At 72.9% G+C, this 57671-nt stretch carries 41 protein-coding genes (1 of these 41 running past the window's edge); 12 read left to right on the top strand and 29 right to left on the bottom strand.

The window, feature by feature from the left end; all coding sequences use genetic code 11:
- The 3 genes in view from ACGFWJ_RS34580 to ACGFWJ_RS34570 are tightly spaced (at most 58 nt apart) and all read left to right on the top strand, a layout consistent with a single transcriptional unit that may run on beyond the window.
- A protein-coding gene (locus ACGFWJ_RS34580) for a hypothetical protein (protein WP_387648357.1) crosses the window boundary here: on the top strand, positions 1-1463 show its 3' portion. Its footprint begins 58 nt before the window's first position; the window shows 1463 of its 1521 coding nt (coding positions 59-1521); the start codon falls outside the window, past its left edge; it ends in the stop codon at positions 1461-1463.
- A gap of 52 nt (positions 1464-1515) precedes the next feature.
- Positions 1516-2400, top strand: coding sequence for a hypothetical protein (locus ACGFWJ_RS34575; protein ID WP_392956607.1), 885 nt, complete (start codon positions 1516-1518; stop codon positions 2398-2400).
- 58 nt (positions 2401-2458) lie between these two features.
- Positions 2459-7006 carry a hypothetical protein gene (locus tag ACGFWJ_RS34570; protein ID WP_392956605.1) on the top strand — a complete coding sequence of 1516 codons (4548 nt, stop codon included), beginning with the start codon at positions 2459-2461 and terminating at the stop codon, positions 7004-7006.
- A gap of 112 nt (positions 7007-7118) precedes the next feature.
- Here the strand turns inward: ACGFWJ_RS34570 and ACGFWJ_RS34565 are convergent, their stop codons facing one another.
- The 3 genes from ACGFWJ_RS34565 to ACGFWJ_RS34555 form a co-directional block, all read right to left on the bottom strand.
- A complete protein-coding gene (locus tag ACGFWJ_RS34565) occupies positions 7119-9950 on the bottom strand; it encodes an SGNH hydrolase domain-containing protein (protein WP_392956603.1) in 2832 nt (943 codons plus the stop codon).
- A 14-nt stretch (positions 9951-9964) separates the two neighbouring features.
- The gene (locus ACGFWJ_RS34560) at positions 9965-11629 is read right to left on the bottom strand and encodes a glycosyltransferase family 2 protein (protein ID WP_387868477.1); all 1665 of its coding nucleotides are present in this window, start codon (positions 11627-11629) and stop codon (positions 9965-9967) included.
- A gap of 300 nt (positions 11630-11929) precedes the next feature.
- The gene (locus ACGFWJ_RS34555) at positions 11930-12310 is read right to left on the bottom strand and encodes an ArsR/SmtB family transcription factor (RefSeq protein ID WP_392956601.1); all 381 of its coding nucleotides are present in this window, start codon (positions 12308-12310) and stop codon (positions 11930-11932) included.
- Between the two features lie 109 nt (positions 12311-12419).
- Between ACGFWJ_RS34555 and ACGFWJ_RS34550 the strand changes: the two genes are divergently transcribed.
- Together ACGFWJ_RS34550 and ACGFWJ_RS34545 are read left to right on the top strand one after the other, a co-directional pair.
- A complete protein-coding gene (locus tag ACGFWJ_RS34550; RefSeq protein ID WP_392956599.1) occupies positions 12420-13514 on the top strand; it encodes an NADH:flavin oxidoreductase/NADH oxidase in 1095 nt (364 codons plus the stop codon).
- Positions 13515-13752: 238 nt separating this feature from the next.
- The gene (locus tag ACGFWJ_RS34545; RefSeq protein WP_387648340.1) at positions 13753-14004 is read left to right on the top strand and encodes a hypothetical protein; all 252 of its coding nucleotides are present in this window, start codon (positions 13753-13755) and stop codon (positions 14002-14004) included.
- 108 nt (positions 14005-14112) lie between these two features.
- On the opposite strand, the gene ACGFWJ_RS34540 is transcribed toward ACGFWJ_RS34545, so the two are convergent.
- Positions 14113-14811: a FadR/GntR family transcriptional regulator gene (locus ACGFWJ_RS34540; RefSeq protein ID WP_387648337.1), complete on the bottom strand. Its 699-nt coding sequence runs from the start codon at positions 14809-14811 to the stop codon at positions 14113-14115.
- Between the two features lie 169 nt (positions 14812-14980).
- Between ACGFWJ_RS34540 and ACGFWJ_RS34535 the strand changes: the two genes are divergently transcribed.
- Both ACGFWJ_RS34535 and ACGFWJ_RS34530 read left to right on the top strand, forming a co-directional pair.
- Positions 14981-15505: a gluconokinase gene (locus tag ACGFWJ_RS34535; RefSeq protein WP_392956596.1), complete on the top strand. Its 525-nt coding sequence runs from the start codon at positions 14981-14983 to the stop codon at positions 15503-15505.
- 79 nt (positions 15506-15584) lie between these two features.
- A complete protein-coding gene (locus ACGFWJ_RS34530) occupies positions 15585-16985 on the top strand; it encodes a gluconate:H+ symporter (RefSeq protein WP_392956594.1) in 1401 nt (466 codons plus the stop codon).
- A 71-nt stretch (positions 16986-17056) separates the two neighbouring features.
- On the opposite strand, the gene ACGFWJ_RS34525 is transcribed toward ACGFWJ_RS34530, so the two are convergent.
- The 9 genes from ACGFWJ_RS34525 to ACGFWJ_RS34485 all read right to left on the bottom strand — a co-directional run bounded on the left by ACGFWJ_RS34525 (position 17057) and on the right by ACGFWJ_RS34485 (position 27022).
- Positions 17057-18640 carry a glycerol-3-phosphate dehydrogenase/oxidase gene (locus ACGFWJ_RS34525; RefSeq protein WP_387648329.1) on the bottom strand — a complete coding sequence of 528 codons (1584 nt, stop codon included), beginning with the start codon at positions 18638-18640 and terminating at the stop codon, positions 17057-17059.
- 75 nt (positions 18641-18715) lie between these two features.
- On the bottom strand, positions 18716-20239 hold the full coding sequence (gene glpK, locus ACGFWJ_RS34520) for a glycerol kinase GlpK (RefSeq protein WP_392956592.1): 1524 nt from the start codon (positions 20237-20239) through the stop codon (positions 18716-18718).
- Between the two features lie 328 nt (positions 20240-20567).
- Positions 20568-21332, bottom strand: coding sequence for an IclR family transcriptional regulator (locus ACGFWJ_RS34515; RefSeq protein ID WP_387648324.1), 765 nt, complete (start codon positions 21330-21332; stop codon positions 20568-20570).
- Positions 21333-21975: 643 nt separating this feature from the next.
- Entirely contained in the window at positions 21976-23151 is a 1176-nt protein-coding gene (locus ACGFWJ_RS34510) for a serpin family protein (RefSeq protein ID WP_392956589.1), read from the bottom strand.
- Between the two features lie 110 nt (positions 23152-23261).
- Positions 23262-23915 carry a hypothetical protein gene (locus ACGFWJ_RS34505; RefSeq protein WP_392956587.1) on the bottom strand — a complete coding sequence of 218 codons (654 nt, stop codon included), beginning with the start codon at positions 23913-23915 and terminating at the stop codon, positions 23262-23264.
- Positions 23916-24022: 107 nt separating this feature from the next.
- Positions 24023-24649, bottom strand: a complete 627-nt coding sequence (locus ACGFWJ_RS34500) for an RNA polymerase sigma factor (RefSeq protein WP_392956585.1) — start codon at positions 24647-24649, stop codon at positions 24023-24025.
- Between the two features lie 183 nt (positions 24650-24832).
- Positions 24833-25468 carry a DUF7003 family protein gene (locus ACGFWJ_RS34495; RefSeq protein WP_392956612.1) on the bottom strand — a complete coding sequence of 212 codons (636 nt, stop codon included), beginning with the start codon at positions 25466-25468 and terminating at the stop codon, positions 24833-24835.
- A gap of 68 nt (positions 25469-25536) precedes the next feature.
- On the bottom strand, positions 25537-26469 hold the full coding sequence (mmuM, locus tag ACGFWJ_RS34490) for a homocysteine S-methyltransferase (RefSeq protein WP_392956583.1): 933 nt from the start codon (positions 26467-26469) through the stop codon (positions 25537-25539).
- Between the two features lie 58 nt (positions 26470-26527).
- The gene (locus ACGFWJ_RS34485) at positions 26528-27022 is read right to left on the bottom strand and encodes a carboxymuconolactone decarboxylase family protein (protein ID WP_392956581.1); all 495 of its coding nucleotides are present in this window, start codon (positions 27020-27022) and stop codon (positions 26528-26530) included.
- A 303-nt stretch (positions 27023-27325) separates the two neighbouring features.
- Here ACGFWJ_RS34485 and ACGFWJ_RS34480 point away from each other — a divergent pair, with 303 nt between their 5' ends.
- Complete coding sequence (locus ACGFWJ_RS34480; RefSeq protein WP_392956579.1) at positions 27326-27865, top strand: EF-hand domain-containing protein; 540 nt, start codon at positions 27326-27328, stop codon at positions 27863-27865.
- Between the two features lie 134 nt (positions 27866-27999).
- On the opposite strand, the gene ACGFWJ_RS34475 is transcribed toward ACGFWJ_RS34480, so the two are convergent.
- From ACGFWJ_RS34475 to ACGFWJ_RS34450, 6 genes are all read right to left on the bottom strand, one after another.
- Positions 28000-28452, bottom strand: a complete 453-nt coding sequence (locus ACGFWJ_RS34475) for a DUF6917 domain-containing protein (protein WP_392956577.1) — start codon at positions 28450-28452, stop codon at positions 28000-28002.
- Complete coding sequence (locus tag ACGFWJ_RS34470) at positions 28449-29396, bottom strand: Gfo/Idh/MocA family protein (protein WP_392956575.1); 948 nt, start codon at positions 29394-29396, stop codon at positions 28449-28451. The genes ACGFWJ_RS34475 and ACGFWJ_RS34470 overlap by 4 nt, the downstream gene beginning before the upstream one ends.
- Entirely contained in the window at positions 29393-30529 is a 1137-nt protein-coding gene (locus ACGFWJ_RS34465) for an Ldh family oxidoreductase (protein ID WP_392956573.1), read from the bottom strand. The genes ACGFWJ_RS34470 and ACGFWJ_RS34465 overlap by 4 nt, the downstream gene beginning before the upstream one ends.
- Before the next feature lie 98 nt (positions 30530-30627).
- A complete protein-coding gene (locus ACGFWJ_RS34460; protein ID WP_392956571.1) occupies positions 30628-31917 on the bottom strand; it encodes a M20/M25/M40 family metallo-hydrolase in 1290 nt (429 codons plus the stop codon).
- Positions 31918-32014: 97 nt separating this feature from the next.
- Positions 32015-32983 (bottom strand): sugar phosphate isomerase/epimerase family protein, encoded by a 969-nt coding sequence (locus ACGFWJ_RS34455; RefSeq protein WP_392956569.1) that lies wholly within the window; start codon positions 32981-32983, stop codon positions 32015-32017.
- Positions 32980-34080 (bottom strand): hypothetical protein, encoded by a 1101-nt coding sequence (locus ACGFWJ_RS34450; protein ID WP_392956567.1) that lies wholly within the window; start codon positions 34078-34080, stop codon positions 32980-32982. Before ACGFWJ_RS34450 ends, ACGFWJ_RS34455 begins: the two co-directional genes overlap by 4 nt.
- Before the next feature lie 414 nt (positions 34081-34494).
- Between ACGFWJ_RS34450 and ACGFWJ_RS34445 the strand changes: the two genes are divergently transcribed.
- Both ACGFWJ_RS34445 and ACGFWJ_RS34440 read left to right on the top strand, forming a co-directional pair.
- The gene (locus ACGFWJ_RS34445; RefSeq protein ID WP_392956565.1) at positions 34495-35667 is read left to right on the top strand and encodes a DegT/DnrJ/EryC1/StrS family aminotransferase; all 1173 of its coding nucleotides are present in this window, start codon (positions 34495-34497) and stop codon (positions 35665-35667) included.
- Positions 35664-36815, top strand: coding sequence for a DegT/DnrJ/EryC1/StrS family aminotransferase (locus ACGFWJ_RS34440; RefSeq protein WP_392956563.1), 1152 nt, complete (start codon positions 35664-35666; stop codon positions 36813-36815). The genes ACGFWJ_RS34445 and ACGFWJ_RS34440 overlap by 4 nt, the downstream gene beginning before the upstream one ends.
- Before the next feature lie 60 nt (positions 36816-36875).
- Here ACGFWJ_RS34440 and ACGFWJ_RS34435 read toward each other — a convergent pair whose 3' ends face one another.
- The 7 genes from ACGFWJ_RS34435 to ACGFWJ_RS34405 all read right to left on the bottom strand — a co-directional run bounded on the left by ACGFWJ_RS34435 (position 36876) and on the right by ACGFWJ_RS34405 (position 49808).
- Positions 36876-38555 carry a class I adenylate-forming enzyme family protein gene (locus ACGFWJ_RS34435; protein WP_392956561.1) on the bottom strand — a complete coding sequence of 560 codons (1680 nt, stop codon included), beginning with the start codon at positions 38553-38555 and terminating at the stop codon, positions 36876-36878.
- Between the two features lie 3361 nt (positions 38556-41916).
- A complete protein-coding gene (locus tag ACGFWJ_RS34430; protein WP_392956559.1) occupies positions 41917-43572 on the bottom strand; it encodes a CoA transferase in 1656 nt (551 codons plus the stop codon).
- Positions 43573-43704: 132 nt separating this feature from the next.
- Positions 43705-44415 carry a class I SAM-dependent methyltransferase gene (locus ACGFWJ_RS34425; protein WP_392956557.1) on the bottom strand — a complete coding sequence of 237 codons (711 nt, stop codon included), beginning with the start codon at positions 44413-44415 and terminating at the stop codon, positions 43705-43707.
- Between the two features lie 107 nt (positions 44416-44522).
- Positions 44523-46148, bottom strand: coding sequence for a protoporphyrinogen/coproporphyrinogen oxidase (locus tag ACGFWJ_RS34420; RefSeq protein WP_392956555.1), 1626 nt, complete (start codon positions 46146-46148; stop codon positions 44523-44525).
- 390 nt (positions 46149-46538) lie between these two features.
- Positions 46539-48284, bottom strand: coding sequence for an AMP-binding protein (locus ACGFWJ_RS34415; protein ID WP_392956553.1), 1746 nt, complete (start codon positions 48282-48284; stop codon positions 46539-46541).
- Positions 48281-49279 (bottom strand): UbiA family prenyltransferase, encoded by a 999-nt coding sequence (locus ACGFWJ_RS34410; RefSeq protein ID WP_392956551.1) that lies wholly within the window; start codon positions 49277-49279, stop codon positions 48281-48283. Before ACGFWJ_RS34410 ends, ACGFWJ_RS34415 begins: the two co-directional genes overlap by 4 nt.
- A gap of 247 nt (positions 49280-49526) precedes the next feature.
- Positions 49527-49808 carry a hypothetical protein gene (locus tag ACGFWJ_RS34405; RefSeq protein WP_392956549.1) on the bottom strand — a complete coding sequence of 94 codons (282 nt, stop codon included), beginning with the start codon at positions 49806-49808 and terminating at the stop codon, positions 49527-49529.
- 282 nt (positions 49809-50090) lie between these two features.
- Here ACGFWJ_RS34405 and ACGFWJ_RS34400 point away from each other — a divergent pair, with 282 nt between their 5' ends.
- On the top strand, positions 50091-50642 hold the full coding sequence (locus ACGFWJ_RS34400) for an NUDIX domain-containing protein (protein WP_392956547.1): 552 nt from the start codon (positions 50091-50093) through the stop codon (positions 50640-50642).
- A 215-nt stretch (positions 50643-50857) separates the two neighbouring features.
- Here the strand turns inward: ACGFWJ_RS34400 and ACGFWJ_RS34395 are convergent, their stop codons facing one another.
- Complete coding sequence (locus tag ACGFWJ_RS34395) at positions 50858-52561, bottom strand: phytoene desaturase family protein (RefSeq protein WP_392956545.1); 1704 nt, start codon at positions 52559-52561, stop codon at positions 50858-50860.
- A 285-nt stretch (positions 52562-52846) separates the two neighbouring features.
- Here ACGFWJ_RS34395 and ACGFWJ_RS34390 point away from each other — a divergent pair, with 285 nt between their 5' ends.
- A complete protein-coding gene (locus tag ACGFWJ_RS34390) occupies positions 52847-54892 on the top strand; it encodes an acetoacetate--CoA ligase (protein WP_392956543.1) in 2046 nt (681 codons plus the stop codon).
- A 97-nt stretch (positions 54893-54989) separates the two neighbouring features.
- Here ACGFWJ_RS34390 and ptsP read toward each other — a convergent pair whose 3' ends face one another.
- Both ptsP and ACGFWJ_RS34380 read right to left on the bottom strand, forming a co-directional pair.
- Complete coding sequence (gene ptsP / locus ACGFWJ_RS34385; protein WP_392956541.1) at positions 54990-56660, bottom strand: phosphoenolpyruvate--protein phosphotransferase; 1671 nt, start codon at positions 56658-56660, stop codon at positions 54990-54992.
- 29 nt (positions 56661-56689) lie between these two features.
- Complete coding sequence (locus tag ACGFWJ_RS34380) at positions 56690-57139, bottom strand: PTS glucose transporter subunit IIA (RefSeq protein WP_387648256.1); 450 nt, start codon at positions 57137-57139, stop codon at positions 56690-56692.
- Positions 57140-57671: the final 532 nt, after the last annotated feature.

The raw sequence follows: 57671 nt of genomic DNA, 5'->3' as shown, positions 1-57671 counted from the left end.
GACTCGCCCGCCGGCTCAAGGCGCTCGCCTGCACCGCGCCGCTGCACGACCTCGACAGCCGCAAGGTCAACCTGGCCGGCGAGTACGCCTCGTACACGATGGCCGAGATCGGCCTCGCCGCCATCGACCTGGTCACCCTCAACATGGACTTCGACACCGGCGCCGACCGCGACATAGTCCTCAGCCGGCTCCACCCCCGGATCGCCGCCCAGAACCCCGGCCGCGCCGCCACCGAGCACGAACGCGTCGCCCGCTGGGTCCTGGAGTCGCTGATCAACGTCGGCAGCGTCGACCGCGGCTTCCGCGCCGTCTACGGCACCTTCGGCCCCGACGGCGAATACACCCGCCGCGACTACGACTTCAAACTGATCGAGGAAGTCCCCGGCCAGGACGGCGGCGTCTACCTGCGCACCACGGACGAGGCCGTCAACGTCCTGGTCGGCGCGCTGGACACCGACGTGACGAGCGCTCAGATCGCCGCCGAGGTCAAACTCGAGGTGCTGATCCGCCGCGGCCGCCTCGCCGACGCCCAACTCGCCGCCGAACAGGCCCGCTACCGCACCGTCCAGTACGCCGAAACGCTGCGCCGCGCCCTCGAGGCCACCCGCCGCAACGTCCGCGCCGTCGACTGGATGGAGACCGTCCCCGACCTGATCGACGAGGCGCTCGACCACATCGCCGACCGGTACCGGCACGAGAACGCGATCCTCACCAACATCCGCAAGGCCCGCGACGAGAGCACCGACGCCGAGCACAAGCGGCGCGCCGCCGAACTCGTCGACATCGTCAAGGACTGCATCCGCCGGCACACCCAGCTCCAGACCCGCCTGCTGGAAGCCGGCCCGCTGTTCCGCGCCGAACAGGACCGGCAGGCGTTCTCCGCACCCACCGCGCGCACCGGCATCGACCTCTACGGTCAACTCCTCGCCCCGGTTCTCACCCTCCCGCTCGCGGACGCCACCCGGCCCACCGACGCGTTCTTCGCCCGCGGCACCGGCCTGCGCACCCCCGTCTCGGTCCGGGTCAGCGACCTCGTCGACCTGCTGCTCACCCCGCCGGTCGAGCGCGAACACCTCGGCGCCGAACTGCCCGAACCCGACCTGGTCGCCACCCCCGACGACAGCCGGTTCTCCGAGGCCCAACTGGAAGCCGCGCTCGACCTGCTCGACCTGCCCGCCGACGCGCCCCGCCGCCTGTCCGGCCTGCTCGCCGACGCCCGCGCCCGCGGCACCGACGACGGCGAGGACGGCGAAGAACTCGCCTACCTGGTCGCCCTGCTGGCCGTGCACGCCGCCAGCCCGCCGGTCGGCACCGCGTACCGGCAGGGCGAGGAACGCCTGCTGTTCGCCGTGGACGACGGCACCCGCCTGGACGACCCGGGCTTCGGCGGCGCGGACCTGATCGTCGGCAGCGCCCTGCTGGACGCCGCCGGGATGGCCGCCGACCGCCGGGACGCGAAGTGACGAGCCGTTCTTCCAGCACCACTTGCACCGCCCGCACCGAAGGAGCACCCGCATGACCACCAGCACCGAGGCGTGGGCGCCGCAGGACGCCGAGCCGGCCGCTGCCGCCGCCCACCCGGCGATCAGCCCGGCGGACGTCGCCGAGGCCGCCCGCCTGGTGTCCTTCGGCCTGCAGGCCAAGCTGCTGCCGTCCCGGGACGCGGAGTACGCCGAACTGGTGCGCCGCTACCGCGACGACCCGCAGTTCGGGCGCCTCGCCGACGCCGTCGCCACCGGCATGGGCCTGGTGGTGCTGGAGGTCTCGCCGCGGGCCGGGATGGCCGTCGCCGCCGCCGAGGAGTCGGTGTTCGCCGTCCGGATGGGCGACTACTCGCGCCGCGCCGCCTCCGAGTCCACCGACCGCTTCCTGCACGGCCTCGCACACCTCGCGGTCGCCGCGCTCGCCTTCCCCCGCCCCGAGGACCTCGCCGACGACGGCTACCTCGGCCGGGTCAGCGTCAACGGCGTGGACGCGTTCGTCCGGCAGGCCTGCCGCCGCCTCGAGGAACGCGCCGCGGCCGAGGGCAGCAACACCGACCCGGCGAGCTCCGCCCCCGCCCTGGAGGCGGCCTGGCGGGTGTGGGCCCGCCGCTCCGCGACCGGCGCCACCAAGGACGCCCGCCGGCTGTCCGGCTCCACCACCGGCATCGTCTCCAAGGCGGTGTCCTTCCTGGTCGACTCCGGCTTCCTGCAGAAGACCTCCGACGACGCCGGCGGCACCTACCGCACCACCGCCCGCTACCAGTTGCAGGTCCGCGACCTGGCCGGCAGCGCCGCCATGGCCGAACTGCTCGACCTGGGCGTCGTCCCGGTCAGCGACGGCACGGCCACCCTGCTGCCGCCCGACGACAGCGACGAACTCGTCGCCGACGCGGGCCTGCCCTTCCACGCACTCTGACACTCCGTCAACTGTCCAGCGCCACCCTGCAACTGCCGCTCCAGGAGAACCACCGCACATGTACGAGCTGAACCGGGTCCGCCTGTACTCGATCGGACCGGCGGGCGCCCGCTACGCCGACACGGTGCTCGACCTGCGCGGAGTCGGCGATCCGGTCCCCGAACCGCAGCCGCAGCAGATCGGCCTGTTCGGGGAGGAGCCGGAAGGCCCGCAGCGCCGCCCCGCGCCCGCCGGCGTGCTGTTCCTGGAGAACGGCGGCGGCAAGTCCGTCCTGCTCAAGCTGATCTTCTCGGTGATGCTGCCCGGCCACCGCAACACCCTGGGCGGCGCCTCCTCCGGCGTGCTGCGCAAGTTCCTGCTGGCCGACGACTGCGGCCACGTCGCCCTCGAGTGGCAGCACACCGTCACCGGCGAACTCGTCGTGGTCGGCAAGGTCAGCGAGTGGCGCGGCCGCCAGGTCTCCTCCGACCCGCGGAAGTTCGCCGAACTCTGGTACTCCTTCCGGCCCGGCCCCGGCCTCACCCTGGACGCGCTTCCGGTCGCCGAACGGCCCAGCCTGGCCGGCGACCAGAAGGCCCGCGGCCGCCGCCGCACCATGAAGGGCTTCCGCGACACCCTCACCGAGGCCGCCAAGGCCCACCCGCACCTCGACGTCACCTTCGAGGAGATCCACGACCGCTGGATCGAGCACCTCGGCGCACTCGGCCTCGACCCCGAACTCTTCCGCTACCAGCGCGAGATGAACGCCGACGAGGGCGAGGCCGCCGGCCTGTTCGCGGTCCGCAACGACGCCGACTTCACCGACCTGCTGCTGCGCGCCGTCACCGACACCCGCGACACCGACGGCCTCGCCGACCTGGTGCACGGCTTCGCCGCCAAGCTCGGCCGCCGCGCCGAACTCACCGCCGAACGCGACTTCACCGCCGGCTCCGTCGACCTGCTCCAGCGCATCGTCGACGCCACCGCCGGCCGGGAGACCGTCCGCGAGGGCCACCGCGCCGCCGAACGCCGCACCCGCAAACTCGCGACCTCGCTGTCCGCCCGCTCCGCCGTCGAACGCGACCGGATGCACGACCTCTCCGTCGAGGTCGCCGCCGCCGCGAGCGCCGTCACCGCCGCCGAGACCGACCGCACCCGGCACGCCCTGATCGTCTCCGAACTCGGTTACCGGCACGCCACCCTCGGTCTGGAGGCCGCGACCGCCGAAGCCGGCCGCCTGCGCCGCGAACTCACCGACGCCCGCGCCCAGTTCACCGCCTGGCAGGCCGCCGAGGCGGTGCTGCGGCACCGCGCCGCCGCCGACCGCGCCAGCCGGGTCGCCGCCGCCATCCGGGAAGCCGAACTCGACGCCGCGCCCGCCCTCGCCGCCCGCGACCGCGCGGCCGGCGCCCTCGCCCGCGCCCTCGAATCCGCCGCGCTGAACGCCGAGACCCGCGCCGACCAGGAGGAGCTGCGCGCAGGCGAGTTGCAGCAGGACGGTTCCGCCGCCCAGGCCGAAGCCACCGCCGCCGCCACCGCCGCGCAGAAGGCCCGCTCCGAGGCCGAACACCTGCGCCAGCGCCTCACCGAGGTCGAGCAGGAGACCGCCGCCGCCGTCGAAGCCGGCTGGATCGACGACTCCGGCGCCGAACCCGACCCCGCCCGCGCCGCCCTGCACGCCGCCGACGCCGAACGCGCCGCCACCGAAGAGCTCGAACTCGCCCGCACCGCCGCCGAATTCGCCGCCGTCCGGGCCCGCGAATCCGCCGCCGCCGAGGCCCGCGCCGAACTCGCCGCCGCCCGCGCCACCGACGCCCGCACCGCCGCCGAACGCACCCTCGCCGCCGAACAGCGCACCGCCGCCCAGCTCGCCGCCGAACCCCGGCTCGCCGAACTGCTCTCCCTGACGCCCTACCAGGACGGCGCCGAGGAGGCCGAAGGCTTCCTGACGCCCCGTCAACTCGACGCGTCCGCCGAGGACTTGCGCGAACTGCTCGACCAGTCCGTGGCGAACGCCGAACGCACCCTGTTCGACCTGCGCACCGCCGCCGCCGACGACTCCCGGATCCTCGCCGCCCTCGGCGACGGCGGCCTGCTGCCGCCCGGCCCCGACGTCCTCGCCACCGTCGAATACCTCGGCGAACAGGGCATCCCCGCGCTGCCCGGCTGGCGCTACCTCGCCCAGTCCGTCGACCCCGCCGACCACGACGCCATCCTCGCCGCCCGCCCCGAACTCGTCGACGGCGTCGTCGTCACCGACCCCAGCTCGCTCGACCGGGCCCGCGAAGCGCTCGCCGCCGCCGCCCTGCTGCCCCGCTCCACCGTCGCCGTCGGCATTGCCGCCGCCCTCACCGCCCCGATCGAAGCCGAGCCCGCGTTCTTCCTGGTGCCGCCGAACCCGGCCATGCACAACGAGACCGCCGCCGACGACGAACGCCGCGAACTGCGCGCCCGCGCCACCGCCCGCGAGGAACACATCCGCGAACTCGCCGCCCGCCTCGGCGGCGACCGCGCCCTCGCCGCCCGCCTCGCCTCCTGGCACGCCAGCTGCCCGCCGGGCACCCTCGCCGAACTCGCCGAAGCCGCCGCAGCGGCAGCCGAACACGCCGAAGCCACCGCCGCCGAACTCGCCACCCTGCGCGCCGACCGCACCGAAGCCGACGCCGACCACCAGGCCGCCGCCGCCCGCCACGAGGAATGCCGGGAAACCGCCCAGCGCACCCGCCGCCGCGCCGACGCCCTGGCCGGCCTCGCCTTCCGCCTCCGCGAACGCGCCAACTGGACCCGCCGCCAGCGCGAACTCGCCGACGACGCCACCGAATGCGAACGCCGCCAGGCCCTGTGCACCGAACGCGCCCGCACCTGCGACGAGGACCGCCGCGCCGCCCAGCGCGCCGCCGACGACGCCCGCCGCACCGCACGCACCCTGCGCGGCGAACGCGCCGAGATCGCCGCCGCCGACACCAGCACCGAACCCGACGAGACCGCCACCCCCACCTCGCTGCCCGCCCTCCGCGAGGCCTACCGTGCGGCAGCCCAGCTGTACGAAAAGGTCGGCGTCGGCGCCGACCTGCGCGCCGAACAGGCCCGCGCCGAAGGCGACGAAGCCGCCGCCGCAGCCGAACTCGACCGCCTCAGCAACAAGGTCAAGGCCCGCGCCGAGGAACTCCTCGCCAGCCCCGACGGCGCCGACGGCCCCGCCCGGCAGGCCGCCGCCGCCCGCGCCGAAGAACTCGTCACCATCATCGAAGCCCGCTCCGGCGCCGCCGCCGAAGAAGTCGGGCGCCTGCGCGGCGACGCCGAACGCTCCGCCCCCGTCAACGGCGAAGCCCACACCGAACTCCCCGACGACCTCCTCCCCGCCGACCCCGAACACGCCCAAGCGCTGCTCCGCACCGCCACCGCGCTGCTCGCCGAACGCCGCGAACGAGTCGACACCGCGCGCACCGAACACGCCGACCTCCAGCGCACCCTGGACCAGGCACAGGCCGCCGCCACCGACTTCGAGGAACTCGCCGGCCAGCTCCGCGACTCGCTGCGCGACAACGGCGAGGAGACCGAGACCGCCGACGCCTACCTCGGCGGCCTCGCCGCGGCCCGCGCCGCCGTCGCCGACACCCGGCGCGCCATGCGCACCGCCGCCGGCGAACTCACCGGCGCCGAACTCGCCGTCCGGGACGCCTCCGACGCCCTCGTCCGGCACGCCAACGCCGCCCGCTACGAAGCCGTCCGCACCCCCGCCCGCCAGCAGATCCGCGAGCTGCCCGCCGCCGCCCTGCCCGACCATGCCGCCGCCTGGGCCGCCGCGTTCGCCCCCCGGCTGCGCGTCCTCACCGACGAACTCACCCAGCTGGAACGCAACCGCGCCTCCATCGTCGACCGCCTGCGCGGCCTGGTCGAGTCCTCGCTCGCCACCCTGCGCGCCGCGCAGCGGCTCTCCCGCCTGCCCGAAGGCCTCGGCGAATGGTCGGGCCAGGAATTCCTGCGCATCCGCTTCGAGGACCCCGACCACGCCGTCCTGGTCGAACGGCTCGGCGAAGTCATCGACGACGCCACCCAGTCCGCCGTCAAGAAGAACTCCGACCTGCGCCGCGACGGCATGTCCCTGCTGCTGCGCGGCGTCGCCGCCGCGATCGGCCCCAAGGGCGTCTCGGTCGAAATCCTCAAGCCCGACGCCGTCCTGCGCGCCGAACGGGTCTCCGTCGGCCAGATGTCGGACGTCTTCTCCGGCGGCCAGCTGCTCACCGCCGCCATCGCCCTCTACTGCACGATGGCCGCCCTCCGCGCCAACGACCGCGGCCAGTCACAGCTCCGCCACGCCGGCACGCTCTTCCTCGACAACCCGATCGGCCGCGCCAACGCGACGTACCTGCTGGAACTCCAGCGCGCCGTCGCCGACGCGCTCGGCGTCCAACTCATCTACACCACCGGCCTGTTCGACACCACCGCACTGGCCGAGTTCCCCCTCGTCATCCGCCTCCGCAACGACGCGGACCTCCGGGCCGGCCTGAAGTACATCTCGGTCGAGGAACACCTCCGCCCCGGCCTCCCGGCGGCGCAGGACCCGGACGGGCCGACGATTCACGGGGAGATCACGGCGACGAGGATGTTCCGCAAGCCGGAGTAACCGGTGGGAGCCCGCCTGCAAGGTCGCGAACACGTGCAAGTCATTGCCTGTGCCGCGATCCTGCTGACGGGCTCCTTCCGATTCGCGCAGTTCCCCGCGCCCCTGGTGGCCCTTACAGGTGGGTCGACACGGTGACCGACGCGACCTTCATCGGGTGCCCCGGCTCGGTCGCCGCCGTCGGTGAACTGCCGTAGGCGGTAGGCAGGTTGCCGCCGATGGCGACGTTCAGGATCAGGAAGATTCCGTGGTGCACGGCCTGGTCCCAGGCGGCGGGGTCGACCTGGTCGGAGGTGACCTTGAAGTACTCCTGGCCGTCGCGCAGCCAGCGGACCTTCTCGACCGGGGCGGTGCGGTCCACCTCGACCGTCCAGGTGTGGAACGTGCCCCAGCAGTCCGCGCAGGACTGTTCGCCGGAGCCCAGGCCGGCAGGCTCCTTGCAGGGGCCGCCCGGCGTGGTGCCGCAGTGCATGGTGCCGAAGACGCCGCGTCCGCCGACCGATTCGAGGACGTCGAGCTCGCCGACGCCGGGCCAACCGGTGTACCCGTCACGGAGTTTCCCGCCGAGCGCCCAGAACGCGGGCCAGTAGCCGGACGCGGCAGGCCCCTTGACGTCCGGCAGGGCCAACTTGGCTTCCACGCGCAGCACTCCGCCCGTAGGTGCGGTGAAGTCCGCGCGCTTGGACTCGATGCGGCCCGAGGCCCAGTGGCCGCTCGCGTCCCGGGTGGGGACGATCTCCAGTGAACCCTGGCCGTCCAGCCGGACGTTGGCGGTGGAGTCGGTCATGGTCTCGACCTCGCCGGTGCCCCACTGGGCGGCGGGGCAGCCGGGGTAGCAGGTGCCCAGGTCGTACTGCCAGTTCGCGGGGTCGGGCTTCGCGCCGGCGGGGCCGTCGAACTCGTCGTGCAGCAGGGTGGTCCAGCCGTTGCCGAACACGTCTGCCTCGATGAGGAGTTGGTCGAGCCGCGCGGTGAGGACGACGGCCGCCGCGTTGGTCAGGTGCGAGTCGTCGCGGTACAGCAGGACGTGCTCCAGGACGGCCGGGCACATCCGGCCCTCGCCGGGGCACAGCACCTGGTTGACGCCGATGGTGCGGACGCCGGGGACGCGGCCCGCGGCGATCTCCTCGGCCAGCGGGTCGGCCCACAGGCCCTCGCTGCGCGGGAAGTCGCAGGCGGAGGTGGTGTCGGGGTGCCCGGAGACGCAGGCCGGGACGTCCCGGCCGGGGTTCGGCGTGTCCTGCAGGTAGACGATCGGGACGCCCAGCTCCCGCAGCGGGGTGAGGGTCTGCTCCCAGCCGTGCAGCAGCGCGTCGCGGTCGGCGGTGTAGCGGTTCAGCGTGGAGACGACGATCAGTTTGGGCTTGGGCCCGTCCCCCAGCCGGCGCAGCGTGTTCGCCCGCCAGGTGTCGCACTCGTGGTAGGTGCGTCCCAACTGGGGGTTGGTGACGGTGAGTTCGGGCAGCGGGCAGCCCTGCTTGACGAGTTCCTCGACGGACAGGTGGTGCTGGGCGGCGATGCCGAGCAGCGCGGAGAACCACTGGCCGGCGTGCGAGTCGCCGAGCAGCACGATCCGGTCGTCGCCGGTGCCGAAGCGGCAGGGCGGGCTGGTGGTGTCGGCGGGGTTGACCTCGCAGGCGCCGTCCGGCGGGAAGTCCCCCCGGGCCTGGAGGGGGTTGGGCACGGTCGGGGCGTGTGCGGGCGGGGCGGCGGCGAGCAGGGTGCGGCCGTCGCGGGCGCCCGGCGGCAGGCCGGACGGGTCCGGGGGAGTGGCGGGGCCGAGCATCCGGATGGTGCCGGTGCCGACGACCAGCGCCAGCACCACCGGCAGCACCACCGCGGTGAGGCCCAACGACAGTCCGCGGCGCGGGATTTCGCCGAGCACCAGGCTGCGGCGCAGCGGCTGCTCCAGCCAGTGCAGGGCGGCGAGCGCGGGCAGCGCGGCGGCCGCCGTCAGCGCGACCTTGACGCCCCAGTGCAGGCTGCCCCACTGGGCTTCGGCGAGCACCAGCACCGGCCAGTGCCACAGGTACAGGTTGTAGGAGAGCCGGCCGATCGCGCGCGGCGCGCCGAGCGACAGCAGCCGTCCCACCAGGTGCGGCCCGGTGCCGGCCAGGATGATCGCGGCGGTGCCGACGGTCGGCACCAGCGCGGCGTAGCCGGGGTAGGGGGTGCGGGCGTCGAAGAGCAGGACGGCGGCGAGCACCGCGGCCATGCCGCCGAGGCCCAGCAACTCCCGTACCAGGCACGGTATTCGGCGGATCGGCAGCAGCGCGATGACCGCGCCGGCCGCGAACTGCCAGGCCCGGGTGGGCGTGGAGAGGTACGCGCCGGCGCTCCAGTGCAGGGAGAGCCAGAACGAGCCGGCGCCGATCAGCACGGTCAGGCCGAGCAGCGTGCGCCGCTTCCAGACCCAGCGGGCGGCGAGCGCCATCAGCGGGGCCCACAGCAGGTAGAACTGTTCCTCGACGGCGAGCGACCAGAAGTGCAGCAGCGCGCTCGGGTCGCGGCCGGCCGCCAGGTAGTCGGTCTGTTCGGCGATGAAGCGCCAGTTGGCGACGGACAGCGCGGAGGCAAGGACGTCGCGCTCCAGGTCGGCGCGGCGCAGCGGCGCGGTGAGCAGGGCGCCGAGGACGGCGACCACGGCGAGCACCACGGCGGCGGAGGGCAGCAGGCGGCGGGCGCGCCGGGAGTAGAACTCGGCGAGCCGGACCTTGCCGGTGGCGGCGCTCTCGCCGCGCAGCAGTCCGGTGATGAGGTAGCCGGAGATGACGAAGAACACGTCGACGCCGACGAAGCCGCCGGCCAGGCCGGGGACGGCCGCGTGGAAGGCGAGCACGGCGAGCACGGCGACGGCCCGCAGTCCTTCGATGTCCGGTCTGAACTTCGGTCGCTCGACGGGTGGTTGCCCGAGAACGACGGTGAGCGGGGCGGTGCTGGTGGACACGGGAGGTGGACCTTTCAGCCCAGCCAGGGCAGCATCGGCGCTACCCAGCCGGAGGCGAGCAGGGCGATCAGGGCGAGCGTGCTCGTGACGGCGAGGGCCTCGGGCCAGCGCCTGGGCCGCATCGCCGGGCGGGCCCCGGATTCGGTGTTCTGGGTGGGGTGCGGCCGCAGCTCGGCATACAGGTCGCGGACCAGCGGGACGCCGGCGTGCAGCTGCACGGCGAGGTACAGGGCCAGGCCCCAGGTGTAGTGCCAGCCGTACATGGCGGTGGCGACGGTGACGCCGACGGCGGTGGCGACCAGCGTGCCGGCCGTCCACAGCAGCGAGACCAGCAGCACCTTGCGGGCCATGCCGCCGGAGGCGCCGGGCTTGGCGACGCCGGTGGGCACCCAGGCGGCGCTGCGGCCGCGCAGGGTGTGCCAGTAGGCGGTGGCGGCGGCGAAGCTCATCAGCACGTTGGCGCGCAGCACCTCGGTGCGCCAGCGGGTGCGGCTGACCCGGGGCAGCAGCACGTGCCACAGCCACAGCAGGGAGAGCATCGGCAGCACGTACCAGGCGCGGACCTCGCCGGGGAAGGCGAACAGCATGACCAGCGGCGGCAGCGGTGCGGTGAGCACGTTCACGGCGGCGGCCAGGTAGCCGACGATGCCCTCGTCGAAGCAGCGCCGCATCCGCCAGGTCATGGCCTTGCGGGCGGGCCGGTCGCCGATCAGGTGAAGGTTGCCCATCGCCCAGCGGTACTGCTGGTTGACGAAGCTGGTGGTGGACTCGGGCGAGGTGCCCTTGGCGACCAGCACCGGCACGTACCGGGTGCTGAATCCCTGCTGGTGCAGGGCGAGTCCGGTGTACATGTCCTCGCTGTGGTCGAGCCGGGCGAAGCCGCCGGCGGCGTCGATCGCGGAGCGCCGGTAGACGGCGTTGGAGCCGCAGCAGATGGCCGCGTCGGAGGCGTCCCGGCTGGGCTGCACCCAGCGGAAGAACCACTCCTGGGCGGCGCCGGCGGCGCGCTGCACCCAGCCCATCGAGGCGTCGGTGTCGAAGCACTGCGGGCTCTGCACGATGCCGACCTTCGGGTCGCCGAAGTACGGCAGCAGGTGCTGCAGCAGGTCGGCACGCGGCGCGAAGTCGGCGTCCAGGATGGCGATGTACTCGCCCTTGCTCAGGGTGAGCGCGTGGTTGAGGTTGCCGGCCTTCTTGAACTCGCCGCGGTTCGGCCGCACCACGTAGTGGTACCCGAACTCGGCTGCCAGGGAGGCGACTTCGGGCCGGTCGCCGTCGTCCAGCACCCACACGTCGAGCGTGCCGGGGTGGTCCATCCGGGCCACCGCGCGGTAGGCGTTGGCGAGGATGTCGAGCGGTTCGCCGCAGGTCGGCAGGTACAGGTCGACGGACGGCGGGTCGGCGGGCTGCCAGGCGGCGACCAGCAGTTCGTGGCCGGCCCGGGTGAAGCGGCGGCGGCGGAGCCCGTTGACGCAGGTCAGGGCGAGAGCCACCACGTTGATGCCGAGCACGGCCAGGAACGGCCAGAGCACGGGATTGCGGAGCGAAAAGCTGAACATCGTGGCCGCGCTGAACACGAAGGCGAGCGCGGAGAGCAGCGGGACCCAGCGGCGCTGAGGTCCGAAGTACCAGTAGAGCTCCTGATCGGAGGGTGGCGACGGAAGGTGATTGACAGTCATAAGGCCCCCCACGGCCGGTCATTGACACCTGTCGACGGTCAGATTACCTGATTGGTATAGACCAAATGACCACGCTCGATGAACGCTGGGGCAACTTCGGTGAAGCCTGCGTGACAAGGCATGACCGCGCCAGAAATTACCCCTCGGCTGTGCCAGGAGGGGTTGCTGCGGCGGTTGACGTACGGCGTTGTTCGAGTGGTTGCGAATGCGTTTGGCGAAGGGTCGCCGAAGTCCATGGCGGGGACTCGCCGGGAGAATTGACGGATCGTCAGGCTCGTGGCCTGCGGTTCGGTCGAAAGGTCAGCGGGCAGCCGGCTTCGGGGTGTGGAGGCACGGCTCGGCGGCGGCCAGCACCGCGTCCAGCAGACCGGGAAAGCGCTGGCTGAGATCGGCCGAGCGCAGTGTGTTCATCTTAGAAGTGCCGCGCCGATGCTGACGAATCAGTCCCGCATCGCGGAGGACCCGAAAGTGATGTGTCAATGTCGACTTGGTGACTGGAAGCTCGAATGCGAGGCAATTCAGCTCGTCGCCCCCCGCTTCCGCCAGTTCGGCGACGATCCGCAACCGCGTCGGATCGGAGAGTGCGTGCAGCACGGCCTCCAGCCGCAGCTCGGCGACGGCCGGCTCGGGCAGCAGCTTCTGGCACTCCGGGTCGCCGGCACAGTCCTGGTCGATGGTCACCCCGCCATAGTACGAGAGTCCTCGTAGTTTGACAGATCTCGTAGTACGGCAGCTATCGTACGAAGCGAAGAGACCGTCGCTGTCGGGACCACAGGAAGGACGGGCCGTCGTGAGCGCCCTGTTCGAGCCGATCACCCTCCGTACGCTGACCATCCCCAACCGGATCTGGCTCAGCCCGATGTGCATGTACTCGGCCGCCGCCGAAGGCCCCGAGACCGGCGTCGCCACCGACTTCCACCTCGCCCACCTCGGCGCCCGCGCCGCCGGCGGCGCCGGCCTGGTCATGGTCGAGGCCACCGGCGTCCGCCCCGACGCCCGGATCTCCCCCTGGGACCTCGGCCTGTGGAACGACCAGCAGCAGGACGCGCTGGCGCGGATCGCCGCGCTGATCCGCTCGCACGGCTCCGTGCCCGCCATTCAGCTCGCCCACGCCGGACGCAAGGCCTCGACGGCGAAGGCGAGTTCGGGTGGCGGGCCGCTCGCCGCGGAGGACGGCGGCTTCCCCGTCGTCGGCGCCTCGCCGATCCCGTTCAGCGACGGCTACCCGGCGCCCGCTGAACTGACGGAAACTCAGATCGCCGAACTGGTCGAGGACTTCGCGTCCGCCGCCCGCCGCGCCCTGGCCGCCGGCTTCCAGGTGGTCGAGGTGCACGGCGCCCACGGCTACCTGATCCACCAGTTCCTCTCCCCGCTCACCAACCACCGCACCGACGGCTACGGCGGCGACTTCGCCGGCCGCAGCCGCCTCGCCCGCGAAATCGCCACCGCGGTGCGGGCCGTCTGGCCCGCGGACCTCCCCGTCCTGTTCCGCGTCTCCGCCACGGACTGGGTCCCCGAGCAGCCCAGCTGGACGGTCGAGGAGAGCGTCCTGCTCGCCAAGGAACTCCAGGCCATCGGCATCGACCTGATCGACGTCTCCTCCGGCGGCCTCGTCCCGGACGCGAAGATCACCGTCGGGCCCGGCTACCAGGTCCCGTTCGCTTCCCAGATCCGCGAGCAGGCCGGCGTGGCGGTCAGCACGGTCGGAATGATCTCGGAGCCGGCCCAGGCGGAAGCCGTCCTGACGGAAGGCCGCGCGGACGTCGTCATGCTCGGCCGCGAGCTGCTCCGCGACCCGTACTGGCCGCTGCACGCGGCGAAGACACTGGGCGCGGAGCGCAACTGGCCGGTGCAGTACGGCTACGCCGTAGGCGCGCGCGGTTGAGAAGTCAGGGGCGCGGGGAACTGCGCGCGGCGGGAGGCACCCGTCAGCAAGGTCGCGCGATAGTGCAACTCACCATCCTGCGCGGCGATCTGGCTGAGGGTGCACGGCTGGCCGCGCCGTTCCCCGCGCCCCTGGTTGTGCGCCCGCCTGCGTTCCGGCTTGCGCTCTCGCTCCTGTCATCGGACTCGCCGAGTGCGGAGCGCGCCTGCGGCTCGCCGCAACCTGGCGGGAGACCACGATGTCTATCAGGCACCACGCCAGGATGAAGACGCCCATCGCCATCGTCGCCAGCGCGGGCACGATCAGCGTGGTGTGCGACCAGGACGCCAGGACGGCGACGATCACCGTCACCACCGTGAACGCGAACGCCAGGCCCGCTCGGACCGCGGCTGCCCGCACTTCGTCCGGCAGCCGACTGCGCCGACGACGCGCCATCGCCACCCCCTGTCGGATGCGCACCCGTCCGGTGCTTCCCAGACTGCCCCAATAAGGGTGAAGGTATGCGGCCACCCGGTGGAATTCCACTCAAACCGGGCGTGTCGTGCCGGCGGACCGTCAACCCCCCCTGTCGGGAATCGTATTCAGGTCCGCAAGAGGGTCAGTCGGGCAGGGTGGCGTCCAGCTCTTCCACCGCGCCGACCACGATGGTGCGCATGGCCCGTTCGGCCAGTTCCGGTTCGCCGGCGCAGATCGCCTCGGCGACGTCCCGGTGGAGTTGCACCGCGTACTCGCGGGGGCGGTGCGGCATCAGCCGGTGTTCGGTGCGGCCGGTGAGGACGGCGCCGACGGTGTCCTTCAGGTGCGCGAACATCTCGTTGCCGGAGGCCCGCAGCACCGCCGCGTGGAAGGCGATGTCGTGCGCGAGGAAGGATTCGAGGTCCGCGGCCCGGGCGGTGACGGTCAGTTCGACGGCCAGCGCGCTGAGTTCCCGCCGGTCGTCGTCGCTGGCGTTCCGGGCGGCGAGGGCCGCCGCGGCAGGTTCGACCGCGACCCGCAGTGAGCCGAGCGAGCGCAGCTGCGCGGAGCGGCCCGCGCCGGCGAGGCGCCAGCGGATCACCAGCGGGTCGAACACGTCCCAGTCGCTCTGCGGCCGCACCGTGATCCCGACCCGGCGGCGCGGTTCGACCAGTCGCATCGACTCCAGGACGCGCACCGCCTCCCGGACCACCGTGCGGGACACCCCGTGCTGCTCCTCCAACTCCTCGGTGCGCAGCACGGTGCCCGCGGGCAGCTCGCCGGAGGCGATCGCCGGACCGAGGTGGGCAAGCAGGCGGCCGGGCAGGCCCTGGATCTCCATTCGGCCAGCCTATCGGCGAGGTCACGGGAGATCGGGGGAGGGGGATTGGTGGAGGGCCTCCCACCTGCGGCGATGCATATACGTATGACGATTGGGTTTCGGTGGCTTGAATAAGTCATACCTTTGGGCTTACCTTGCCCGTGACCAGGCAAGGACAGGAGCACCACCCATGGCTCTCAGCGTCGAGAACCAGCAGCCGCCCGTCATCGTGGTGATGGGCGTCTCCGGAGTCGGGAAGACCACCGTCGCCCGACTGCTCGCCCACCGCCTCGGCCTCCCGTACGCCGAGGCCGACGACTTCCACCCCGCCGCCAACATCGCCAAGATGAGCGCCGGGATCCCGCTGGACGACCAGGACCGGCAACCCTGGCTGCGCGCCCTCGGCACGTGGCTCGGCGAACGGGCCGCGGCCGGTACCGGTGGCGTCGTCACCTGCTCCGCCCTCAAGCGCGCCTACCGCGACACCCTGCGGGCCGCCTGCCCCGAGGCGCAGTTCCTGCACCTGACCGGCAGCCACGCACTGGTCGGCGACCGACTGGCCCACCGCACGGGCCACTTCATGCCGACCTCGCTGCTGGACTCCCAGTACGCCACCCTCGAACCGCTCCAGGCGGACGAGCGCGGCACCGTGCTGGATGTCGACGCCGACCCCGACACCCTCGTCGAACGCGCCGTCGCCGCCCTGCCGGCCTGACCCCGGCTCGGAAACCCCCGCCCCACCCCGTCACACCCCGCCACCGCCCACCGGACCCCCGGGCGGTGCCGGCTCGTCAATGGAGACTCGCGTGACCCCCACCCTGCTGGCCGCCGCCGCGCCGGCGCTCCCCCACACGGACAGCAACGGACAGCTGCTGCTCGCGGTGCTGCTCAGCATCGGCACGATCGTGCTGCTGATCACCAAGTTCAAGCTGCACCCGTTCCTGGCGCTGACCCTCGGCTCGGGCCTGCTCGCGGCCGTCGCCGGCGCGCCGTTCGACAAGCTGCTCAGCAGCTTCTCCACCGGTTTCGGCTCCACCGTCGCCTCGGTCGGCCTGCTGATCGGCCTCGGCGCGATGCTCGGCAAGCTGCTCGCGGACTCCGGCGGCGCCAACATCATCGCGGACACGGTGCTGGCCCGGACCGGCCCGAAGATGCTGCCCTGGGCGATGGCGCTGATCGCCGCCGTGCTCGGCCTGCCGCTGTTCTTCGAGGTCGGCGTCGTCCTGCTGATCCCGATCGTGCTGCTGGTCGCCCGCCGCGGCAACGTCCCGCTGATGCGGATCGGCATCCCCGCGCTGGCCGGCCTGTCCGTGCTGCACGGCCTGGTCCCGCCGCACCCGGGCCCGCTGGTCGCCGTCGACGCCCTGAAGGCCGACCTCGGCGTCACCCTGGCGCTCGGCCTGCTGATCGCCGTCCCCACCCTGATCGTGGCCGGCCCGCTGTTCTCCCGGTTCGCCCAGCGCTGGGTCGGCCCGCTGGAGATACCCGCGGACACCACGCCCGCCGAGACCGTCAAGAACGAGAAGACCCCGCGGTTCGGCGCCGTCCTCGCGACCATCCTGCTGCCGGTCGGGCTGATGCTCGGCAAGGCCCTCGCCGACGTGGTGATCGACGACCCGAAGAACACCGTTCAGCGGTTCTTCGACTTCATCGGCTCCCCGCTGATCGCGCTGCTCGCCGCCACCCTGCTGGCCATGGTCACCCTCGGCAAGGCCGCCGGGTTCGACAAGACGAGGATCTCCGCGACGGTCGGCAACTCGCTCGGCCCGATCGCCGGCATCGTGTTCATCGTCGGCGCCGGCGGTGGCTTCAAGCAGACCCTGATCGACGTCGGCGTCGGCCAGGCCGTCAGCGAGTGGTCCGGCAAGTGGCACATCTCCGCGCTGCTGCTCGGCTGGCTGATCGCCGTGCTGATCCGCCTCGCCACCGGCTCCGCCACGGTCGCCACCATCACCGCCGCCGGCATCGTCGGCCCGCTGGCCGCCGACATGTCGACCACTCACGCCGCGCTCATGGTGCTCGCCATCGGCGCCGGGTCGCTGTTCCTGTCGCACGTCAACGACGCCGGCTTCTGGCTGGTGAAGGAGTACTTCGGGATGAGCGTCGGCCAGACGCTGAAGTCCTGGTCGGTGATGGAGACGGTGATCTCGGTGGTCGCGATCGCCCTGATCCTGCCGCTGAGCCTGATCATCTAGCGATCGGCACCCCACATACCGCGACGCCCTCCGGATCCCGCTTCTCTCTCCCGGAGGGCGTCGTCGCGTTCCTATCGGGCCAGCAGCTCCGCGGTCCGCTTGCGGACCTCCTCGGTGTCCAGCCCGCGCACCGTCAGCGTGGTGCGCCGCCGCAGCACGTCGTCCACCGTGTACGCCCACTCCTGCTCGGCCGCGTACACCACCTGCGCCCACACGTCCGGCCCGTCCGGGTGCACCCGCTCGCCCAGCTCGGGGCGTTCGGCGATCATGCGGGCGATCTCGAACGACAGCGTGCCGTAGTGGGTGGCCAGGTGGCGGGCCACCAGCGGGTCCATCCGGGAGCCCGGCTCGCGGTCCATCAGCAGGCGGTGCGCGACGGCCTGCGGGGCGCCGATGCCGGGCAGCGGCACGGTCGACGGGATGGGCGAGATGTCCTCGGCCAGGCCGACGCCGCGCGCGTTCTTCAGCTTCTCCAGCACCACCCGGCCGATGTGCCGGTAGGTGGTCCACTTGCCGCCCGCCACCGACAGCATCCCGGCGCGGCCCTCGGTGACCACCGTCTCCCGCTTGGCCGCCGCCGTCGCCCCCGGACCGCCCGGCAGCACCCGCAGGCCCGCGAACGCGTAGGTGATGTCCTCGCGCCGCAGGTGCTCGTCGCGCACCGCGTGGCCCGCCTCGGACAGGATCTGGTCGATGTCGGCGTCGGTGGCCCGCACGTCCAGCGGGTCGCCGGTGTACTCCTCGTCGGTGGTGCCCAGCAGGACGTGGTCCTCCCACGGGATGGCGAAGGACACCCGGTACTGGTCGATCGGAATGGTCAGCGCGGCCCGCCACGGCGCCTGCCGGCGCAGCACCACGTGCGCGCCCTTCGACAGCCGGATCGACGGCTCGGCGCCCGGGAACTCCATCCGCCGCAGGTGGTCCACCCACGGGCCGGTGGCGTTCAGCACCAGGCGCGCGTCGATGCCGAACTCGGTGCCGTCGAGGCGGTCGCGGACCTCCGCGCCGCTGACCCGGCCGCGGGTGAAGCGCAGCCCCGTCACCTCGGCGTGGTTGAGCACCACCGCGCCCGCGTCCACCGCCGCCCGCACCGTCATCACGGCCATCCGGGCATCGTTCATCTGGTGGTCGCCGTACACCGCGACCCGCCGCAGGCCCTCGGTGCGCAGCCCCGGCACCGCGCGGGCCGCCTGGGCGGGGGAGACCACCCGGCCCAGGCCGTCGCGGAACGCCGACAGCGCCGAGTACAGGAACACGCCCGCGCCCAGCTTGGGCGCCGAGTGCGGGCCGCCCTCGTAGACCGGGACGAAGAAGGTCAGCGGGTTGACCAGGTGCGGGGCCACGTCGGTGGCCAGCGCCCGGCGCTCCTTGTGGTTCTCCGCGACCAGTTTGACCGCGCCGGTCTGCAGGTAGCGCAGGCCGCCGTGGACCAGCTTCGAGGACGCGGAGGAGGTGGCGTTCGCGAAGTCCCCGGCGTCCACCATCGCCACCTTCAGCCCGGCCTGGGCGGCCGTCCAGGCGGTGGCGGTGCCGAGGATGCCGCCGCCGATGACCAGCAGGTCGTAGCGGGCCCGGCCGAGCAGGTCGCGGGTGGCGGCGCGGGAGGCGACGCGGCCGGCGGCGCGCTCGGCGCCCAGGGTCGGGATGCTTGCCATGGTGTGTGCGGCGGGCCCGGTTCGCGGCCGGTCCGCGTCTCCTTCCGATCGGTGATGCGGGCTCTGACGGAGGTGTCAGAGCTGCGGCTGCTCGTCGTCCTGCTCGATCCAGCCCATGGTGCGCTCCACCGCTTTCAGCCAGTTGCGGTGCTCGCTCTCGCGGGTCGCGTCGTCCATCCGGGGCGTCCACTCGGCGGCCCGGTGCCAGTTGGCGCGCAGCGTGTCCAGCCCGTCCCAGAAGCCGACCGCGAGGCCGGCCGCGTAGGCCGCGCCGAGAGCGGTGGTCTCGGCGACGTACGGGCGCTCCACCGGGACGTCCAGCACGTCCGCGATGTTCTGCATCAGCAGGTTGTTGGAGGTCATGCCGCCGTCGACCTTCAGCGCGGTCAGCGTGACGCCGGAGTCCTTCTGCATGGCGTCCACCACCTCGCGGGTCTGCCAGGCCGTCGCCTCCAGCACCGCCCGGGCCAGGTGGCCCTTGGTGACGTACCTGGTCAGGCCGGTGATCACACCGCGCGCGTCGGAACGCCAGTACGGGGCGAACAGGCCGGAGAACGCGGGCACGAAGTACGCGCCGCCGTTGTCCTCGACGGTGCCCGCCAGGGTCTCGATCTCCGCCGCCGTGGAGATGATGCCGAGCTGGTCGCGCAGCCACTGCACCAGCGAGCCGGTGACCGCGATCGACCCCTCCAACGCGTACACCGGCGGCTGGTCGCCGATCCGGTAGCCGACCGTGGTGAGCAGCCCGTGGTAGGAGTTGACGATCCGCTCACCGGTGTTCAGCAGCAGGAACGTTCCGGTGCCGTACGTCGACTTCGCCTCGCCCACGTCGAAGCAGGTCTGGCCGAACAGCGCGGCCTGCTGGTCGCCCAGCGCCGCCGCCACCGGCACACCCGCCAGCACCCCGACCGCCTCGCCGTACACCTCGGCGGAGGAACGGATCTGCGGCAGCATCGCCATCGGCACGCCGATCGACTCGGCGATCCGCTCGTCCCACTCCAGCGTGTGCAGGTTCATCAGCAGCGTCCGGGACGCGTTGGTGACGTCCGTGACGTGCCGGCCGCCGTTCGCGCCGCCGGTCAGGTTCCAGATCACCCAGGTGTCCATGGTGCCGAACAGGATGTTCCCCGCCTCGGCGCGCTCACGCAGCCCCTCGACGTTGTCCAGCAGCCAGCGGATCTTCGGCCCCGCGAAGTAGCTCGCCAGCGGCAGACCCGTCTCCCGGCGGAAACGGTCCTGCCCGACATTGCGGCCCAGCTCCCGGCAGAGCGCCTCGGTACGGGTGTCCTGCCAGACGATCGCGTTGTACACCGGCTCACCGGTGTGCCGGTCCCAAAGCACCGTAGTCTCACGCTGGTTGGTGATGCCGACCGCCCGGATGTCCTCCCGGGTCAGCCCCGCCTTCTCCAGCGCACCCCGCACCACCGCCTGCACCCGCGTCCAGATCTCCGCCGCGTCGTGCTCCACCCAGCCCGGCTGCGGGAACAGCTGCGCGTGCTCCTGCTGCTCGACGGCGACGATCCGGCCGTCCGCCCCGAACAGGATGCACCGGCTGGACGTGGTGCCCTGGTCGATCGCGGCGATGTAGCTGGCAGTCATGCGGTTCCTCGGCTCGGCTCGGGGACGTCAACGGGCTCGGGGTGACTCTTCGTCAGTCCCCGTGCGCGCGGGTCCGGCAAACCACGCGGGCGGCGCGGAACGCCCCGGACCCTCCAGCCGTCGTTCGACAATGTCGACCGACGTTTGGAAGCCAACAGCAGCCGGACGCCCGACGTCAAGGCGTTGTGACCCGCGACGCCCCGACGACCACGCGCCGCCGCCGAACGATCACCCACTGCCCACCGGACACCCTCAGAACCGGTGCGCCCACTCAGAAGCGGTGCGCCCACTCAGAAGCGGTGCGCCCACTCAGAAGCGGTGCGCCCACTCAGAAGCGGTGCGCCCCGAGATCGCGGGAGATCGCCCGTGCCGCCGTCCGCACCGACGCCACCAGCGACGGCCGCACCACCCCGTCCTCGCACACCGTCTCCACCGCACCGCTCACGCACACCGCGCCCACCGGGTTGCGCCGACGGTCCTGGATCAGCGCCGCCACCGACGCCACGCCCTCCCAGGTCTCCTCCACCGCGTCCGCCCAGCCCCGCTCCCGCACCAGCGCGCACTGCGCGTCCAGCGCCGCCGGCTCGGTCACCGTCCGCGGCGTGAACGCCTCCCACGGACCGTCGCCCAACTCGCCGCGCGCCACCGGGTCGTACGCCAGCAGCACCTTGCCCAGCGCCGTCGCGTGCAGCGGCTGCATCGAACCGACCTCCAGCACCTGCCGCGAATCGTCCGGCCGGAACACGTGATGCACCACCAGCACCCCCCGCTGGTGCAACACCCCCAGGTACACCGTCTCGCCCGCCGCCCGCGCCAGATCGTCCGCCCACACCAGGGCCCGGGCCCGCAACTCGTGCACGTCCAGGTAGCTCTGGCCGAGCCGCAACAGCTCCGCCCCCAACTGGTACTTGCCGCTGTCCGGGTCCTGCTCGACGAACCCCTCCTGCTGCAACGTCCGCAGAATGCCGTGCGCCGTACCCTTCGCCAGCCCCAGCCCCGTCGCCACCTCCGACAGGCCGAGCCGCCGCTCCCCACCCGCCAACAGGCGCAGGATCGCGGCCGCCCGCGACAGCGACTGGATCGCACCGGACACCGGCCCACCTCCACAGACCACCGGTCGGCCATGCCGACCCCACCTACCGTCGTCCGACCGTACTACCCCAACGACCACCCCCGGACGCCCGGCACCGAAACCCGCACCTCCGGCGCCCGGCCCGGACAGCGCCGAATCCGTGCGGGCCCGGGCTTCGCCACGTCCGGCGCGTGGCCGGCCTGCGTCGGGCCCCGTGCCGTTCCCCTTGCGGGAGCAGGCGCGCCGTCCTCAGGACTACGGTGCCGGCTGCGCCGCGCAGCCTGCCGTTCGCGTCGGCTTCGGCGTCTGTGGTGCGGCAGCGTCGAGGTCTTTCGCGAGCTCCGCCGCGGCCTCGGGTATGGGGTCCCGTCTGTGGCCCATGGCCAGTGCCGTGCGGCGCGCCGTGCAGGGCCGGGCTGCGTCGGGCCGCGTGCTGTTCCCCTTGCGGGAGCAGGTGCGCCGTCCTCAGGACTACGGTGCCGGCTGCGCCGCGCGGCGTGCCGTTCGCGCCAGCCCCGGCGTCTGTGGTGCGGCAGCGTCGAGGTCTTTCGCGAGCTCCGCCGCGGCTCCGAGTGCGGAGTCCCGTCTGTGGCTCGCTGCCAGTGCCGTGCAACGCGCGGTGCCGGGCCCCGTGCCGTCCCCCTGCGGGAGCGGGCTCGCGTCCTCAGGACAGTGGCGCCGGCTCCGTCACCCAGCCCGCCATCAGCACCAGGCCCGAGGCGCGGTGCACCGCCAGGAACGCGAACGGCCGGTCGAAGCGGGCCGTCGCGTGGCGGACCCGGAACCGGCGGAGCGGGGTCATCGCGGCGGACCTGACCATCGTCATCGCCGTCACCGCGCCCGCCTCGAAACCCTCTGCCGAGAATTCCGCCATCGCGACCTGCCGGGCCTGCGACACCTTCAGCGGGGTGCTCCGGCTGATGCCCCGGAACCAGTCGCCGTCCTGCGCGGCCGTCCGCAGGCCGAACAGGTCCGCGCTCCGCAGCAGGTCGTGCTCGGAGCGGACGAGGAAGCCGACGGTCTGCAGGGCGCCGACGTCGCCCGGCGACGCGGCCTCCACCGTGGTCAACTCCAGCCCCGGCCAGGGCTCCCCGTCCGGGCGGTCGGCCAGCGGCAGCCGCCGCGACTCGCCCGACACCAGCTCGAACCCGGCCGCCACCACCGCACCCGGCGTGGCGCCGCTCCCGCCCAGCACCAGGTGAACGTCCACCTCGCCGTCCCCGGCCACCCGGACCTCCGTCACCCGGCCCGCCGAGGTCTCCGACACCGAGATCCGCTCGAACAGCTCGGGCCCGCTCCGCTCCAGCTTCTCGAACTCCCGCCCCGCCCAAGGGCCTTCGGTCACCGGAAACCAGCCCGGCTTGAACGGCACCACCCAGCTGGTCCGCACCGTCACCGCCGACGCCAGCACCAGTTCGGCCTCGGTCGGGTCCACCGGCATCCGCTTCAGCAGGCCGCCGGTCTGCTTCGCCGCCCACTGGTCCAGCACCTTTCGGTCCTTCGCCGGATCACCCGTCAACCGTCCCCACAGCGACGCACCCAGCTGCTTCACCCAGTCGGGCTCCACCTCGACGTGCTCCGCCGTCCACAGCCCGAGCGCCGCCGCACACCCCGGCACCCGCCGCACTCCCGCCAGCAACTCCCGCGCCGCCGCCGGAGCCTGCTCGGCCGGCACCCCCATAGCCTCAGCCAGCTCCTCGCGCATCGGTTCGCCCGCCCCGGCCACCAGCATCGCCAGTAGCGGCCACACCCCCACCGCCGTCCACACCTGCCCGGAGCCGAACGCCAATTCCCGCCCCCAGCGCGCCCCGAGACCGTTCACCACACCGACCGCCCGCACCGCGACCCCTCTCCGTCCACGGACATCCTCCCTCCCCGGGCCGGTCCGGCGCGCGGCAGCACAGCGGGGGAGGCAGCGGACAGCCGCTGCCTCCCCCGACCGTGTCACGGTTACTGCGGGTTGTTGTCCGCGATGGCGTCGCCCGGCAGGGCGGGCGCGCAGTCCGGGCCCGGGATGTCGGTCAGGCCACCCATGATGACGCTGGTGCCGTGGGCCGGGTCGGTCTTCGCCAGCGGGAATACGATCTGCACCTGCTTGTCCGCCGGGATCCGAGCGGGGTTGAGGATCAGGACGAGCTTGCCGTTCTCCCGGCCGAGGGTCCAGCTCTGGTTACTGGGCTCGGACGCGGGGCTCGCGTTGGGGACCGGGGCGTCCGCGGAGGGGGCCGGGGCGTCCGCGGAGGCGGACGGCGAGCTCGACGGCGCGGTGCTGGCCGAAGTGGACGGCAGAGGCGCCGGGGCCTGGCAGTTGGGATCGCCGGCGTAGACGCGGGCGCGGACGCCGAGCCGATCGAGTTCGCGCTGCACCTTGGCGAGGTCGATCTTCCCCGCCGGGTTGACGACGGTGAGCTTCACGGTGCCGTTGTCGGCGGTCTGCAGGGTGTACGCGGCCGCGGTCTGGGCCGGCAGCGCGGCCACGACGACACCGGCCGCAGCGGCCACCAGACCGGCCGGCAGCGCGATCCGCACGCCGAGACGCCGACGCTTCGTGTTCGCGTTCCGCCGCTCGTCGTCGTGACGGGACGTGGTCAGCAAGCTGCTCATCAGATGTTCCTCACGTTGGTGCCCACGGCCGGCGGGAAAGTCGCGTTCGGCAGGCACCGGCAGCATCCGACGCAGCGTCCGCAGGTCGTCGTCCTGGTACCCGGTCATCACGCGTTCCCCTTCTTCGGCCCGACCGCTTCGGTGCGGTCAACTGTTACCTGCCGTCCTGTGGCCGCCGGTTCCACCCGCAGGCCGAGATTTTTTTGTGCGAGCCGGTCCAAGCGGCGGCGGGCCCGGGACAGCCGGGAACGGACCGTGCCCACCGGCACCCCGAGCGCGTGCGCGGCCGCCGCATAGTCCAGCCCCGCCCACACGCACAGCGCCAGCACCTCCCGGTCGGAGCGGGAGAGACGTTCGAGAACCTCCCGCACCGAGGCGATGCGCTCCTGGTCCTCCAGCCGCCCGACCAACTCGTCCGCGAAGTCGGGCAACAGCTCCGGCTCGGGCATCCGCTCCATCAGCGCACGGTGCCGCCGCGCCACCCTGCGACGGCGGTGCACCACGAACGTCGCGATTCCCAGCAACCACGGCAGCAGACTCCCGCCGGTCGGCTCCGCCTTCTCCCGCAGCCGCCACGCCTCCAGGAACACCAGCGAGGCGCAGTCCTCCGCCCCCGACCAGTCACCGGTCAGCCGAAAGCAGTGGTTGTACACAGCCCTGCCGTGCTCACGAAACAGCACCCCGAAGGCGCCCTCGTCACCCGCCCGTATCCGGGCCCGAAATCCTGGATCCATACCTTTCTCCGCCGACCACGGGCACACGGGTTCCACGTGAGCTGAGCCACACCGCGACCGGGCGCTGCCCGCTACGGGGACCCCACTGCCGCCCGCGGTTGCGCACGGCGTCCGCCACCGCCGCGATCCGGTCCGGCCCGCGCCCACCTGTCACGAGACGCTCCCGGGCTGTCCGGGCAGGCGTCACAGCGTTCCGGCGTCCGGCCAGTGGGACCAGTGGGTGTTCGCGGGGAGCGTCGGCCGGTACCGGGCCGGGTCGCCGGAATCCAGTACCTCGGCGATCATCCGGAAGGTCTCGTGCCCGCTCGGCATGACGGCCCCGAGGTCCTCCGGCTGGTGCCACTCGTCGAGGCGCAGCAGCTCGGGCAGGTCGGCGGGGATGCGGGCGCGCAGCTCCGTCCCGTCGGCCATCAGGAGGTCCCTGTTGGCCGGGGCCAGCAGGCGGAACACGTCCTGCAGCGGGGTGCCCGCCGGGGCGTCGACCGCCAGCGCGGTGCCGCGGACCACGACCGGGACTCCACCCGCGTAAACCTCTTCGCCGTGGGGGTCGATCTCCGCCATGTTGTCCACCCGGTCCAGGAAGTCGCCGAACCCGGGCTCACCGCGCGTCAGGCAGTTGCCGAAGCAGTGCACGACGTCGATGAGGTTGCCGCCGCGCGGGGTGTAACCCAGCAGCTCGGCGACCACGGCCCAGCGGGTGTCGTCGCCGAACAGGTGGATCCGTGCATCGACCGGGTAGTAGTAGCCGTTGTCCTGGTCAGGGAACTCCGCCCGGTCCGCACAGAGATCGAACTGCCCGAGAATCGACGAGGTTGTCATCACGGCCTCAGGCTACGGGCCGTCGCCGTCGCCGTCGCTGTCGCCGTCGGCCCGGAGTCGGCCGGCGGTCACCCGCCCAGTGCCGCCGCCACCGCCGCGATCCGATCCGGCCCCACCCGGCAGCAGCCGCCCACCAGTTGGGCCCCGGCCGCCACCCAGTCCGGTACCTCGCCCGGGTCGAACGCCGCTGCGCCCGCCCAGTCGTGGGCCGTCGCGTTCCAGCCCTCGCCGCTGTTCGGGTACGCCACCGCCGGCCGGCCCGTCACCTGCACCGCCAACCGTACGGCCGACGAAACCTCCTGCGGCGCACAGCAGTTGACGCCCACCGCCACCACCTCCGGCACGTCCGCCACCAACGCGAACGCCTCCGCCAGCGGCTCGCCGCCCCGGGTCAGGCCGTCCGCCGCGCCGAACGAGAACCACACCGGCACGCCCAACCCCCGTACACACTCGGCGAGAACGGACGCCTCCAACAGATCCGGCACCGTCTCCACCGCCAGCACGTCCGGACCGGCCGCCGCCAGCACCTCCAGTCGTGGACGGTGGAAGGCGGTCAACTCGGCGGCGGAGAGCCCGTAATGACCCCGGTACTCGGAGCCGTCCGCCAGTACCGCCCCGTACGGACCCACCGACGCCGCCACCCAGCGTGCCCGTCCGTCACCCAGCCGCGAGGACTCCTCCTCGGCCGCCAGCCGCGCCAACTCCACGCTCAACGCCAGCAGTCGGTCCGCCTTGGCCGCGCCCACGCCACGCGCCGCGAAACCCGCCCGGCTCGCCTGGTAGCTCGCGGTGGTGGCGACCTGCGCCCCCGCCTCGAAGAACGCCCGGTGCGCGGCCACCAGTTGGCCGGGATCGTCCAGCAGCAATCGCGCCGACCACAGCGCGCCGGACAAATCGCAGCCCTGCGCGGCCAGTTGGGCGGACAGCCCACCGTCCAGCACCACCGGCCCCGCCGCCAGCGCCGCCGCGAACCCGCCGGGGTCCTTGCGCACCGTTGTCATCCCTCCAGCCTGCCGCACGACCCGGCACCGGGCTAACCGGTGCGCGCGGGCGGGACGGTCAGCCCTCGGTGGCCGGCACCGGCCGGGAGGTGACCGCGATTCGGTTGTACGCGTTCACCACCGTCGCCGCCCACGCCACGAACGCCGCCTCGGCGTCGGACAGTACCGCGCGCGCCGCACGCTGCGCCCGTGCGCCCTCCGCGTGGTCCGGAAGGCGGGTGACTGCCTCCGCGAGGGCCAGCGCGGCCCGCTCGCGGGGCGTGAACAGCGCGCCGGACTCGCGCCAGGCCGCCAGCCGGCCCAGCCGCTCGTCCGACTCGCCGGCCTTCCGGGCGGCTGCGGTGTGCAGGTCCACGCAGTACGTGCAGCCGTTCAGCTGCGAGCAGCGCAGCCGCACCAGTTCGAGCAGCAGCGGTTCCAGCCCGGCTGCCGCCGCGGCCTGCTCCACGGCGGCGTGCAGGGCGTGCACGGCGGCGAAGGCCTGCGGGGCGAGCTCGATCAGCGGGAGCGCGGGGAGCGTCGCGGAGGTGTCGGTCGTGGAGGTCTCGGTCACGGAGCGAGGTTAGGGGCCCGGAGCGCGCCCTCCGCCAGCGAACCGGACGACGATCACCCGCTCGTGAGGCCGGTCGCGAAACCGTTGACGGCGTCCCCAAAACGTGGCTGGAGGCCTGGAGTTCAAGGGGTGTGGGCCTCGCGTTCGGTCAATGCGGGGGCGCCGTCACCCAGTTGGCGGTACGTCGGCGAACCGGAGTGCGTCACGCCGGTACTGTGACGTTCCGTGTCCGACCGCACCGATTGTGTGATGGCCGACTCCTTGAAATGATCCGCCCGCTCAGACTCAATCTGGAGACCCGAGATGACCAGTTCCGTGCAGGCCGACCGTACCCAGAAGCGCTTCGACCTCTGGGACGTGAACGGTGACGGCCAGATCGACCGGTCCGACTGGGACGCCGAGGCCAAGCGCATCCTGCAGGCCTTCGGCGAGGACCCGACCTCCCCGGCCGCTCGTCAGCTGACCGACGCCTACCTCGGCATGTGGAGCTTCTTCGCCGACAAGGTCGGCATCGACGAGCAGACCGGTGCGCTCACCCCCGAGCAGTTCAACCACGTCGCCGAGGAGCACGTGCTGGAGAACGGCGGCGCCGGCTTCGCCCGCGTCGTCAAGCCGACCATCCAGGCCATGGTCGAGCTGGTCGACGTGGACGGCGACGGTCAGGTCAACCCGGCCGAGTTCAAGACCTGGCTGGACGCCATCGGTGTCGAGGGCGTCGAGCCGGCCGAGGCGTTCCGCCAGATCGACGCCAACGGCGACGGCCAGCTGTCCGTCGAGGAGCTGGTCCAGGCCGTCCGCGCCTACCACATGGGCGAGTTGGACGTTCCGCTGCTGGGCCGCTGAGCCCCGCCGCGCGGCCGGCGACGGCCTGACGCACCCGGGCCCGGAACGGGGGAGGCACCTCCCGCTCCGGGCCTTCGTTCGTTGTTCGGGTCGCCTCGGGCTTCGACAGGCGTCAGGATTCGCTCCGACAGGCGTCAGGATTCGGTGGCCGCCGGGACGAACCGCACCGGCAACTCCGGCCGCAGGTCCAGCTTTTCGCCGGTCAGCAGGTGATCGGCCGCGATCAGCACGTTGTAGTGGTTGGGGAAGTGGCAGGCGTCGAAGCCCAGCACCGTCCCCACTCGGTGCTCGCCGACGAACACCTCGTCGCCCCGGTCCAGCACCCCCGCCGCCGCGATCTCCGCGAAGCCGAGGAACCCCACCCGGTCGATCCGTGCGCCCGCCGCCGTGTCCCGCTGGTCGGTGGTCACCAACTCGTGCACCTCGCCGGCCCGGACGCACCGGCTGGCGAACGGCTCCAGGCTCATCCCGCGATCCGTCCGGCTGTGCAGCAGCACCTTCACCAGCGTGCCCGTCACCGTCCGCTTCGGCCCGTTCTCCCGTACCGGGTCCGCCAGTTGGGCCCGGTCCTCGCGCTGCCGGATCACCCGCGCACCCCCGCCCGCTCGGCCCGGTACGCCGCCTCGACCACCCGCAGCGCGTCCACGCCGTCCGGGCCCCGGAAGCCCCGGAAGTTGTTGCCGCCGCCCGCGCCGCCGCCGGCCAGGAGGTCGGCGAAGTCGGTGACGATGCCGACGTACTCGTGCCACAGTGACTGCTTGAACCCGTCGTGCCCGGCCAGCAGGTCGGCCCGTAGCACCGAGCCGTCCGCCAACTCCACGGCCACGTCCTTCAGTTCGCCGGGGTACGACCAGTCCAGCTCGATCCGGCCGCGCACCCCGCGCGGACCCGACAGCTCCAGCAGCGCGTACCGGTCCACCCCGCCCTCGTCGCGCACCACCTTCGCGGCCTCCACCCGCATCGGGCCGGCCAGCAGGCGCAGCAGGTCGTACGCGTTCGGGCCGTTGTCGGCGATGCAGCCGCCGCCGCAGCGCTCCGGGTCCAAGTACCAGCGGTCCCGGCCGACATGCTCCTCGATCCGCTCGAAGTACCGCGCCGTCACCGACCGCACCGGCGCCGCGCCCTCCAGCGTTCGGCACAGCTCCCGCACCGCCGCGTTGTACCGCCGGTGGAACGCCGTGAACAGCGGCACCCGGCGCTCGACCGCCAGCGACGCCAACTCCGCACCCTCCGTTGCCCGCAGCGCCAGCGGCTTCTCCACGCACACCGGCAGGCCCGCCCGCAGCGCGTCCCGGCAGATCGTCAGGTGCAGGTCGTTCGGGACGGTCACCACAACGGCGTCCAGGCCGCCCGTGGCCAGCAGCTCCCGGTGGTCCGTGAAGCACCCCACCCGGCCCTCGAACTCGCGCAGCAGATCCGCGTCCCGGTCGCACACCGCCGCCAGTCGCACCCCCGGGACCTGCTCCAGCGCGGCCAGGTAGAACCGCGAGATCACCCCGAGCCCGATCACTCCCACCCGCAGGCCGCTCACTCCGCCACCTCCACCGGGCGCACTCCGAACTTGGCTGCCACAGAGGCGAGTTCGACCAGCAGCGGGGCGGCCAGTGCAACGCCGTCACGGTGCGCCGCAGCGGTCCGCCGGGCCTCGTGCCAGCCGGGGTAGACGACCGGACCGGCCTGCCCGGCGGCGGGCGGGCAGGCCAGCACCGTGGAGAACAACGTCCGTGCGTCCGCGGCGACTTGCTCCGGATCGCGGAGCGCCGCCGGGGCGATCGCCAGCGCGAACAGGCCGATGTCGTCGTCCCGGCCGGTCGGACCGCCGTCCCCGTCCAGCGCCGCCGGCTCCGGGCCGAGACCAGCACCGGGCAGCATCGCCGCCAGCACCTCCACCATCAGCCCGAGCCCGAACCCCTTGAACCCGGCGCCCGAACCCGAGCCCAGCCAGAGCAGATGCGCCTCGCCCCGGTCGAATGCCGCCGGATCCGTCACCGGCCGCCCGTCCTCGTCGGCCAGCCACCCCTCGGGGATGGCCCGCCCCGCCCGCGCCGCCGCCCGCACCCGTCCCGTCGGAACCGCCGTGGTGCTCATGTCCAGGACGTACGGGGGGAGTTCACCCGCCGGCGCGGCCACGCTCCACGGGTTGGTGCCGAGCAGCGCGACCGCGCCACCCGGCGGGCGGGCGATCCGCTGCCGTCCGCAGTTCGACGCCAGTAGCCCGATCATGCCGCGCCCGGTCACCCGCGCCGCATGGTGCCCCGCACACCCGAAGTGCGTCGCCCGCCGCACCGAGACCAGCCCGATGCCGAGCCGCTCCGCCCGGTCCGCCGCCAACTCCATCGCCGCGCCCGCCTGCCACAGCCCGAGCGCGTTCCGCGCGTCCACCAGCACCGCCGCCCCCCGGTCGGCCACCACCTCCGGTTCGGCCAGCGGATCGGCCCGGCCCTCCGCCAACAGCGGCAGATACAGCCGGGACAGGTTCACCAACCCGTGCGAGTCCATCCCCGCCGCGTCCCCGTAGCACAACGCCTCGGCCGCCAACCTGGCTCGCCCGGGCGGCAGTTGGTTGGCGACGAAGACCTCGGTGGTGAACCGGATCAGCTCGGCGTACGGAACGTGAACGGTGCGGGCGGCGGCGGACGTTGGCGAGGACGCCACGGTGGTCATGGGCAACAGCCTCCGGACAGTGGTGAAGTCTTGGGATGGGGAGCGGAGTTGGTGAACGCCCTGCCGGGCATCTCCCGGCGGGTTGGCGGTCGACCCGGTCAGCGGCGGTGCGTTCGGTGACGGGCGAAGGCCACCAGCAGGCGGGCCACCGCCGCGGCGAAGCCGTCGAGTTGGGCGAGGTCGGCGAACTCGCCCTCCGCGTGCGCCCGGTTGGCGCCCAGGTCGCCGGGGCCGAGCACCACGGTGAACGCGTCCGGCAGGCCCGCCGTCCAGATCGCGTCGCAGGTGAACGCCGGTTCGCCGTCCGGGAGTCGGGGGATGCCGGCCTGCCGCGCCAGCAGCTCCTCGAACGCGGGATGCCGGTTGTCCAGGACGGGCAGGCCGCGCTTGAGCCAGTCCAGTCGGGTGATCCGCGCGCAGTCGGCGGCGGTCCGGGCGAACTCCGGCAGCCCGGCGAACTCCCGCCGGAACGCGACCAGTCCGGCCTCGACCGCCGCCAGCACCGACGCCTCCGCCCGGCGCCCCGAACTCGCGTCCCGGTAGGGGAGGTTGAGCAGCAGATCGCCGGTTCCGTACACCCGGTTGTGCAGCGGACCGGTGCTCAGACCCGCCACGCACACCGGGTCGCGCGGAGCGGCCACGGTGCCCAACTCCCTCGCCAGGTACTGCGCGAGGAAGCCGAGCAGGACGGTCGCGTTGTGGCCCGCGCCCGGGCAGTCGTCGATCGCGTCCTCGCCGCGCACCCGCAGCCGGGCGGTGGCGGCGGCGGTGGCCCGGGGCAGATAGCGCAGGCCGGTCGGTTCGCAGAACACGTTCAGCGCGCCCACGTACCCGGCCTCCACCAGCGGACGAGTGCCGAACACGCCCATCGCGCCGCCCTCTTCACCCGACACGGCCTGCACCAGCACCCTGACCGAACTGCCCACGCCGGGCTCAGCCGCGACCGCCGCCCGGATCCCCGCCAGCAACGCCACCGCCGGGCCCTTGGCGTCGATCGAGCCCCGCCCCGTGAACCGCTTCCCGTCGAAGCCGACCGGCTCCGGGCCGGCCACCGTGTCCAGGTGCACGTTGAACATCACCGTCGCCGACCGGGGCAGCTCCGGGCCGAGCCGCAGCACCAGGCTCGGCTGGGACGCCAAGAAGCCTTCCTCGCAGGCCCGTTCGCGAACATTCAGCGGCACGTCCGGACGGTCGAGATCCGCCGCCCGGGGCGCGCCGCGATACACCTCGGCCAGGCCGATCGCCCCCGCCGCCCGGGCGTACACCCCGAGCGCCTCGGCAAGCAACGGACGCGGCGCGCCCGGGCCGGTCTCCAACGGGCCGGCGGTCGGCAGCCGGAGGAGGTCGAGCAGCAACTCCTGGTCGCCAGGCCCGAGTCGGGCGTCCATCGGTGCTGGCGTTGGCGCTGCCGTCGGTGCTGGTGCTGGCGTCGGCGCTGGCTTTGGCGTCGGGTGGGCGCCGGTTTCGGCACCGAGGGCTCTGGTGTCACCGCGCACGCGACACCCCCGCCGCGTGCTCCAGCCCGCCGGGCGCCGGGCGCCAACCGGCCGCGGACGGCAGGATCTCGCGCTCCACCAGCGCGCTCAACGCCCTTCCGGCCGCGACGAACCCGCTCGCGGCGGTGCCGTCCGCCGCCAGGCCCTGGTGCGGGCGGGTGGCGAGATGGGGCTCCAGTGACCATCCGCCGCTCCAGCCCCGGTCCACCAGGAAGCGCAGGCTCTCCGCGAGCCGCGCCGCCCCGTCACCCGGCAGCACGTACTCGGTGCGGTCGCCGTCGCCCACCGCGTCCTTGATGTGCACGTGCGCGACGTGGTCGGCGATCTGACGGAGCATCAGGTACCCGTCGTAGCCGTGCGGGACTCCATTGCCGGCGTCGAACAGCAGGCGCAGCGCCGGGCTGTCGACGGTGGTCACCAGGTCGAGTTGGCGTTCGGCGGCGGTGCCGGCCCAGCCGCTGCAGTTCTCGTGCAGCAGGGTCAGGCCGTCCTGGCCGGCCAGCTCGGCCAAGCGGGCCAGCCGCTCCAGCACCCGCCGGCGCCAATCCGCCTCCGACAGGCCCGCGTTGGGGTAGGACATGACCCGGATCCGGTCGGTTCCCAGCAGCGCGGCGCGGGCGGCGAGTGCGGCGAGTTCCGTCAGGTCGCGGTCGAAGTCGGCGGTGATCCGGCTGTCCCAGTTGCCGATCCGGGAGGCGAGGCAGGTCACCCGGACGCCCCGGGAGGCGAGCGTCTCGGCGATCCGGCCGACCCGGTCGAGCGGCAGCTCGGCGATCCAGCTGCCGTCCACGGTCCGCAACTCGAGGTCGCGCCAGCCGAGCTCGTCCAGCGCGTCGAGCTGGCCGGGCAGGTCCGGGGCGGCCTCGTCGCCGATGCCGCCGAAGCTGATCGTGGGGGCGGCTTCGCCCGACGTGGTGACGGCGGTGCCGGTGGCACGCGGGGCGGGGGCGGCGGTCATCGGGCCGCCGTCGCGCGGCGCTGCGCGTCATGCGTCTGCGCGTCACGGACCTGCGCGTCACGGACCTGGGCCTGGGCCTCACGCGCCTGCGGCTCACGTGCCTGCGCGGCGATCGTCTTGGCCTGGTCGAGCAGCCGTACCACCTGGGAGTTGACCGCCAGGTCGGGGTGCGGGTGATGAACGCCGCCCGCTGCGCCGCCCGCCGTGCCGCCCGCCGTGCCGCCCGCCGCGAAGTAGGCGTAGACGCGGTGCAGGAAGGTGCTCAGCGAGTCGTCGTGGAGCAGTTCGGTGCTCTCGCCGTCGTGGTCGATGACGGTCAGCCGGGCGTAGGCGTCGGCCTCGCTGCCGGGGAAGTGGCCGATCAGGGTGCCGTGGGCGAGTTCCAGGGTGACCCGGCGCTCCCGGACGGGGGAGGTGAGGTCGGAGCGGATCCGGGTCCACGCGCCGCTCTCGTGCTGGAGGTTGAGCCAGGCGGTGCCGAGCCGGGGCAGCACCCGCCCGCCGACCACCATGTCGGTGCCGCCCGCGCCGGTGACTCGGCCCGGCCCGGCGAGCGAGAGGCAGAGGCCGAGGGAGTGCGGCAGTTCGATGTCGAACGCGGTGGGGTGGCCGTCGCCGGCCAGCGAGCGGGAGAAGCGCGGCTTGCGCTGCACCACGTGGATGGTCCGCAGCGGGCCGTACGCCCCGCTCGTCAGTGCGGCGCGCAGCCGGTCGGTCAGCCGGCTGCCCAGCCACTGGGCGACCACCACCAGGTCCAGCCCGTGGCGCTCGCGCAGCGCGAGCAGTTCGTCCAGCCCGGCCGCGTCGGCGGCGAACGGCTTCTCCAGCAGGATGCGCCGGTAGCCGAGGCGGCCCAGGGTGTCCAGGGCGGCGACCCGTTCGGTCGGCGGGGTGCAGAGATGGACGACGGTGTCGGCCGGGTCGGCCAGCCGGGGTGCCTCCGCGAGGCTGACTGGCCGCAGATCGACGGCTGCCCCGGGACGGCGGTGCGGGTCGACCGCGAGTATCGGTGCGTGGGCGAACAGGTGCGCGGAGTCGGCGGCGGTGCGCAACCGGCGCAGCACCGGCAGATGGAGTCCGCTGCCCGCCCGTCCCATTCCGACCAGTAAGGTCCCGAGTCCGTTCGACATGGCGAGCCGTCCTTCCGTCCGATTCGCGGGGATCGCTTCGCCGGGTATTCAACCAGCACTTCCGGCCATGCCTGCGTGGACGTCAACTCGCTTGTCCTGCAAGCCATTCGAAAGAGTGAAGTCGCCATTCTCGCGCGGTGGACGGCGGTGGTGGCAGCATAGATTCAGCGGGGTGCACCCGGCTGCCGTGCGGACGATTCACCTGCTCCGGAAGGCCGGTGCCGAATCCAACCGGAAAACGCTTTCCCGTTCCCTGTGGCGGTGTTCGGAAAGCGTTTTCCGGTTGCCTCCGAACCGGCGGTGCCGCCGCCTTCGCGCAACGTCGGCATGCCCCCCTACCGCCCCACCGTCCATCACCGCCCCACAACCGATGAGAGTTCCATGGGTGCCTCCTCCGGCGTCTCCTTCTTCAGCCAGGCCGAGACCTTCGAATCCCTCTGGCCCACCACCCGGCGCCACCTAGACGAACTGATGGACCGCGGCAAGTACTCGCACGGCCCCAAGGTCGCCGAACTCGAAGCCGCCCTCGCCGCCTGGACCGGCGCCCGCCACGTCGTCGGCGTCAACAGCGGCACCGACGCGCTGGTCCTGCTGCTGCGCGCGGCCGGCCTGCAACCGGGCGACGAGGTGATCGTCCCGACGTACAGCTTCGTCGCCTCCGCCACCGCCGTGGTGCTGGCCGGCGGCCGCCCGGTCTTCGCCGACATCGACCCGCTCAGCTACAGCATCGACCCGGCCGGTGCGGAAGCCGTCCGCACCGAGCGCACCCGCATGATCATGCCGGTCCACCTGTTCCACCAACTCGCCGACCTGCGCGCCCTGCTGGACTTCGCCGACCGCCACCGCCTGACCGTGGTCGAGGACAGCGCCGAGGCGTTCGGCATGCGCTGGGACGGCGTCCACGCCGGACTGCACGGCACCGGCGGCGTACTGTCCTTCTTCCCCACCAAGACACTCGGCGCGATCGGTGACGCCGGCGCCGTCCTCACCGACGACCCCGCCATCGCCGACGCCGTCGCCGCGATGCGCCACCACGGCCGCACCGGCCGCACCGTCGACGACTTCCCCACCATCAACCGGCCCACCGAACTCCTCGGCACCAACAGCAAGATGGACGACATCCAGGCCGCCGTCCTGCTCGCCAAGCTCACCCGCGCCGACCAGTGCATCGCGCGCCGCGCCGAGCTCGCCGCCCGCTACACCGAGCGCCTGTCCGGCACCCCCGGCCTGACCCTGCCCACCGTCGTCCCGCGCGAAGCCGCCACCAACCCCGTCTGGTACGTCTACCTGATCGAGTCCGACCACCGCGACGAGCTCGCCGCCCACCTCGCCCGGCACGGAGTCCAGACCGAGACCTACTACCCGACGCCGCTGCACCTTCAGCCCTGCTTCGCCCAACTCGGCCACCGGCGAGGCGAGTTCCCGCAGGCCGAGGCCGCCTGCGAACGCGCCCTCGCGCTGCCGCTCTACCCCGACCTCGCAGACCACGACCTGGACCTGGTCAGCGACCTGGTCCGCGGCTTCCAGCACGGAAAGCACGGGACTCACCGATGACCACCACCGCACCCCCTCCGATCCCGTTCTTCCCGCCCGACCTCTTCGAGGACGACCGCGACCTGCTGCTGGACGTCGTCCACGAGGTCGCCACCGACCCCGCCCAACGCTTCATCCTCGGCGAACGAACCGTCCGCTTCGAGGAGTTGCTGCGTGCCGACCTCGGCGTCGCCGACGTCATCGCCTGCGGCAGCGGCACCACCGCACTCACCCTCATCCTGCGCGCCATGGGCATCACCGCCGGAGACGAGGTGATCGTCCCCGCGTTCGGCTGCGCCCCGCTCGCCAACACCGTCCTCGGCGTCGGCGCCACCCCCGTGTTCGCCGACATCGACCCGCACACCCTGGTCATCGACCCGGACGCCGCCGAGGCCCTGATCACCGCCCGCACCAAGGCGTTGATGCCCGCCCACATGTTCTCCGTGATGGCCGACATGCCGCGCCTGCGCGCCCTCGCCACCCGCCACGGCCTCCGCCTGATCGAGGACTCCGCCGTCGCCCAGGGCGCCGTCCTGGACGGCCGACCCGCCGGCACCTGGGGCGACGCCGGCCTGTTCTCGTTCGTCCAGGTGAAGTCCTTCGGCGGCCCCGGCGAGGGCGGCGTCGTGGTCACCGACGACCCCGAACTCGCCCGCACCGTAAGGATGCTGCGCAACCACGGGCAGGACGGCGTGCACCGCTTCCGGCACCACCTGATCGGCATGAACAGCCGGTTCGACGAAATCCTCGCCGCGTTCCAGCTGCGCCGCCACCCCGGCCTGGCCCGTCGCCTGGCCCGCCGCGCCGAGATCGCCGCCCACTACACCGAACGGTTCACCCAGCTCGCCGGCCACGGCATCACGCCGCCGCCGCCCGGCACCAACGGCCGCTGCTACTACGTCTATTCACTGCTCGCCGAGCACCGCGACCAGCTCAGGAAGCACCTCGCCACCCACGGCATCGACAGCCACGTCTACTACCCGAGCCCGCTGCCCCACCAGCCCGCGTTCGCCTCCGCCGTCCCCACCGGCGGCCACTGGCCCAACGCCGAACGCGCCGCCCGCCAGTGCCTCTCCATCCCGGTCTACCCCCACCTGACGGACACCCAGGTCGAGCGGATCACCGCCGCAGTGCTCTCCTTCGCCGACGCGCCCGCCCCCGTCGGCTGACCCGCCACGCATCGCCGGGGCCCACCCAGCAGCTGTGGTGGGCCCCGGCCGTCACGCGTCTCAACTCGCGACAACCACCTGTCCCTGCCCACGGGTTGCCGCGGCCGCCAACTCCGTCAGCACCAAACGGTCCGGCTTCCCGGACGCGCCCAGCGGCAACCGCTCCAGCAGCACCAGCCGCTCCGGCCACTTGTACTTCTCCAGCCCGCACAACTGGCCCAGGTAGTCCGTGAGTTCGACGAGCGCCAACCCGCCCGCCGGTTCGCGCGGCACCGCGCAGACACACATCCGCTCGCCGAGATCCGGATCCGGCACCGGCACGCACACCGCCTCCACCAGCCCGGGGTGGCCCTCCAGCAGGCGCTCCACCTCCGACAGCCCGATCGACACCCCACCCCGGTTCACCATCTGCTTGATCCGCGCCACCACCCGCAGCGACCCGTCCGCCTCCAGCACCCCCCGATCGCCGGACCGCACCCACCCGCCGTCCACCCGCAGCAGGGTGTCCAACTCAGGCTCCCCGACGTGACACAGCGGACTCATCGGCCCCCGCGCCTGCACCTCACCCGCCATCCCCACCGGCACCGGAAGCCCGTCCGGCCCGCACACCCGGAACTCCGCCACCGCCGGATCTGGACGCCCCACCCGCAGCACATCGACGTCCGAACTCGTCCACCGCGCATGACAGTTCACTCCGTCACTGGACCCGTACACATTCACCACCGGACACCCGAACCGCCGCAACGTCGCCCCCAGCACGGCGGACGACAGCATCGCCGAACTCGACACCACCGCCTGCAAGGACGACAAGTCCTCGCCCGCCACCGGAAGTTGATCCGCCAGACGGCGCAGCATCGTCGGCACCGCCGCCAGGTGAGTCGGCCGCCAACGCCCCACCGCCGCCAGCGCATCCGTCGGATCGAACCGCTCCCGCAACACCACCGTCGCCCCGCACCGCACCAACGACACCACCGCCAACGAGCCGTACGCCGTCGCCGGATGCACCAACAGCAACACCCGCGGCGGCGCCCCGTCCACCGTCTCCAGCACCCGCTCCACGTACCGCCCGCGGCCCCCCGCCAGCGCATTGTGCGAATACGCGATCAACTTCGGCGCGCCCTCCGACCCCGACGACACCAGAATCCGCGCCGGCGCCTCCGCATCCACCACCGCGGGCTCCCACCCCACCCGCTCCGGCCACGGCTCCGCCCCCAACACCACCACCTCGTGCAGCCAAGGCAGTTCGGGCCGCAACCCGTCCACCAGCGCCTTCCACTCCGGCACCGTCACCACCGCATCCGCCCGCGACGTCCCCAACAACGCCAGCAGGTCCCGCCGCCCATGCCCCGGCACACACGGCAACACCACCGCCCCCAGCGCCGCCACCGCCAGATCCACCGCCACCGCCCGCCAATCCGCCGGCACCTTCGTCGCCACCACCGACCCCGGCCCCACCCCCCGCGCCGCCAGCCCCGCCGCCAACCCCCGCACCCGCCCGGCCAGTTCCGCGAACGTCACCTCACCCCCGTCATCCACCACAGCCACCCGCCCCCCATCAACCCCCACCCGCCCCACAAACAACTCGTACAACCCCCGCCCCGGACACCACCCCCGAGCCACCCACTCCTCCCGCAACTCCCGCCCCACCTGATCCGGAAACTCCACCCCAGCCACCGAGACCCACATACCGCCCACAACCACCACTCCCATCACTGATCGATCCCACACCGAAACCCCCACCAACACCCCTCGCTCAACACGCCAACTCCCCGCCCACCCCACGCCATTGCCGCCCACCCCCGCCCGCACCGCCGACACCCCTTGCCCCGACACGCCGCCGACGGCGGGGCCGACACGGGCGCCCCAGGCGCAACGCCGCAGTGCCCCTTGCCCCGACACGCCGCCGACGGGGGGCGACACGGGCGCCCCAGGCGCAACGCCGCAGTGCCGCCCGGCCGAACCCACCGGGCCGCGTAGCGTCCGGGCCGCCACCAACGCACCTGCGGTCCGGGCAGTCGGTATTTGTCGCTGCCGAAACGCCAGGTGCCACCGGCTCTGATTCGTTCTACAGCCGCAGTCGCGTCTGCCCGACGCCGATGCGTTCGCCGGGTTGCGCCGCCCGGCAACACTGCCTGGCGCGCAGGCGGGGCGAGTTGGTCGTTGCCGAGCTGCGCGGCGTTCAGCGTCACCGGCCTTCCAGGGCCGAGCCGTCGGTGACCTGCCGTGCCGCCCGCGGCACCCCGCGGCGGTTCCGCCAGTGCGCGTGTTCCTGGCGCGGCGGGGTGAGCCCGCAGCTGTGGACCCGTCCCATCGAGACAACGGCGTTCACCTCCCCGGCCTGCCGCAGCGCCGTAACGCCGCCCGGCCACGTTCGTCGAGACACCTTGCCGTCCCTTGACGTCCGCAGGCCGAGGGCGGCGCACCACCGAGCGCCCCCGCCTGCCGGCGACCGCCTGAGGCCGGACAGTTGGTCGGCAGCGCATGAATGGTCGATCGCCAGATCCGCATGACCGAACGCCGCCTCGCCGGCCTGCATCGTCTGAGTGGGCAGCGCCGACTTCCGGAGCCTGGCCAGCTCCACAGCCCCAGCCGTGTCTGCCCGCCGCCGATACGTTCATGGCGTCGCGCCGCCCGGTGGCGGTGCCTGGCATGCAGGCGGGGCGAGTTGGTCGTAGCCGAGAGGCGCGACGTTCGGCGTCAATGCCCCTACAAGGCGCGGTCGTTGGCGGCCTGCCATCTCGCATACCGGCGCCCGGTGGCTGCCCTACCGGTCCAGGAGCGGGGTGAGCCGGCAGCTGCGGACCCGTCCCACTGGGGCCACTGCGTCCACTTGCTGGGGTAGCTGCGGTGCCGCAGTGCCACCCGACAGCGTCTGCCGGGATGCGGCGCCGTCCCTTCGTTCCAGCAGGCAGAGGGCGGCACCTCGGCGAGCGCCCCAACATGCCGTCGGCCGCTTGGATCGGGGTGGTTGTTCGGCAGCGTGCGTGTGGTCGATCGCCGGATTCGCGTGGCCGGGACCCGTCTCGCGGTTCCGCTTCGCCTGAGTGGGCAGGGCCGACTTCCGGAGCCTGGCTGGCTCCACAGCCCCAGCCGTTTCTGCCCGACGCCGATGCGTTCACAGCGCCGCGCCGCCCGGTGGCGGTGCCCGGCATGCAGGTGGGGCGTGTCCGTCGAGGTGTGAGGCGTTCAGCGCCACCGGGCCTCCAGGGCAGCGCCGTTGGTGACCTGTCGCACCGCGCACCGGCACCCTGCGGCGGTTCCACCGATGCAGAAGCTCCTGGCGCGCCGGAGTGAGCTCGCAGCTGGCGGCCCGTCCCACTGAGGCCACGACATCCACCTGCTGCGCCAGCCGCGGCGCCGCAACGACACCCAACCGCATCCGCCGCAATGCAGCGCCATCCCTTCGCCCCGCCATGCAGAGGGCGGCACCTCGGCGAGCGCCCCAACACGCCGTCGGCCGCCTGGATGGAGGTGGTTGTTCGGCAGCGCGCGTGTGGTCGATCGCCAGATCCGCGTGACCGGGCCCCATTCCGCGGGTCCGCGTCGCCTGCGTGGGCGCTACCGATCACTGGAGCCTGGGCAGCACCGAAGCCCCGGCCGCGCCTACCTGTCACCGACGCCTTCGCGCTGCCGTGCCGCCGGTCTCCGGGGTCGGATGCGCAAGTACGGTGCTTCGGTCGCGGCCAGTGCCTGCGGCGTGACGAGTCGCGCCGCCCGCAGATCTCCTGCGGAGTCCCGGCGGGGGTGGGCATGAGTGGAGTGGCGGGAGTTCTACCGAGACAGCGACCCCCACCTGCCGAGCCCGCCGCACCGCCCCAATGCCACCCGACGGCACCTGCCGGGACGCCCGGGACGCCGTTTCGCCTCTCCGCCGGAGCAGGCAGAGCGCGGCACCTTCGAGCGCACCCCCACCTGGTATCGGCTGCCCGGCGCAGGGTCGTTGCTGGGCAGCGGGAGTGTGGTCGGCTGCCAGGTGTACGTGACCAGTGCCTGAACCAGCGGACCATTCCAGCCGAGTGGGCGTCGCCGACCCCGGGGGCGTGCGCAGCTCCGCGGGCCCACTTGCCGCCTCGTGTCACGGCGTCGCGCCGCCCGGCGGCGGCGCCGCGCGTACACACGCCGCGCTTCGATCGTGGCCGAAGCGTGTGGCCGGAACCGCCACCACCCTGGCAGGACAAGGACGTTGGTGACGCGACCCGCTGTCCACAGCCACCCCGCAGAGTCCCGGCCGGACCAAAACAGCGGCCTTCACCCGCCGAGCCTGCCGAGCCCGCCGAAACGCCGCAACGCCACCCGACCGCGCCCGTCGAAGCCCCACGCCGCCCCTCCACCCCAACACCCGGAGCGTGGCACCTCCGCGAACCTCCCCGCCCGCCGTCGGCCACCCGGAGCAGGGCCGTTGCTCGACAGCGCGCGGATGGCCGACCACCGGGCGAACGCGTCCAGGGCCCGCAGCGTCGAACCGCGCCGCCACCGCCAACCGTCGAACCGCGAACAACTCCCCGGCCGCGCCGCCCTCTGCCCGCCACCAACGCGCTTCCGGCGCCGCACCACCCCGCCCCCGCCCCGGGCGTCAGCGCACCACACACCCGCCGTCGCCGAAGCCCACCACAGGCCGCACGGCCACCCCGCCGCGAACCGGCACTTGCCGAGTCGCCCGCGGGCCCGGACCTGGTGCGCCGTAGACCCACAGGCGCAGCCGTGCCCGCCACACCACGACGAACGCCTCCGTGCCGGCCCACCCCAGCCGAGCCCACGCCGCTCCTCGCCGCCGACGCCTGGCCACCCGCCCGCCAACGCCGCCCCGCCGCGCACGCCCCCCGCCCGCCCGAACCACCAGACCCCAGCGCGCCACCCCGCCGCCCACCGCCGTCAGCCGTCCACCCACCCGTCGTCGCCGGCCACTCGTCACTGCGCCCAGGCCCGCACCCGCCCCCCTGCCCTCCGTCCGAAACGCCCTCGGACGGAGGGCAGCACCGACCCCACCGCCCGTACGCGCAGCGCCTGCGGCCCCGCCCGGCGAGGCCCCTGCGGCGTGACGCCCGCTGTCCTGAGCGTCCGCACAGCGGTCGCGGGCGCCGCTCGCGCCACCGCCACCCGCTCACGTCCGGAACTCCCAGGGCGCGCGCACGATGGCGCACCCCGAACTGTCCAGCGCCTCGGCGAACCGCGGATCCCCGGCCAGCGCCGCCAGATCCGTGCACACCCCGCTCCTGCTCCTGCTCCTGCTCCCGCTTCCGCTCCTGCTCCCGCTCCTGCTCTCGCTCCTACTCTCGCTCTCGCTCCCGCTCTCGACCTCAACCCCACACCGACCGGGCGCACTTACCGCGCCGCACAACAGCCGCGCCGCCGACAACAGCGACGACTCCACCCGCTGCGCCCGCCCCGTCCGCGCCTGCGCCGCCAGCCCGGCGACGGCCGCCGTCGCGCAGACCAGTCCGCCCAGCACGTCGCAGACCGTCAGTAGCGTCGGTTGCGGCGGCAACCCGGGCGGGACCAGGAGCGCGGCGAGACCGGAGTGCGCCTGCACGGGGAAGTCGGTGTTCAACCCGGGCGCGCCCCCGGACGCCTGTGCGTAGACCAGGCCAGGCCGGACCGCGTCCAAGGTCTCGGCGTCCAGGCCCAGGCCGACCACCTTCGACGGTGCGAGACTGTGCAGCAGCACATCCGCACCCCGCACCAACTCCCTTACAGCAGACCGGCCTTCCGCCGACCGAAGGTCCGCCTCCAGCACCTCCTTGCCGCGGTTGAGCGCAGCGAATCGCGCCGACACCGGCTCCCCGTCGATCCCGGTCATCGGCGGCACGCCCCGCAACGGGTCCCCGCCGGGCGGCTCGACCCGCACCACCCGCGCACCCAGCAGGCTCAACACCCGTCCAGCCATGGGGCCTTGTACGCGCCGCGCCACCTCGACGACCGTCACGCCGTCCAGCGGGCCGCGCCCACCCGCCGGAGCAACGCACCGCGAGGCCCCTGCCGACCCCTCCCACAACTGCCACGGCACCCCACCTGCCGCCATCGGCCGCGCCTCCACCGGCGTCGCGGTGACGTCACACCGCTCCGCCGACGCGACCACCTCCGGGAACGTCAACCGACCAGCCGCAACGAAGAGTTCGTCCGGCAACGGACACGTCGCCGTCCCGTACCGCGCCTGGAACGGGAGCCACGAACGGCCCACCACCCGTCGCTCGACGCCGAGTTCGGTCCAGAACCGCAACCAGCCGTCGGCGGCCAGGGCTTCCAGCTCGAACCGGACACCGTCCGACGATCGGAACGGCGGACCACCCGCCCCCGCCGGCTCCGGGCACGGCTCCTCCGCCGTCGCCGCCGCCAGGTACTGCGACACGCCGAGCAGCGCGGCCTGCGCCACCGAGACCTCCACCTCCCGGTACGGCACGCCCAACTCCCGTGCCCGCAAGGCCGCGAGAGTGCCACCGGCGGCCAGCACCCCGGCCGCAACCGACGCGAAGTCCACCCCCAGCGGGCGCGGGCCACCGTACCTGCGCCCGTGGACGTGCATCACCCCGCACGCCGCCTGCACGTCCGCCTCGCTTCGCAACGGGAGCGCCACCGGCCCCGCCCACGTCAACCGGCAGGTCAAGGCCCCGCCGACCTCCAGCGTCCCGCCCGCCGCCGTCACCTTCGCCCCGGCCGCCCGTAGCAGGTCGGCTGCTACCCGAGAAGCGACCGACGGCAATGCGTCCTGCGCCTCTCTGACCAACGCCCCTTCATCGCACAGCACTTGCTTGACAGCCATCCGAACCTCCCAGATACGTCACGGGCCAGCCGCACCACCCCGCCCCGCCTCACCGAGAGGCCGCCACGTCACACCCGACCGAACCGCTCGCCCACCCCGACCGACGAGCGAGAACAGGCACCTCCACCACCGTCACGGCTTGCGGCCGTGCACCGCGTACACCACGTTCGAGCAGGCCCGGAACGCCGGATCGGCGAACAAGGCCCGTAGCTCGGCGAGTTCGTCGTCCGTCAGGCCCTCACGCAGCAGGGCCTCACGAAGATGCCAGGTGTTGTGCACCTGCATCTCCAACTGCGGCGTGCCGGGCGCGAGCGTGTCGAGGTACGGCGACGCCTCCACCCCGACGAACCCGGCGCGCACCATGGCGGCGGCGCACTTCCGCCCCCAGCCCTGATCCGAACCGCGCGCGCGGAAGGCCCGCAACTTAGCCTGCTGGTAACGCTCGTAGAGATCACGGGCCCGCTCGCCCGGGACGGTCAGCACCGGCGCGTACTCGGCATCGAACTCCAACAGGTGCAGCACACCGCCCGGCCGTAACGCCGCGAACAGGCGCGCCAACACGGCCTCCCGCTCCGGCAGATGGGACAACACCAGCCGCACATGCACCAGATCGAACGACGCTTCCGGCAACGCGTCCCGCACCACATCGTGTCGCCGCACCGCCAACGCACGCCGGTCGGCCATCGGAAGCGGCGCCACATCCGTGGCCAACACCGCGCCCTCGGGCCCGACTTGGTCCGCGAGCCAGACCGCGATACTCCCCGCCCCGGCCCCCACATCCAGACAACTCATCCCGGGCCGCACCCCGACCCGGCTCAGCGCCCCGATGCTGATTCGGTCCAACCACCCCGCCAGACACCGATGTTGACCACCAGCATGCGCACTGGCGTTGTCGAACAAATACGAACTCCCGCCACTCCCGAACGCCAACTCCCGCACCACCCCACCCATCAGGCCACCTCGGCCGTCTCAGCCGCCCCACCGGCCTGCCCACCCGGAGCATTCGCCGCAGCATCCGACCGCACCGCACCCGGCTCCACACCATCCGGTTCAGCCGCACGAGGCGCCGGCACCGCCACCGCCACCGCATCCTCGGGCGCCGCAACATCCGACCGCACCGCGTCCGTCTCCGCGACCTCCGCCTCCACGCCATCCGGCTCAGCAACGCGAGGCGCCGGCACCGCCACCGCCCCGCACGCCCCTACCCCGGACACCCCGGACGCCCCCACCACCCCGGACCGCTCCGCCGCGAAGGCAAGCACCCGCTCGGCCGCCAACTTGCCCGAACGGACGGCACCTTCACTGCTCGGCCGGAGCATCACCCAGTCACCGGCGTACTCCACCGCCCGGGCCGGCCGGGCCAGGAACGCGGCCCGTTCCCGCACCGCTGCCGGCGAACCCTGCGGCAGGCCCAGCCGGAAACGGTGCACCAGCGTGCGGACGGTGGCGTCCCGCAGGCCCGGCAGGAAGCGTTCGGCCTCCGTGCAAACCGTCTCCACCACCCGCTCGTCGGGCTCGTCCATCAACTCGGGGGAGATCCACGGCGACGCGAAGACACTCGCCAGCCCCTGCCCCTCGGGGGCCCGGCCCTCCGCCTTCAGATGATCCAGGATCACGCCGGTACACACCCGGCTCTCACTCTCCGGCACCGACATCGCATAACTGGGGGAGCGGGTCGGACTCGGCAGCGGACGGTCCAGCAGGCACGCCACCTTGAGCATCGGCGTGAACGTACTCGCCGCGAGGTACGGCCGCGCATCCTCCGCCGCTGTGCCGTGCAACTCCAGGGCCAGCGGCGCAGGCACCGCCAGCACCACCTGCCGGGCCACCACCTCCGCACCGTCGGCGAACTCCAGCCGCACGCCGGCCCCACCGGGCTGCTCCTGGACTGCCGTGACCCGCGAGCCCAGTTCCACCCGGAGGCGCTCCGCAAGCCGTCGGGCCAGGGTGTCCATGCCGTCCCGGTACGTCATCCAGCGGGCACCGGCCCCACCGACCGACATCAGCGTCGCCACCATCGGCGCCACCCCGGAACTCTCCGGCCGCCAGCCGAAACAGTGACTGGACAGCGGTTGCAGCATCGCCGCCAGCAACTCCTCCCGCCCGGCCGAACCGGCGCAGAACTCGCTGAGCGTCAGATCCCGGCTGGGCGCGGTCTCCGGCCGGTCCGGGTCGAAACCGCGCCAGGACGTGGCCAGCTCCATCGCGAACCGCACCCACGCCGCCCGGCCCCGCCAGGACAGTCCCGCACCCGTCAACAGGCCTTTCGGGCGGCCCAGATGAGCATGCGCCCGACCGCCCCGCCACAGCGCGAAGCCCGGCTCGATCACCGGCACCTCCGACTCCGGGATGCCGACCGCGCGAATCAATTCCCAGGTCGCCTCGTACCCGGCCCCCGCGATGGTCTCCGCGCCCTCGTCCAGCAACCACCCGTCCACCCTGGTGGACGCCATCCGCCCACCCACCCGCTCCGCACCCTCGAAGACCCGCACCTCACGTCCGGCGGCCGCCAGGTGGTGAGCGGCAGACAGCCCCGCAATCCCCGCACCGACCACCGCAACATCGAGCTCGTCCATGCCCAACTCCTCCATCCGTTCCCACATTCGCCAGCCGACCCGTTGCAACCCCGCCCGTGACCCAACCGGCCCTACCGCCGGACTCGAAGGCCGTTTAGTCCCTGCGTAGACAATCTCCGGCGCGTGATCGCTGCTGACCGAAAATGATCAGCACCCCCGGGCGAGTTGGTCTACGCGTAGACAATCTCCGACGTGCGTACGACCGCTGATCGAAAATGACCAGCGCCCCCGCGGCGAGTTGATCTATGCGTAGACAATCTCCAGCGCGTGACCACCCCGCCGAGCACCACGGCCCCAGAGCTACCCGACCCGGCGTCCACTCACCGGCCGCCGGCCCACCTCCATCGGCCACCCCCGCCGGCCCAGGCTCACCGCCCACTCGCCACCAACTCACGTCCACCGCCCGGTCCCGATCGGTGAGCTCCCCGCCAGCACCTGCTCACGCAACTCGTGCCGCCGCACCTTCCCGGTGGCCGTGCGCGGCACCGCGTCCCAGGGGACGATCAACGGCTCGGCCAGTGGCGGCAGATCACGCACCGCGTCCTCCCAGCGCTGCGGGTCGAGTTCGCCGGCCGCGGTGACCAGCACCGGCTGCGGGTGTCCGTCCGCCACCGACAGAAGCACGGCCTCCTCGACGTCCGGCAGGCGCTCGTGCAGCACGTCCTCGATCTCGACGCAGCTCAGCCCTGGAACCATGTCCACTTCCCGGTCCAGCACGAAGACCCGACCGTCGCGGGTGTGCACCCCGAGGTCGCCGGTGTTGAACCACGGCCCGTCGACCTTCTGCGCCCACCGTTCCGGCTCGCCGAGGTAGCCGAGGCACAGCGCCCCGGTGCGGGCGTACAGCATGCCCGTCTCGCCACGCCGCACCGCCCGCCCGGGCCGCTCGGGATCGGCCACCTTCACCCGCACCCACCCGGGCACCGGGCGTCCCAGGTCGCGCGTGGTCGGATGCCGCCCAGTGGGTGCGGAAAGCGTTTTCCGAGTCAGGAACCGGAAGCTCAACGGACCGGTCTCGCTCTGCCCCCACCCCTGCATCCACAACGGCCGCCTCCGCCGGCTCGCCCCCAGGAAGGCCCGCACTGTCGGCGGATGCATCGCGTCGAACGTCGAGATGAACAGCCGCACGTCCCGGAACGGATTCGCCGCCGCCGCCGCAGCCGCCGCAGCCGCTGCCGCCGCGGCAGGCCCAAGAGACCCAGCAGCCCCCTCGGCACCCACCCCCGCACCCGCCCTCTCCCCTCCGCCTGCCAGTTGCTGCCACCGCACATAGCTGGACGGCATCGCCTCCAGCACGGTCGGTGGGTGGCTGCGCAGCAGCGCGGCAGCGGTCGAAACGTCGGAGTCCGGCAGCAGCGCGACAGTTCGCGGCGCACGCCAGAACGCGCTGACGGTCCAGGTCAGAGCCCGCCCGTGGGCGAACGAGATGGCGCTGGCAACGGTGTCGTCGCCACGCACCGACAGCACCGGCCAGGGCCGCGCCTCGAACGCGGACAGCCGCCGGATCAGCGTCCGGGTGGAGTGCACCACCAGCTTGGGCACCCCGGTGGTGCCCGAGGTGTGAATGATCGCCAGCGGCTCGTCGTCCCCGCGCGTGTGTACCGCCGGAACCGCCCCGCCGCGCAGGTCGTCCGGCGTCAACGTGCCTTCCGCCGGCCCGTCCAGGCACACTGTCCGGACGGCCAGCCGGTCCAGGTCGTGCCCGGCCGCCCGGGCGCCGACGAGGACGTCCCGCTGGGTGACCAGTACGTCCGGGCGCAGCCGGTGCAGCAGCGCGACCAGCCCGTCCGGCGCGACCCGGTCGGAGAGCAGTGCCGGTACTGCACCGAGCCGCGCCGCCGCGCACGCCAGCAGCACGTAGTCCCAGTGGTTGCGCTTCACGATCGCCACCGACGACCCCGGACGTGCACCCGCCGCCGCCAGCCACGCCGCCGTCTCCTGCACCAGCCGGGCCAGCCCGGCGGTGTCCCAACAGGTGCCGCGGTCCGGCGCCAGGTCCAGCGGGCGCCCCAACCGGACGTCCACCGAAGGACGTTGCGACGCCAGCGTGTCGAAGAACGGGCCCAGGTCCAGCGGCAGCCGCCGCACCACGGACGCGAGGCCGCCGCGCCGGTTCGTCCGGCCCGGCGCCGTCACAGCCCGCCGCCGAACGCCGCCACCGCCAGGTCCACGCCCACCAGCAGCGCACAGCACAGCCGGTGCAGGTGGATGCCCAGCCGGCGCGCCACCAGAATGTCGCCCCGGACGAATCCGAGCACCCACTGCCGGGCCCGCAGAGCCATCACGGGAGCCGTCACCAGCGGGAACCACCACGGCGCGATCCCGGCGATCGCCGAACCCACCAGCAGCGCCGCCTCCAGCGCCGAACACCCGGCCACGAACGCGGCGTTGCCGCGCGGCGAGGCCAGTACCGCGACGGTCTTGCGGCCCACCGCCCGGTCGCCCGGAATGTCATTGGTGTTGGAGTACACGCCGAACAGCAGCGGCCCCAGGCCGAACACCAGCGCCTGCACCGCGACGAAGCCGTCGAACCGGCCGGTCAGCAGCCCGTACAGGGGCAGCACGAAGAGCCAGCCGAGTGCGGCGAGGAAGAACTCCTGGAAGCCGTTGTAGCTGATCCGCAGCCACCACGAATACTGGAAGCCGCACACCGCCAGCGCGACCACCCCGGCCACTGCCCACCCTGGCCGGGCCGGTGCCAGCGTGACCGCGGCAAGCCAGCACACCACGCACGCCGCGACCGTCGCCCAGCCGAACCGGATCGCCTGCGGCTCGGTCAACGTGCCTGCCACCAAAGGCTTTCGGGCCAGTCGACGGGCCGGCGCGTCCGGCCCGTAGTTCACCGCGTCGCTGCCGTCCCGGTACCCGGTCACGTCGTCGAAGGTGCACATCGCCGCACTCATCGCGACCTCGCCGCCGAGGAACAGCACCAGCACCGCCAGCGCACCGCCGACACTCGCCCCCGAGCCCGACCCGGTCGCCACCACCATCGCGCCCACCAGCGGGACGCTCAAGTAGTAGTCGTAGATGTCGAGTTTGGCCAGCCTGGCGTACGCCCGCCAGGAGGCCGGGGTCGCCTCGCGGGTGGAGACCGCCGCCTCCAATGCGGCTTGCTCTGGGGCGACGGACACAGCGACGTGCTCCACGGGACGCAGTCCTCTCAATGGCGGCCGCAACCCGGGTACGCCACTGCGCCGGGGGGCCTCAGGCAAGGAGCCGACCGCGCTGATGGTGCGCCAATTCGCCACGACGGGCGAGAAGTCGGCGATCACCATGATGACACAGAGCCACCGGTTGGATGTATTTCTGTGATAACCATAAAAAAGCGGGCGGACGCCCATTTCTTCGTCCGCCCACCCGAATTCCCGAACCGTCGGGTCAGGCGGAGAAGCTCCCCGCGCCACCCGGCACGTGCGTCCCGTACCCGGGCTGCACCGTCACCGACGGGCCGAGGCAGAGCGGGTTGCCGTACACCCGCACGGGAGCGTCCGTCTGGTTGCTCAACACGTGTGCAACAGTGGGAAGTTGCTGGCAGCCGGACGGGTTGCTGTAAACATCCAGCGGCTGCAGCTCGGTGGAGAACACCACGACCTGGCCGTTGGCCGACCGCGTTGCCGCAGGCGCGGGAGCCGCCAGGCCGAGCACCGATGCCGCAGCCACCAGGGAAACCAGAATTGCTCGCACAATCATCCTTAAGCACATTCAAAGCCCATGTCTGTCACGGGCTCACTCATCGCTATCGCGCACGCACTCCCGAATTCCAACGGCAAACTCCGTATTCACCCGCCTGGCCGGTCCTCAACGCCGTCCGGCCGCCCCGCGCGCACCCCCCGTGCGCTCCCAACGCATGACGTCCGCGGCCGCCCGCCCGGCGCCACCACCCCCGCCGCCGGCTTCCCGCTTCCCGCCCGGCCCGTCACCCGATCGAACTACCATCCATCCATGACGACCCAGCCGTCCGCCCGCCCCATCCTCTTCGGCCCCAACACGCACTGCCACTGGTGCGGAACGCCGTACCCGGCCGGCACCATGACCTGGCCGCGCAGTTGCCCCGGCTGCCACGAGATCAGCTACCGCAATCCGCTCCCGGTCACCGTCAGCCTTCTCCCGGTCCACCACCCCGACGGCGACACCCGGCTCACCGTCATCCGTCGCACCATCGAACCCGGCAACGGCCAACTCGCCCTCCCCGGCGGCTACGTCGACTACGGCGAGAGCTGGGAGCAGGCCGCAGCCCGCGAACTGCGCGAGGAGACCGGCATCCTGGCGGACCCCGCCGACGCCCGCCTGGTCTCCACCGACTCCGACACCCGCGGCGGTTTCCTCTGCCTGTTCGCCCTGTTCCCCGCCCGCAACCTCGCCGACCTCCCCCCGTCCGTCCCCACCGACGAGACCGAGGGCTGGCAACTGGCCACCGCCGACACCCCGTTGGCCTTCCCCTTCCACACCCGCGTCGCCCACTCCTGGTTCAGCGGCGAGTTCACCCGCCACTGACGTCGCGGCGACGGGGGAGCGGGCTGAGCGAGTGCCGGAAAGCGCTTACCGTGCACCGACCCCGGGATCGCCCAAACCAACGGGTAAGCGCTTTCCGGTTGCCTCACCCGGACTGCCGCCACCCACTCGGTAAGCGCTTTCCCCCGCCCCACCCCGCCGCCGGCACCACCCGCCCCGCCCCGCCGCCGCCGGCACCACCCACCCCCGCTGCGCCCCTACCTCCCCAGCACTGCCATCGCCGCGTTGTGCCCCGGAATCCCGCTGACCCCACCACCCCGCACCGCCCCGGCCCCGCACAACAGGACCCGCGCTTCGGCAGTCTCCACACCCCACCGGCCGGACTCCACCACCGGAACCCCAACACCGCCGCTCCCGACGCCGCCCTCCTCCCGGAACGGGAACGCCAGGTCCCGGTGGAAGATGTTGCCGCCCGGCAGCCGAAGATCGGCCTCCAGGTCCAACGGGCTGCGCACCTCCATACAAGGCCGACCGTCACCATCAACCGCCAGACACTCCGCGAGCGGCTCCGCCAGCACCCCGTCGAGCGCGGCCAGGACACCCGTCAGCGCGGCCTGCCGCACACCCTCCGGATCCCCGGACCCGGCGAACAGCCGCGCCGGCAACTGCAGACCGAACAAGGTGAGCGTGTGCCAACCGGCCGGCACCTCGGGGCCCAGGATCGAGCGATCCGCCAGCGAGTGGCAGTAGATCTCGGACGGCGCGGGGGAGGGGAGCCGACCCGCCGCAGCCGCCCGGTAAGCGCTCTCCAACTCCCGGTACGACTCCGCGATATGGAACGTGCCCCCGAACGCGTCCCGCACATCCACCGCCCCGTCCCGCAGCCGGGGAAGCCGACGAAGCAACATGTTGACTTTCAACTGCGCCCCCTCCGGCGCATCCTCACCACCCACCCCCTCATCACCACCCACCCCCTCATCACCACCCACCCCCTCATCACCACCCACCCCCTCATCACAAACCGCCCCAGCATCCGCCGCCCCCGCCCCGCCGCCCACACCCAGCAGCCGCGCCAACTCCACCGGCGCCGCGTTGCACAACACCCACCGCGCCCCGACCCGCCGCTCCACCCCGTCCGCGTCCAGGTACCCGACCTCGGCCGGCCGCCCTCGCCCGCCCGGATCCACCGCGACGACCTCGCACCCCGTCAGGAGCTCGGCCCCACCCGCCCTGGCCGCCTCCGCCAGCGCACCGGTCACCGCGCCCATGCCGCCCACCGGCACGTCCCAGTCACCTGTCCCGCCGCCGATCACGTGGTAGAGGAAGCACCGGTTCTGCCGCAGCGACGGATCGTGCGCATGCGTGAACATCCCGATCAGGCCGTCCGTCAGTACGACACCCCGCACCACGTCGTCCGCGAACCGCCGCTCTAGCGCCTCGCCCAACGGCCGCTCGAACAACTCCGCCCAGGCCACCGGATCGTCCACCAGCGCCCGCAGCTCCGCCCGCGACGGCAGCGGCTCCGTCAACGACGGGAACACCCGCCGCGCCACCCGCCCGGTCATCCCGTAGAACTCCCGCCAGGCCGCGAACTCGGCGTCCCCACCGGTCAGTTCACGGAACGACTCGGCCGTCCGCCGCTCGTCCGAGGCATCCACCAGCAGCCCGCCGGCCCGCCCGTCCCGCTCCCACGGTGTGTACGAGGAGATCCGCCGACGCCGCAGCTCCACCCGCACGCCCAGGTCCGCGAGGATCCGTCGCGGCAGCAGGCTCACCAGATACGAGTAGCGCGACAGCCGCGCGTCCACCCCGGGGAACGCCCGCTCCGAGACCGCCGCCCCGCCCACGTGCCCGAGCCGCTCCAGCACCAGCACCCGCAACCCGGCACGTCCCAAATACCCGGCCGCCACCAGCCCGTTGTGCCCGCCACCCACGATCACCACGTCATAAGCCGCTGTCATCCCGCCGTCCTACCACCCCCCACCACCGCCCACCACCCCCCGCGCACCCGCTGACCTCCGCGAAGCCGCACCCCACGCCGTCCACCACCCCCGCCCACACACCACGCACCACCCACAACATGACCACTCCAACCCCCTTCCCGGGCCGCCCCAACCCCCACACTGTCCACCACCAGGACGAACCCTGGACCCCCGGACGATCACGTGGCATGGTCAGCACCGTCAGCACCCACGGACGGCCTGCCACAAGCCCATCCGTCCCCACCACGGCCTGGAGACCACCACGTGAGCACCCCTCCGACCCCCCAGGACCAGCAGCACCCGCACCCCGAGCCGCTCTGGCGCCCGGACCCCGCCCGCGCCGCCGCCAGCCGCCTGGTCGCCTTCCAGCGCTGGGTCGCCGACCACCACGGAGCCCCGGCCGCCCCGCTCGCGCCGGTCACCACCGACACCGAGGCCGCCACCCGCTACGCGGACCTCCACCGCTGGTCCACCGAGGACCTCCCGCGCTTCTGGACCGCCGTCACCGAGTACTTCGACGTGCGCTTCCACACCCCGCCCACCGCAGTCCTCGCCGAGCCGGCCACTATGCCGGGCGCGAGCTGGTTCCCGGGCGCCACCCTCAACTACGCCGAGCACGCCCTGCGCGCCGCCGAGGACCCGGCCAACGCCGACCGCCCGGCGATCCTCCACCTCGACGAGCGCACGGCCGAGCCGGTCGCCACCAGCTGGTCCGAACTGCGCCGCCAGGTCGGCTCGTTGGCCGCCGCGCTGCGCGCCAACGGGGTCCGCCCGGGCGACCGGGTAAGCGCTTACCTGTCGAACATCCCGCAGGCCGCCGTCGCCCTCCTCGCCACCGCCGCCGTCGGCGCGACCTGGACCAGCTGCGCCCCCGACTTCGGCGCCCGCAGCGTCCTCGACCGCCTCCAGCAGATCGAGCCGACCGTCCTGTTCGCCGTCGACGGCTACCACTACGGCGGCAAGAACCACGACCGCACCGAGGTGGTCGCCGAACTCCGCCGCGAACTCCCCACCCTCCGCACGGTCATCCACGTCCCGCTGCTCGACACCCCCGCCCCCGAGGGCACCCTGCACTACGACGACCTGGTCGCCGACGCCACCGAGCCGGTCTTCGAGCTCGTCCCCTTCGACCACCCGCTCTGGGTGCTCTACTCCTCCGGCACCACCGGCCTCCCCAAGGCCATCGTGCAGAGCCAGGGCGGCATCCTCGTCGAGCACCTCAAGCAGGCGGCCCTCCACCTCGACCTCGGCGCGGACGACCGCTTCCTCTGGTACACCTCCACCGGCTGGATGATGTGGAACTTCCTCCTCGCCGGCCTGCTCACCGGAACCACGATCGTCACCTACGACGGCAGCCCGGGACACCCCGACACCGGCGCCCTCTGGTCGGTCGCCGCCCGCACCCGCGCCACCGTCCTCGGCACCTCCGCCGCCTACGTGATCGCCAGCCGCAAGGCCGAGCTGCACCCCGGCCGCGACCTCGACCTGTCCGCCGTCCGCTGCCTCGGCACCACCGGCTCCCCGCTCCCGCCCGACGGCTTCCAGTGGATCTACGACGAGGTCAAGCCGGACGTCTGGCTCGCCTCCGTCAGCGGCGGCACCGACGTCTGCTCCTGCTTCGTCGGCGGCGTCCCCACCCTCCCCGTGTACCTCGGCGAGATCCAGGCCCCCTGCCTCGGCGCCGCCGTCGAATCCTGGGACCCCAGCGGCCACCCGCTCACCGACGCGGTCGGCGAACTCGTCGTCACCAAGCCGCTCCCGTCCATGCCCACCGGCTTCTGGAACGACCCGGACGGCGTCCGCTACCACGACAGCTACTTCGACACCTACCCCGGCATCTGGCGACACGGCGACTGGATCACCGCCACCAGCCGCGGCACCGTCGTCATCCACGGCCGCTCCGACTCCACCCTCAACCGCCAGGGCGTCCGAATGGGCTCCGCCGACATCTACGAGGTCGTCGAACGCCTCCCCGAGATCGCCGAATCCCTGGTCATCGGCCTGGAGGAACCCGACGGCGGCTACTGGATGCCGCTGTTCGTGGTCCTCGCCCCCGGCGCCGTCCTGGACGACGACCTCACCGGCCGAATCCGTACCTCGCTGCGCACCGAACTCTCCCCGCGCCACGTCCCCGACGAGGTGATCACCGTCCAGGGCCTCCCGCACACCCTCACCGGCAAGCGCCTCGAAGTCCCCGTCAAGCGCCTGCTGTCCGGCACCCCCCTCACCAGGGCGGTCAACCCGGGCTCCGTCGACAACCTCGACCACCTGCGCTTCTTCGAGCAGCTCGCCACCACCCGCAAGCACTGACCGACCCCCGGCACCCCCCAGGCCCCCAAAGGCCCCGAGGGGTCGCCGCCAACCCCCACGGTGGCAGCGACCCCTCGGGAGTCGAAGGTCCGGACGCCTACGCCCCGGACAACACCTTCCGCGCCGCCGCCCTGGCCTCCGCCGCGGACTCCGCCGCCCGCGCCGCCTCCGCGGCCTGCTGACACTGCGCCAACGTCGCCTGCGCCAACGCCGACCGCACGTACGGGATCGCCGCCGCCCCCATCGACAGACTGGTCACCCCGAGGCCCGTCAGCACGCACGCCAGCAACGGATCCGACGCCGCCTCCCCGCACACCCCGCAGCTCTTCCCGGCCGCCTTCGCCGCCCCCGCGGCCGACGCGATCAGATCCAGCAGCGCCGGCTGCCACGGATCCTGCAGCCGCGCCAGCGAACCCACCTGCCGGTCAGCCGCGAACGTGTACTGCGCCAGGTCGTTCGTCCCCAAGGACAGGAACTCCACCTCACGCAGCAGCGACCCGGCCCGCAGAGCGGCCGACGGAATCTCCACCATCGCCCCGTACTTGGCGTCCAGCCCCGCCTCCCGACACGCCTCCGCGAACGCCCGCGCATCCTCGCGGTCCGCCACCATCGGGGCCATCACCTCGAGCCGCGCCGACACCCCCTCGGCCGCCCGCGCCAACGCCCGCAACTGCGACCGCAACACCTCCGGGTGCTCCAACAGCGACCGCAGCCCCCGCACCCCGAGCGCCGGATTCGGCTCGTCCACCGGCGTCAGGAACTCCAGCGGCTTGTCCGCCCCCGCATCCAGCACCCGCACCACCACCCGGCCGTCCGGGAACGCTTCCAACACCTGCCGGTACGCCCGCACCTGCTTGTCCTCGGTCGGCGCCTTCGCCGAGTCGTCCAGGAACAGGAACTCCGTCCGGAACAGCCCGACGCCCTCCGCCCCGTGCTCCAACGCCGCCGGCAGATCCGTCGGACCGCCCACGTTCGCCAGCAACGGCACCATGAACCCGTCCGACGTCCGCCCCGGCCCCGAGGACGCCGCCAGCGCCGCCTCCTGCTCCGCCGCCGCTCGGCGCAACTCCTCCTGCCGCTCCGCAGACGGCTCCACCAGCACCTCACCGGTCGTCCCGTCGACCGCGACCACCGCCCCCTCCACCACCTCCGTCGCCCGCGGCAGCGCCACCACCGCCGGCACCCCCATCGCCCGCGCCAGAATCGCGCTGTGCGAGGTCGGCCCACCCTCCTCGGTCACGAACCCCAGCACCAGCGACGGGTCCAGCAACGCCGTGTCCGCCGGCGCCAGGTCCCGCGCCAACAGGACATACGGCTCGTCACTGTCCGGCACCCCCGGCATCGGCACCCCCAACAGCCGCGCCACGATCCGGTTCCGCACGTCGTCCAGGTCCGCGACCCGCCCCGCCAGATACTCGCCCGCCGCGGCCAGCAGAGCCCGGTACGCCGCGAACGCGTCGTACACCCCCCGCTCCGCGCTGTTTCCCTCTGCGATCCGCCGATTCACGTCCGCCAGCAGCTCCGGGTCCTGCGCCATCAGCGCCTGCGCCTCCAGCACCGCCTGCGCCTCACCGCCGGCCAGATTCCCGCGCGCGATCAGATCCGCCGCCACCGCCTCCACCGCAGCCTGCGCCCGGGCCTGCTCACGCGGCGCCTCCGCAGCCGAGACCTGAGCCGACGGTGGCTCCAACACCGCCGTCCCCATGTGACGCACCGGCCCAATGGCAACCCCGTGACTCACGCCCACACCGCGCAGCGTCCGCTCCATGGCCCGAACCCCTTCGCCCGTCGTCGCTGTCAGTTCCAGACGAACAGCTCGCCGCCGGCCGTGACCTCACCGGACTCCGCAACCCCACTCAGCTGCTCCGCCGACGCCTCCAGCGCCACGATCGGCGAGATCGGCGACTTCCCCGCGGCCTCCACCGCCGCCGGATTCCACTTGATCACCGGCTGCCCCCGCTTCACCCTGTCCCCTTTATGTACGAGCAGCTCGAACCCCTCCCCATTGAGCTGCACGGTGTCGATCCCCAGATGCGTCAGCACCCCACGCCCGTTTTCGTCCATCACCACAAACGCGTGCGGGTGCATCGACACCACCTGCCCATCCACCGGCGACACCGCCTCGATCGGCTCCCGCACCGGATCGATCGCCGTCCCAGGCCCGACCATCGCTCCCGCGAACACCGGGTCGGGCACATTGGCAAGGCCGACGGCACGCCCGGCGAGCGGCGAGGTGACAGTGGTCATGCTGGAGCCTCCCAGGTACGGAGTACATCGCGTGCGGCCGCAGGGCAGCGGCCCGCTGATCGACTGGACCCAAATTACGCCAACTCGGACATTCCGTGACGTAACGCTCACGAGTCGCCCGAGTGAAGATCGATCCCAACGTCCACCCCGCCGCGCACGAACCGACCTCCGCGCACCCTCTCCTCCGAACCCGCCACCCTCAAGTGGTCTAGTCCTCTTGGCCGACGCGCCGCACTCTACGGCATCCCGCTATACCCCCCTCGGCCCTGCCCGTACGGGTCGAACGCCGCCGTCCGAGTGATCCATCCGGCATCGATTAGGTGCTCGGCCGCCAACCCGCTATCGTTGCTCAGGTCGCCGCGCAACGGCGGTAAACAGAGCAAGTCGAGAACGTAAACCCTCGGTCAACACCGAGAAAACGATCTGATAAGCTCGAGACACGAAAGAACGAAGCGCCCGGAGGGCCGGTCGGAAGGCCACCTGAAGGAAGTGTCCGTTCCTTGAGAACTCAACAGCGTGCCAAAAGTCAACG

This window comes from Kitasatospora sp. NPDC048407 (assembly GCF_043200475.1).
Taxonomy (GTDB): domain Bacteria; phylum Actinomycetota; class Actinomycetes; order Streptomycetales; family Streptomycetaceae; genus Kitasatospora.
The sequence above is the reverse complement of the archived record's forward strand: the minus strand, read 5'-3'. Positions and strand labels throughout refer to the sequence as shown.

Excerpts from the sequence above, each read along its gene's own strand:
- ACGFWJ_RS34570 (WP_392956605.1), top strand. The coding sequence starts at position 2,459 with ATGTACGAGCTGAACCGGGTCCGCCTGTACTCGATCGGACCGGCGGGC.
- ACGFWJ_RS34460 (WP_392956571.1), bottom strand. The coding sequence starts at position 31,917 with ATGGACGCCCGACTCGGGCCTGGCGACCAGGAGTTGCTGCTCGACCTC.
- ACGFWJ_RS34525 (WP_387648329.1), bottom strand. The coding sequence starts at position 18,640 with ATGGCAAGCATCCCGACCCTGGGCGCCGAGCGCGCCGCCGGCCGCGTC.
- ACGFWJ_RS34495 (WP_392956612.1), bottom strand. The coding sequence starts at position 25,468 with ATGACAACCTCGTCGATTCTCGGGCAGTTCGATCTCTGTGCGGACCGG.
- ACGFWJ_RS34420 (WP_392956555.1), bottom strand. The coding sequence starts at position 46,148 with ATGGACGAGCTCGATGTTGCGGTGGTCGGTGCGGGGATTGCGGGGCTG.
- ACGFWJ_RS34450 (WP_392956567.1), bottom strand. The coding sequence starts at position 34,080 with ATGGGACGGGCGGGCAGCGGACTCCATCTGCCGGTGCTGCGCCGGTTG.
- ACGFWJ_RS34505 (WP_392956587.1), bottom strand. The coding sequence starts at position 23,915 with ATGAGCAGCTTGCTGACCACGTCCCGTCACGACGACGAGCGGCGGAAC.
- ACGFWJ_RS34400 (WP_392956547.1), top strand. The coding sequence starts at position 50,091 with ATGACGACCCAGCCGTCCGCCCGCCCCATCCTCTTCGGCCCCAACACG.
- ACGFWJ_RS34560 (WP_387868477.1), bottom strand. The coding sequence starts at position 11,629 with ATGACTGTCAATCACCTTCCGTCGCCACCCTCCGATCAGGAGCTCTAC.
- ACGFWJ_RS34455 (WP_392956569.1), bottom strand. The coding sequence starts at position 32,983 with ATGACCGCCGCCCCCGCCCCGCGTGCCACCGGCACCGCCGTCACCACG.
- ACGFWJ_RS34575 (WP_392956607.1), top strand. The coding sequence starts at position 1,516 with ATGACCACCAGCACCGAGGCGTGGGCGCCGCAGGACGCCGAGCCGGCC.
- ACGFWJ_RS34480 (WP_392956579.1), top strand. The coding sequence starts at position 27,326 with ATGACCAGTTCCGTGCAGGCCGACCGTACCCAGAAGCGCTTCGACCTC.
- ACGFWJ_RS34395 (WP_392956545.1), bottom strand. The coding sequence starts at position 52,561 with ATGACAGCGGCTTATGACGTGGTGATCGTGGGTGGCGGGCACAACGGG.
- ACGFWJ_RS34380 (WP_387648256.1), bottom strand. The coding sequence starts at position 57,139 with ATGACCACTGTCACCTCGCCGCTCGCCGGGCGTGCCGTCGGCCTTGCC.
- ACGFWJ_RS34445 (WP_392956565.1), top strand. The coding sequence starts at position 34,495 with ATGGGTGCCTCCTCCGGCGTCTCCTTCTTCAGCCAGGCCGAGACCTTC.
- ACGFWJ_RS34440 (WP_392956563.1), top strand. The coding sequence starts at position 35,664 with ATGACCACCACCGCACCCCCTCCGATCCCGTTCTTCCCGCCCGACCTC.
- ACGFWJ_RS34465 (WP_392956573.1), bottom strand. The coding sequence starts at position 30,529 with ATGACCACCGTGGCGTCCTCGCCAACGTCCGCCGCCGCCCGCACCGTT.
- ACGFWJ_RS34530 (WP_392956594.1), top strand. The coding sequence starts at position 15,585 with ATGGAGACTCGCGTGACCCCCACCCTGCTGGCCGCCGCCGCGCCGGCG.
- ACGFWJ_RS34430 (WP_392956559.1), bottom strand. The coding sequence starts at position 43,572 with ATGGCTGTCAAGCAAGTGCTGTGCGATGAAGGGGCGTTGGTCAGAGAG.
- ptsP (WP_392956541.1), bottom strand. The coding sequence starts at position 56,660 with ATGGAGCGGACGCTGCGCGGTGTGGGCGTGAGTCACGGGGTTGCCATT.
- ACGFWJ_RS34540 (WP_387648337.1), bottom strand. The coding sequence starts at position 14,811 with ATGGAGATCCAGGGCCTGCCCGGCCGCCTGCTTGCCCACCTCGGTCCG.
- ACGFWJ_RS34535 (WP_392956596.1), top strand. The coding sequence starts at position 14,981 with ATGGCTCTCAGCGTCGAGAACCAGCAGCCGCCCGTCATCGTGGTGATG.
- mmuM (WP_392956583.1), bottom strand. The coding sequence starts at position 26,469 with ATGACAACGGTGCGCAAGGACCCCGGCGGGTTCGCGGCGGCGCTGGCG.
- glpK (WP_392956592.1), bottom strand. The coding sequence starts at position 20,239 with ATGACTGCCAGCTACATCGCCGCGATCGACCAGGGCACCACGTCCAGC.
- ACGFWJ_RS34500 (WP_392956585.1), bottom strand. The coding sequence starts at position 24,649 with ATGGATCCAGGATTTCGGGCCCGGATACGGGCGGGTGACGAGGGCGCC.
- ACGFWJ_RS34545 (WP_387648340.1), top strand. The coding sequence starts at position 13,753 with ATGTCTATCAGGCACCACGCCAGGATGAAGACGCCCATCGCCATCGTC.